At 48.4% G+C, this 57,671-nt stretch carries 53 protein-coding genes and 4 pseudogenes (1 of these 57 running past the window's edge); 25 read left to right on the top strand and 32 right to left on the bottom strand.

The genetic code is table 11. From position 1 onward, the window contains the following. The 3 genes in view from LH51_RS20690 to LH51_RS17965 are tightly spaced (at most 32 nt apart) and all read right to left on the bottom strand, a layout consistent with a single transcriptional unit that may run on beyond the window. Positions 1-260: the 5' portion of a hypothetical protein gene (locus LH51_RS20690; RefSeq protein WP_144244323.1), read on the bottom strand. 136 nt of this gene lie to the left of the window's left edge; only the first 260 of its 396 coding nucleotides appear in the window; the start codon lies at positions 258-260; its stop codon lies beyond the left edge, outside the window. A gap of 32 nt (positions 261-292) precedes the next feature. Further along, a complete protein-coding gene (locus tag LH51_RS19675) occupies positions 293-991 on the bottom strand; it encodes an FAD-dependent oxidoreductase (protein WP_052063931.1) in 699 nt (232 codons plus the stop codon). Further along, entirely contained in the window at positions 988-1,602 is a 615-nt protein-coding gene (locus LH51_RS17965) for a glutathione S-transferase family protein (RefSeq protein WP_036524914.1), read from the bottom strand. The genes LH51_RS19675 and LH51_RS17965 overlap by 4 nt, the downstream gene beginning before the upstream one ends. Before the next feature lie 105 nt (positions 1,603-1,707). On the opposite strand from LH51_RS17965, the gene LH51_RS17960 reads away from it, so the two are divergent. The 6 genes from LH51_RS17960 (at position 1,708) to LH51_RS17940 (ending at position 7,110) form a co-directional block, all read left to right on the top strand. Further along, on the top strand, positions 1,708-2,337 hold the full coding sequence (locus LH51_RS17960) for a GGDEF domain-containing protein (RefSeq protein ID WP_160173764.1): 630 nt from the start codon (positions 1,708-1,710) through the stop codon (positions 2,335-2,337). Continuing rightward, complete coding sequence (locus LH51_RS17955) at positions 2,337-3,722, top strand: tRNA(Met) cytidine acetyltransferase TmcA domain-containing protein (RefSeq protein WP_052063930.1); 1,386 nt, start codon at positions 2,337-2,339, stop codon at positions 3,720-3,722. Before LH51_RS17960 ends, LH51_RS17955 begins: the two co-directional genes overlap by 1 nt. After that, a complete protein-coding gene (locus tag LH51_RS19670) occupies positions 3,722-4,447 on the top strand; it encodes a GNAT family N-acetyltransferase (protein ID WP_081960899.1) in 726 nt (241 codons plus the stop codon). The genes LH51_RS17955 and LH51_RS19670 overlap by 1 nt, the downstream gene beginning before the upstream one ends. A 113-nt stretch (positions 4,448-4,560) precedes the next feature. Continuing rightward, positions 4,561-5,196 carry a type IV toxin-antitoxin system AbiEi family antitoxin domain-containing protein gene (locus LH51_RS17950; RefSeq protein ID WP_052063928.1) on the top strand — a complete coding sequence of 212 codons (636 nt, stop codon included), beginning with the start codon at positions 4,561-4,563 and terminating at the stop codon, positions 5,194-5,196. Further along, positions 5,193-6,032 (top strand): nucleotidyl transferase AbiEii/AbiGii toxin family protein, encoded by an 840-nt coding sequence (locus LH51_RS17945; protein ID WP_036524908.1) that lies wholly within the window; start codon positions 5,193-5,195, stop codon positions 6,030-6,032. Before LH51_RS17950 ends, LH51_RS17945 begins: the two co-directional genes overlap by 4 nt. An 88-nt stretch (positions 6,033-6,120) precedes the next feature. Next, positions 6,121-7,110: a hypothetical protein gene (locus LH51_RS17940; RefSeq protein ID WP_036524905.1), complete on the top strand. Its 990-nt coding sequence runs from the start codon at positions 6,121-6,123 to the stop codon at positions 7,108-7,110. Here LH51_RS17940 and LH51_RS17935 read toward each other — a convergent pair whose 3' ends face one another. The 4 genes and pseudogenes from LH51_RS17935 to metG form a co-directional block, all read right to left on the bottom strand. After that, positions 7,111-7,425 carry a DUF6482 family protein gene (locus tag LH51_RS17935; RefSeq protein ID WP_036524902.1) on the bottom strand — a complete coding sequence of 105 codons (315 nt, stop codon included), beginning with the start codon at positions 7,423-7,425 and terminating at the stop codon, positions 7,111-7,113. A 54-nt stretch (positions 7,426-7,479) separates the two neighbouring features. Further along, positions 7,480-8,217, bottom strand: coding sequence for a J domain-containing protein (locus LH51_RS17930; protein WP_036524899.1), 738 nt, complete (start codon positions 8,215-8,217; stop codon positions 7,480-7,482). A 9-nt stretch (positions 8,218-8,226) separates the two neighbouring features. Continuing rightward, positions 8,227-8,925, bottom strand: coding sequence for a hypothetical protein (locus tag LH51_RS17925; RefSeq protein ID WP_036524896.1), 699 nt, complete (start codon positions 8,923-8,925; stop codon positions 8,227-8,229). A gap of 18 nt (positions 8,926-8,943) precedes the next feature. Continuing rightward, positions 8,944-10,981, bottom strand: a pseudogene (gene metG / locus LH51_RS17920) (methionine--tRNA ligase). Between the two features lie 161 nt (positions 10,982-11,142). Between metG and LH51_RS17915 the strand changes: the two are divergent. The 5 genes from LH51_RS17915 (at position 11,143) to LH51_RS17895 (ending at position 15,973) form a co-directional block, all read left to right on the top strand. After that, positions 11,143-12,360: an HDOD domain-containing protein gene (locus LH51_RS17915; protein WP_036524893.1), complete on the top strand. Its 1,218-nt coding sequence runs from the start codon at positions 11,143-11,145 to the stop codon at positions 12,358-12,360. A gap of 70 nt (positions 12,361-12,430) precedes the next feature. Further along, a complete protein-coding gene (trmA, locus tag LH51_RS17910) occupies positions 12,431-13,528 on the top strand; it encodes a tRNA (uridine(54)-C5)-methyltransferase TrmA (protein ID WP_036524890.1) in 1,098 nt (365 codons plus the stop codon). 205 nt (positions 13,529-13,733) lie between these two features. After that, positions 13,734-14,582 carry an iron-sulfur cluster carrier protein ApbC gene (gene apbC, locus LH51_RS17905; protein WP_081960898.1) on the top strand — a complete coding sequence of 283 codons (849 nt, stop codon included), beginning with the start codon at positions 13,734-13,736 and terminating at the stop codon, positions 14,580-14,582. Between the two features lie 153 nt (positions 14,583-14,735). Beyond that, positions 14,736-15,302 carry a dCTP deaminase gene (gene dcd, locus LH51_RS17900; protein WP_036524887.1) on the top strand — a complete coding sequence of 189 codons (567 nt, stop codon included), beginning with the start codon at positions 14,736-14,738 and terminating at the stop codon, positions 15,300-15,302. Positions 15,303-15,331: 29 nt separating this feature from the next. Continuing rightward, positions 15,332-15,973: a hypothetical protein gene (locus tag LH51_RS17895; RefSeq protein ID WP_036524885.1), complete on the top strand. Its 642-nt coding sequence runs from the start codon at positions 15,332-15,334 to the stop codon at positions 15,971-15,973. A 148-nt stretch (positions 15,974-16,121) separates the two neighbouring features. Here the strand turns inward: LH51_RS17895 and LH51_RS23785 are convergent, their stop codons facing one another. The 11 genes and pseudogenes from LH51_RS23785 to LH51_RS17860 form a co-directional block, all read right to left on the bottom strand. Next, positions 16,122-16,397 carry a TolC family protein gene (locus LH51_RS23785; protein ID WP_268746605.1) on the bottom strand — a complete coding sequence of 92 codons (276 nt, stop codon included), beginning with the start codon at positions 16,395-16,397 and terminating at the stop codon, positions 16,122-16,124. A gap of 122 nt (positions 16,398-16,519) precedes the next feature. Beyond that, a pseudogene (locus tag LH51_RS17890) lies at positions 16,520-17,407 on the bottom strand (TolC family protein); the annotation flags it as partial. Positions 17,408-17,423: 16 nt separating this feature from the next. Then, positions 17,424-18,293 carry an efflux RND transporter permease subunit gene (locus LH51_RS23780; protein WP_268746603.1) on the bottom strand — a complete coding sequence of 290 codons (870 nt, stop codon included), beginning with the start codon at positions 18,291-18,293 and terminating at the stop codon, positions 17,424-17,426. Positions 18,294-18,328: 35 nt separating this feature from the next. After that, positions 18,329-19,354 (bottom strand): efflux RND transporter permease subunit, encoded by a 1,026-nt coding sequence (locus LH51_RS23775; protein WP_268746602.1) that lies wholly within the window; start codon positions 19,352-19,354, stop codon positions 18,329-18,331. 13 nt (positions 19,355-19,367) lie between these two features. Continuing rightward, a complete protein-coding gene (locus LH51_RS23770) occupies positions 19,368-20,474 on the bottom strand; it encodes an efflux RND transporter permease subunit (RefSeq protein ID WP_268746600.1) in 1,107 nt (368 codons plus the stop codon). Next, on the bottom strand, positions 20,471-21,172 hold the full coding sequence (locus LH51_RS20250) for an efflux RND transporter periplasmic adaptor subunit (protein WP_235263818.1): 702 nt from the start codon (positions 21,170-21,172) through the stop codon (positions 20,471-20,473). Before LH51_RS20250 ends, LH51_RS23770 begins: the two co-directional genes overlap by 4 nt. Then, a complete protein-coding gene (locus LH51_RS23160) occupies positions 21,112-21,528 on the bottom strand; it encodes a biotin/lipoyl-binding protein (protein ID WP_052063926.1) in 417 nt (138 codons plus the stop codon). Before LH51_RS23160 ends, LH51_RS20250 begins: the two co-directional genes overlap by 61 nt. Positions 21,529-21,682: 154 nt before the next feature. Next, positions 21,683-22,162 carry a TetR/AcrR family transcriptional regulator gene (locus LH51_RS17875; RefSeq protein ID WP_235263816.1) on the bottom strand — a complete coding sequence of 160 codons (480 nt, stop codon included), beginning with the start codon at positions 22,160-22,162 and terminating at the stop codon, positions 21,683-21,685. A gap of 103 nt (positions 22,163-22,265) precedes the next feature. After that, entirely contained in the window at positions 22,266-23,273 is a 1,008-nt protein-coding gene (locus tag LH51_RS19655) for a GGDEF domain-containing protein (RefSeq protein ID WP_052063925.1), read from the bottom strand. 2 nt (positions 23,274-23,275) lie between these two features. Beyond that, complete coding sequence (locus LH51_RS17865) at positions 23,276-23,470, bottom strand: hypothetical protein (protein WP_036524883.1); 195 nt, start codon at positions 23,468-23,470, stop codon at positions 23,276-23,278. Between the two features lie 219 nt (positions 23,471-23,689). Beyond that, a pseudogene (locus tag LH51_RS17860) lies at positions 23,690-24,873 on the bottom strand (pyridoxal phosphate-dependent aminotransferase). 113 nt (positions 24,874-24,986) lie between these two features. On the opposite strand from LH51_RS17860, the gene uvrB reads away from it, so the two are divergent. The 3 genes from uvrB (at position 24,987) to LH51_RS17845 (ending at position 29,197) form a co-directional block, all read left to right on the top strand. Beyond that, complete coding sequence (gene uvrB / locus LH51_RS17855) at positions 24,987-27,008, top strand: excinuclease ABC subunit UvrB (protein ID WP_036524880.1); 2,022 nt, start codon at positions 24,987-24,989, stop codon at positions 27,006-27,008. A 102-nt stretch (positions 27,009-27,110) separates the two neighbouring features. Continuing rightward, the gene (locus tag LH51_RS17850; protein WP_160173763.1) at positions 27,111-28,817 is read left to right on the top strand and encodes a phosphoethanolamine transferase; all 1,707 of its coding nucleotides are present in this window, start codon (positions 27,111-27,113) and stop codon (positions 28,815-28,817) included. Further along, positions 28,817-29,197 (top strand): diacylglycerol kinase, encoded by a 381-nt coding sequence (locus LH51_RS17845; RefSeq protein WP_052063924.1) that lies wholly within the window; start codon positions 28,817-28,819, stop codon positions 29,195-29,197. Before LH51_RS17850 ends, LH51_RS17845 begins: the two co-directional genes overlap by 1 nt. Before the next feature lie 8 nt (positions 29,198-29,205). Here the strand turns inward: LH51_RS17845 and LH51_RS17840 are convergent, their stop codons facing one another. Beyond that, on the bottom strand, positions 29,206-31,248 hold the full coding sequence (locus LH51_RS17840; protein ID WP_052063923.1) for a putative bifunctional diguanylate cyclase/phosphodiesterase: 2,043 nt from the start codon (positions 31,246-31,248) through the stop codon (positions 29,206-29,208). Positions 31,249-31,647: 399 nt separating this feature from the next. After that, positions 31,648-32,547, bottom strand: coding sequence for a sulfurtransferase (locus LH51_RS17835; protein ID WP_160173762.1), 900 nt, complete (start codon positions 32,545-32,547; stop codon positions 31,648-31,650). Between the two features lie 237 nt (positions 32,548-32,784). Between LH51_RS17835 and LH51_RS19650 the strand changes: the two genes are divergently transcribed. Further along, positions 32,785-34,155 (top strand): DUF4236 domain-containing protein, encoded by a 1,371-nt coding sequence (locus LH51_RS19650; RefSeq protein WP_144244322.1) that lies wholly within the window; start codon positions 32,785-32,787, stop codon positions 34,153-34,155. A gap of 5 nt (positions 34,156-34,160) precedes the next feature. Here LH51_RS19650 and LH51_RS17825 read toward each other — a convergent pair whose 3' ends face one another. After that, positions 34,161-35,387: an MFS transporter gene (locus LH51_RS17825; RefSeq protein ID WP_036524873.1), complete on the bottom strand. Its 1,227-nt coding sequence runs from the start codon at positions 35,385-35,387 to the stop codon at positions 34,161-34,163. A 132-nt stretch (positions 35,388-35,519) separates the two neighbouring features. Between LH51_RS17825 and LH51_RS17820 the strand changes: the two genes are divergently transcribed. From LH51_RS17820 to LH51_RS17790, 8 genes are all read left to right on the top strand, one after another. Next, the gene (locus LH51_RS17820) at positions 35,520-36,728 is read left to right on the top strand and encodes an MFS transporter (protein ID WP_036524870.1); all 1,209 of its coding nucleotides are present in this window, start codon (positions 35,520-35,522) and stop codon (positions 36,726-36,728) included. Beyond that, entirely contained in the window at positions 36,718-37,470 is a 753-nt protein-coding gene (locus LH51_RS17815; protein ID WP_052063920.1) for a YdcF family protein, read from the top strand. The genes LH51_RS17820 and LH51_RS17815 overlap by 11 nt, the downstream gene beginning before the upstream one ends. Positions 37,471-37,575: 105 nt before the next feature. Continuing rightward, positions 37,576-37,719: a hypothetical protein gene (locus tag LH51_RS20950; RefSeq protein WP_160173761.1), complete on the top strand. Its 144-nt coding sequence runs from the start codon at positions 37,576-37,578 to the stop codon at positions 37,717-37,719. Beyond that, the gene (locus tag LH51_RS19645; RefSeq protein WP_052063919.1) at positions 37,719-39,275 is read left to right on the top strand and encodes a sensor domain-containing diguanylate cyclase; all 1,557 of its coding nucleotides are present in this window, start codon (positions 37,719-37,721) and stop codon (positions 39,273-39,275) included. Before LH51_RS20950 ends, LH51_RS19645 begins: the two co-directional genes overlap by 1 nt. 57 nt (positions 39,276-39,332) lie before the next feature. Continuing rightward, positions 39,333-40,514, top strand: a complete 1,182-nt coding sequence (locus LH51_RS17805) for an acetyl-CoA C-acyltransferase family protein (protein ID WP_036524867.1) — start codon at positions 39,333-39,335, stop codon at positions 40,512-40,514. A 472-nt stretch (positions 40,515-40,986) separates the two neighbouring features. Further along, entirely contained in the window at positions 40,987-42,621 is a 1,635-nt protein-coding gene (locus tag LH51_RS19640; RefSeq protein ID WP_081960896.1) for a sensor domain-containing diguanylate cyclase, read from the top strand. Between the two features lie 97 nt (positions 42,622-42,718). Beyond that, entirely contained in the window at positions 42,719-43,108 is a 390-nt protein-coding gene (locus LH51_RS17795) for an MbcA/ParS/Xre antitoxin family protein (protein WP_036524864.1), read from the top strand. 13 nt (positions 43,109-43,121) lie between these two features. Beyond that, positions 43,122-43,931, top strand: a complete 810-nt coding sequence (locus LH51_RS17790; protein WP_200882061.1) for an RES family NAD+ phosphorylase — start codon at positions 43,122-43,124, stop codon at positions 43,929-43,931. Between the two features lie 139 nt (positions 43,932-44,070). Here the strand turns inward: LH51_RS17790 and LH51_RS17785 are convergent, their stop codons facing one another. Then, entirely contained in the window at positions 44,071-44,325 is a 255-nt protein-coding gene (locus LH51_RS17785; RefSeq protein WP_036524861.1) for a YdcH family protein, read from the bottom strand. 345 nt (positions 44,326-44,670) lie between these two features. Then, on the bottom strand, positions 44,671-45,630 hold the full coding sequence (locus tag LH51_RS17780) for an ADP-ribosylglycohydrolase family protein (RefSeq protein ID WP_036524858.1): 960 nt from the start codon (positions 45,628-45,630) through the stop codon (positions 44,671-44,673). A gap of 343 nt (positions 45,631-45,973) precedes the next feature. Between LH51_RS17780 and LH51_RS17775 the strand changes: the two genes are divergently transcribed. After that, a complete protein-coding gene (locus LH51_RS17775) occupies positions 45,974-46,306 on the top strand; it encodes a hypothetical protein (protein ID WP_036524854.1) in 333 nt (110 codons plus the stop codon). Positions 46,307-46,408: 102 nt separating this feature from the next. On the opposite strand, the gene istB is transcribed toward LH51_RS17775, so the two are convergent. Together istB and istA are read right to left on the bottom strand one after the other, a co-directional pair. Next, positions 46,409-47,158 carry an IS21-like element helper ATPase IstB gene (istB, locus tag LH51_RS17770; protein WP_036521451.1) on the bottom strand — a complete coding sequence of 250 codons (750 nt, stop codon included), beginning with the start codon at positions 47,156-47,158 and terminating at the stop codon, positions 46,409-46,411. An 11-nt stretch (positions 47,159-47,169) separates the two neighbouring features. Continuing rightward, on the bottom strand, positions 47,170-48,714 hold the full coding sequence (gene istA / locus LH51_RS17765) for an IS21 family transposase (protein WP_036521513.1): 1,545 nt from the start codon (positions 48,712-48,714) through the stop codon (positions 47,170-47,172). A 100-nt stretch (positions 48,715-48,814) separates the two neighbouring features. Here istA and LH51_RS17760 point away from each other — a divergent pair, with 100 nt between their 5' ends. Continuing rightward, positions 48,815-50,728, top strand: a complete 1,914-nt coding sequence (locus LH51_RS17760) for a nuclease-related domain-containing protein (protein WP_036524936.1) — start codon at positions 48,815-48,817, stop codon at positions 50,726-50,728. Positions 50,729-50,849: 121 nt separating this feature from the next. On the opposite strand, the gene LH51_RS17755 is transcribed toward LH51_RS17760, so the two are convergent. The 7 genes and pseudogenes from LH51_RS17755 to LH51_RS17735 all read right to left on the bottom strand — a co-directional run. Then, positions 50,850-51,266, bottom strand: a complete 417-nt coding sequence (locus LH51_RS17755) for a type II toxin-antitoxin system VapC family toxin (RefSeq protein ID WP_235263815.1) — start codon at positions 51,264-51,266, stop codon at positions 50,850-50,852. Then, positions 51,263-51,490: a type II toxin-antitoxin system VapB family antitoxin gene (vapB, locus tag LH51_RS17750; RefSeq protein ID WP_036524851.1), complete on the bottom strand. Its 228-nt coding sequence runs from the start codon at positions 51,488-51,490 to the stop codon at positions 51,263-51,265. Before vapB ends, LH51_RS17755 begins: the two co-directional genes overlap by 4 nt. Positions 51,491-51,648: 158 nt before the next feature. Beyond that, the gene (locus LH51_RS19635; RefSeq protein ID WP_081960895.1) at positions 51,649-53,187 is read right to left on the bottom strand and encodes a plasmid pRiA4b ORF-3 family protein; all 1,539 of its coding nucleotides are present in this window, start codon (positions 53,185-53,187) and stop codon (positions 51,649-51,651) included. 250 nt (positions 53,188-53,437) lie between these two features. After that, positions 53,438-54,139 carry a 3'-5' exonuclease gene (locus LH51_RS19630; protein WP_160173760.1) on the bottom strand — a complete coding sequence of 234 codons (702 nt, stop codon included), beginning with the start codon at positions 54,137-54,139 and terminating at the stop codon, positions 53,438-53,440. Between the two features lie 183 nt (positions 54,140-54,322). Further along, positions 54,323-55,414 (bottom strand): UvrD-helicase domain-containing protein, encoded by a 1,092-nt coding sequence (locus LH51_RS23765; protein ID WP_268746604.1) that lies wholly within the window; start codon positions 55,412-55,414, stop codon positions 54,323-54,325. A gap of 1,221 nt (positions 55,415-56,635) precedes the next feature. Beyond that, positions 56,636-57,463: pseudogene (locus LH51_RS23760) on the bottom strand (RecQ family ATP-dependent DNA helicase); the annotation flags it as partial. 18 nt (positions 57,464-57,481) lie between these two features. Then, the coding region (locus tag LH51_RS17735; RefSeq protein ID WP_036524848.1) for an IS3 family transposase at positions 57,482-57,671 on the bottom strand (190 nt) is incomplete at its 5' end.

Below are 57,671 nucleotides of genomic sequence, written 5' to 3'. Positions count from 1 at the left end.
CCTTGTTGATGGGCAAAACGTCCCAGTTCAGTATCATAGGGGACGTCGGCAATGGCCGGAGTCCGATAGCCGATAGCGGTGATCAGCGTGTCCAGTGGCAAGGTGTGCAGGGTGCCATGGCGTGTATCGCGGATTTCCAGTGCCTCCAGTTGCTTGTCGCCGACAGCCGCAAGGGGTGTGGCATAAAAATGCAACTGTATTTTGGTGAGCGCCGGTCTGCCTTCTGGTGCTTGTGCATAACGCTGCAATTGTTCCAGCATTTTTTTCTGCGAGGGCGGCAGGCCTTGTGTGTCTATTCCATCCAGTACGGCTGGTGAAGTATGGACTCGGCTTGTGCCAGGGTACTCAGTTCTGTCAGTTCGGCTACTGAAAAGCTGGCATCGGCAGGGCCGCGGCGGCCTAAAATATGTATTTCTCTAATATGATTCTTCGCCAGATGTGTTCTTACCGGCTCAGATAGGGCGCTTGTCTGGTGCTCAGCCGCCGTTTTGGCTAAAACGCGAGCGATATCCAGTGCTACATTGCCATTGCCAATAATAGCAACGCGTTGTCCGATTAGTGGTGTGAACTGGCTGGATTCAGGGTGGTTGTTATACCAGCGGGTGAAGCGGCCGGAGCCATAAATCCCTGGCAGGTGTTCGCCAGGAATGCCGAGCCTGCGATCTTCGCTGGCACCTGTGGCAAATACCACCCGATCATAGCGCTGCTTTAATTCGCTGTAGCTGATTGAGCTACCTACTTCAGTGTTGCAGATCAGATTTACATTATCACGCGCCAGTGTGCGCGCAAACTGCTCGGTCACTTTGCGGGTATGCAGATGATCGGGGGCGACACCGGAAACGGCAAGTCCAAACGGGTGGGGCAGGCGCTCGTAAATATCGATCTGCAGATCAGGTCGTTTAAGGGCGAGTATCTCTGCGAGAAAACATCCGGATGGACCACTGCCAATAATGGCAATCTTATAGTCAGGTGGCTGTATTGTTGATCTCACGGAACCTGCATACCCCGTTCCACAAACGGCAGTTCGGCCATCTGCTCCATCCAGGTATTTACGGCTGGAAAGGCAGTTTTATCGATTTCCTGCCATTCAAAACGGGCGGCCCAGGGGTAGATGGCGAAATCAGCAATAGTGAGTTCGTCGCAGACAAACTGCCGCCCTGTCAGTTGGGTGTTCAGCACTCCCCAAAGCCGGTTGGCCTCATCCTTGTAGCGTTTAATCGCGTAAGGCACCTTTTCCGGCGCGAAGCGGTTAAAATGGTGTGCCTGACCCAGGAAAGGGCCGAAGCCACCCATTTGCCACATCAGCCACTGCAGTACCTGATAGCGTTCAGTACCTTCTGGAGGTAAAAACTCACCGGTTTTATCAGCCAGGTAAATCAGAATAGCGCCACTTTCGAACAGGCTGATTGAGTCACCGGAGGGACCATCGGGATCTACAATCGCGGGAATTTTGTTGTTGGGGCTTACCTTGAGAAAGTCATCCTCGAACTGCTCATTGTTGAGTATGTCGATCGGATGGACGGAATAGTGCAAACGGCAGGCCTCCAGCATGATGGAGACTTTCTGACCATTCGGTGTACCCCAGGTATATAAATCTATCATCCCACTCTCCGTAAGGTTTTTATAATCAGGCTTTTCATTGCCCTGTCTACGTTATAAGCTTGCGTCAGATCAGCAGGATAATCCAACTTGTGTCGCGGAGAAAGTGTGACTCTGACTTTATTCATCATTTTAGCCTTGTTACTGACGCTCCTGTCTGTTGGTTTGACCTTGCAGATTAATCGCCTTAAACGTGAGCTTTCAGACTACCGGCAGTGGGCTGAAAGTGAATTGGAGCGGGTGAGTCGGACAGATCATGATACCGGTGCTTTAAAAGCTCAGCCTTTTTTTGAACAGCTGGATAATGAGTGTCGTCGGGCGGTTAGAGAGTTTACGCCACTGACATTGATGAAACTGGATATTCAGTTGCTGGATGATCAAGCTGATCGCTCGGCTGTGCTGAAGCGTGTGGCTGAGATTCTCAGCCAGCAGCTGGCACGCCCAGGTGATCAATTGGGACGTTGTGCTGAACAGCAACTGGCGTTGTTACTACCGGCCACCAATGAACATGCCGGTAGTTTTGCTCAACGCTGCCATCAGGCTGTTTTAGATGCCTTTGAACCTGGGCAGATTCAATTCACCTTGGGTGCCTGTACCTTTCAACCCACCGCCGCGCTGCGTGGGGAGCTGGCTCAGCAGTTGGTGACAGAAACCTTGGCTGCCGCGCTAATCGAGACACCTGGCACGGTGGTGTTTCATGCTGAATACAGTCACGACTTTAATCCGACCTACGCCTAGTGAATACCGAGCTTTTACCCGGCAGCCAGTTTCGCGCCTGCTATTGGCTGCAGGCCTCTGAAGCATCGGCTGATACCTGTCTGCAACATTTCCTGCAACAGCAGTCTACTGTTGATCATACGCTGCTTATTTCTGAACGTCCTTTGGCTGGCCTTACACCGGTTGCCGCACGTGAGGCTGTGCAGTGGTTGGGCAGCGAAACCGATCGGGTTATCTTTGATGCTTTCTGCGGTTTTAATCCTAACGCCTTTGCTCAGGTATGTGGCACTTTACGAGGTGGTGGCGAGTTGATTTTACTCACACCACCCGCCGGTCAGTGGCCCGCTTTTGCTGATCCGGAATATGCCGCGCTTTGTGGTAGTCGTTATGATCAGCAAAAACTTGCCGGGTATTTTTTGCAGCGTTTAACCCGGGAGCTGCAACAGGCTTTGACGCCAGGGACGCTGGCCTGGTTTCTGCCATTGCCGGATACGTCTGCAAGAGCACCGTGTCATTACCCCTATTTAAGTCAGCAGCAGGAAGCTCTGGTGGCATCGCTGGTGACGCATTTCCAGACGGTCTCATTAGCACAAACGCTTGTTATTACTGCTGATCGTGGCCGAGGCAAGAGTGCCTCTCTGGGACTGGCGTTGGCTTCGTTGTGTCAGCAGCAGGCATTGACTGTGTGTGTTTGCGCACCCCAACGCAGTGCCGTAGAGGCACTTTTTGCGGCCTTGCAGCGCCAGTTACCTGAGGGGGTGGTGCAAGGCAGTGGTTTCAGTCATCCGGCATTGCAGGTGCGTTTTTATCCACCGGTGGTGTTGTTACAAAAGCGCCCGGAGGCTCATCTGGTTATTGTCGATGAGGCCGCAGCCATCTCTGTCACGCTGCTTAAAGCGATCTGTGAGCATTGGCCACGCCAGTGGTTTGCTACCACACTGCATGGCTATGAAGGCAATGGACGTGGTTTTGAACAGCGTTTTTTGCAGTATCTGACCCAGAGTGGCAGACCCTGGCAGGATTATCAGTTGCATACGCCTGTACGTTGGGCTGAGCAGGATCCCTTGGAAGCCTTAAGTTACCGGCTGCTGTTACTGGATGCTGAGCCACCGGACCTGAATGATACTGATGAATTCGACGCGCTGGTATACCGCTCGATGAGTGCTGCAGATCTCTTGTCTGATGACGCCTTGTTACATCAGCTGTTTGGTTTGCTGATAGCCGCGCACTATCGTACCACGCCCAATGACCTGCGCCAGTTGCTGGACAGTCCGGATCTGTCGCTGCGTGTATTACAGCGTGGTAGCTGTCCGGTGGCGGTTGCCTTGCTGGTAGAAGAGGGCCCTTTGGACGCTGAGCTGGCAGAGGGGTTTGGGCAGGGCGGCGACGTCCGGGAGGCGATTTAATCCCACAGACACTAGTAGCGCGTGAAGGCTGGCTTGTGGCCGCTGATTTACAAGGCTGGCGGGTGATGCGTATCGCTGTGCATCCTGCACTTCAGGCGCAGGGACTTGGCTCCAGATTGCTGGCACAGGTACAAGCGGAGGCGCAGGACAAACAGCTGGATTTTTGCGCCGCCGCCTTTGCTGCGACGCCAGCACTGCTGCGTTTTTGGCAGCGCAGTGCCTATGTTCCGTTACGTATGGGAGAGCGTTGCGATGCGGTGACCACCGGCTGGCCAATGCTGATGTTTCAGGCGCTATCCGACCGGGCCGGGGTCGTGTCGCGACAGGCGCAGTTGCGTTTTGAATCTCGCTTTCTGCTGCGCTTGGTGGCGACTCCCGAAGCCTATGAAACGGCTTTGATTTTAGCCTGCCTTACGGGCCTGAGGGTACCCCAGCTGTGTAGTCAGGATAGCTTACAGCGGTTGCAGGGATTTGCTCATCAGCAACGTGGCTTTGAAGACAGCTTACCAGAGCTGCGAGAGTTGCTGGGTTGTCGAACAGAGTCTGCTAATATGATGGAAACCATAGCGGCTTTCCCTGACGCTGATCGGGAGTTACTGGTAGCACGGATAGTGCGCCTGGAAACACCGGAACAAGCGGAATCACGCTGCCATATTCAGGGAAAACGCCTGCAATTGCAGCGTTTGCGCCATTTGGTTGCTTTGTTGTTAAATAGTTTAAGTTAACCTTCACAAGTGCGGGCGAATGTTAGTTGATTGCAATTTCATCGCTAAAAGTCGTACTATTGATGTATTAATCGGAAAAATTCCGATTAAATGTGCATTTATAGGATATTTAGATGCTTGAGACTCGTTTGGCGGCCTTTGGCGCTGTACCTTTTTCTCATGGGGCCCTGCTGCCTTTATTAACTGATTATGCACGGCCCAATGACAAAATCTCGGAGTGGCTGTCCTCGGGTGAGCTTATTCAACTTAAGCGTGGGTTGTATCTGGTAGGCAATGATTGGCGTCAGGAATTGATTTCATTACCCTTAATTGCTAATCATTTGTATGGACCATCTTGTGTCTCTTTGGAATTTGCATTGTCTTGGCATGGTTTGATACCAGAGCGTGTGCAAGAGGTAACGTCGGTCTGCACGAATCGTGGACGTATGTTTCAAAATAGTCTTGGTCGATTTTCTTATACAACGATTCCTTTAAGCTTGTTTGCGGCAGGTCTGACCATCGAAGTAAAAGGTAATCATCACTTTTGGCTGGCCAGTTTGGAAAAGTCGGTCTGTGATAAAGTATTGTTAACTCGACACCTCAAAGCTATTGGACGTAAGTCCATGCAAGCATTTTTATTTGAAGATTTACGTATTGATGCGGATTTGTTGAAGAATTTTGATTTTGAAGTGCTTAGTTCGTATGAAAATTCAGGGTATAAACCTCGCCAATTTCGTGCGCTTCGAAGCGTTTTGGAGGCTCTTCAGTGAGTAATGCCATTGAGCAGATGCTGAATAAATATACCTTACAAGAAGGTGATGATGTCAGCCATGCTTTACGTGAAATCATGCAGGAAGTTGCTTTGGCTGGCCTTGGCAGAGCTGGTTTTTATGATAAAGCTGCATTTTATGGTGGTACATGTTTACGTATTTTTTATGGGCTACCTCGTTTTTCAGAAGATTTAGACTTTTCGTTACTCAAGTCTCAGCGAAACTTTTCATTAGAGCCTTACTTTAACGCATTAGTTGCTGAGTATTCCGCACTGGGTTTTGATGTCTCAATTTCAGCAAGAAGTAAGTCCCGTGAGTCGGCAATAGTTTCGGCATTCCTTAAGAAAAATACGAGTATTTATGATGTGCATGTCAGTGGTAAAAAAGTTTTTAAAATTAAATTCGAGGTGGATACCGATCCGCCTCTAGGTTTTAAAACTGATGAGAAACTGTTACTTGAACCTTATTCATTTTATGTAAAGTGTTTTAGTTTATCTGATTTGTATGCTGGAAAAGTCCATGCGTTGTTATTTCGTCAGTGGAAAAATAGAGTGAAAGGGCGTGATTGGTTTGATTTTGAATGGTACGTTAGACGCGGCGCTAAGCTGAATTTAAACCATTTGGCTGAGCGAGCGAAACAAAGTGGTGACTGGGGAGATCAACCCTTAACTCCTGATGTTTTTACTGCGTGGTTGGAAAGCCGTATTGGTAACTTGGATGTTGATTCTGCGCGTGAGGATGTTGCCCGTTTTCTATCAGATACAACGCCACTCGAAATTTGGTCACGTGATTACTTTTTGCAATTGGCTCAGTGCGTGAAGTTCGATGGTCTGTAGGAGCCGAGTGCTCGGCTTTCCTGGGATCAGCAGCCATGAGCAGCTTACTTTAGATGCCTATGTTTAGACTGGATAAAGGAGTGGGTGTGTGCATTTAGCCCGGAGTTTGATTCTGTTAAGCCTGGTGTTTTTATCAGGCTGTGCCAGCTTGTCGCTGAGCGGTGCTAAAGACCGGCATTACCAACGTGGCTGGATGAGTGTTGAGGAGGATCAGTTTTTTTTCCGCACCTGTCAGCGCTCAACTGTGATGCCGGTTGCTGAGGTGCCCAGAGTGCTTGAGCGATTGTTCAATCAGCGCGGTGTTTCCGCACCGCTTTATGTCGAATGGCTGGGGCATTTTGACAATGAACCTGGCGGCAACATTCGTATTGAAGAAGTGCGTTATGTGTCGGCCGATCCGTCCGCCTGCCAGCAAACACTCGAGGGTATACTTCTGCGTGCCCAGGGCGATGGACCGGCCTGGCAGGCTGATATTTCCAATAACAACATCACTGTATTTTTGTCACAACAGCGACGCACGCTGGTGTTTCCGATCAACTATATCATTCGTGAAGGGGATGATTGGCTGTGGGAAAGTGATATTGAAGGGCGTCAGCGTAAACATCGCTTGTCTTTGCGGGTGCAACCCAAAGCTTGCCAGGACACACAGAACTGGTTTGGTTTGTCTGTTGAAATGCAGCTGAATGGCCATGTCTATCAAGGTTGTGCCAAGCGGGGTAATTTATCCCGCCTGGCATTGTTTAGCCATTATCAATTATCTGAAAGCGTCACGACTCGTGATGTGCGCCTGAACCTGAGTCCTGACGGGGGGGCGGCATTAATCGAGGATTATCTGAATAACCAACCGGCACTGCAGAGCAAGGGTCATTGGCAGCTGCTTTCCGCTGGACGCTTGTTGGTTACGCTGGATGATCCGGACCCTGAGTTAGGTCAGGAGGCCCTGTTATTTAGTTTTACGGTTGATGGGGGCTTACATATGCAGGGATTTCACCCGCGTTATGGTCATAACGGACTGCAATTGCAAGCTGTGGGGGCTCCATTGCCTTGGGAAACGGGTAGTCGTCGTCAAGTGCCCTGACTATGAATAGTCCTGATCCGGGTTAGCAATAGGCACTTGCAGCGCCGCAACCCGTGCAGGTTCGATGCCAATCATCTCATTATAGGTACTCTGATGTTCCAGCAGGGTGTCAGTAATACCTAAACCCTTAAAAGGTTTTTTAGCATGCAGTTGGCTGCGAAAACTTAATGGGCTGCCAGCGTCGTCGCAAACAATTAAGCGCTCTCCCTGAGCGTCTCGGATATTCACCAGATACAGGTCACAATCCATGGATTGCAGAATCAACTGATCAATTTTGCATTGGCCCTGTTGCAGTTGTTTCAGCGTAATTTTCATCAGTCGGTCCTGTTATTGAATGATAGAAGTTACGCTGATACTGGCGCTTGCAGATCAATCCATCAGGCACTTTTTTGCTTCATTAATGCGCGCAGCCAGCCAGGTGCTGCCCCCACGATCAGGATGCATTTTTTGCATTAGCCGCCGATGGGCCTGAATGATTTCATCTTTGCTGGCACCGGGTTCAAGGCCGAGGATGGCATAGGCTTCTTCACGGTTAATTTCCCCCGCGCTTTCGGGGCTCTGATCTGCCGCCGAACCCGTGTCATCTGCCCGCCAGCTATCTCCAAAACGTTTATCCAGATAGGTTTCCAACAATCGGGCTGAGTCACCATCTTCAGTGCGGCAAGTCTTTAGCAGTTGAATAAACTCAGACTCGCTTAGGTCGCTGAGTGAGCGCCCCTGAAGCTCACCCTGGAGTACAGTGCCATCCATGACGCCTGTATCGTGATCCAGGGTCATTTCCAGTAATGCAGTGGTAACGCGGGAGCGATTACCCCCGTTACTACCTTTCTGCCCAGATGCGGCTGTGCGGCGTTTAAACAGGTTGGCGACTGGCAGCAAGCGCAGAATAAAAGGCAGTAGCTTCTGAATGAAGGGCAAACCAAGAGCCAGTAAAGCCCCGAGTATATGTAGGCGGCCGCTGATACTGAGATACACCAACCCCAGAATCAACATTACCAACACCAGTTTGGCCAATGCCATGCGCTTTTGACCACTGGGCTGGGCGCGAAACCATAGCAATCCGATCAGGCCGATGGCTGTCAGAACAATTAATCCGAAAGGATGCACGCGTTACTCCTATTTACCCAGTTGCTGCGTCAGGCGTTTAATATGCTGACTCTGAGACGTGGATAAATGCTCCAGTGCCTTACGCCCGCCACTGGCATAGACAGCAACGGCAGCCAGCAGTTCACGCAGTACATCGGCGCTGTTGCTGTCAAAGGGTGTGTAGGCACCACCGGAGAGTTTACAGATTTGCTGAAAAATCTGACCGGCTTGGCTGTCCTGGCCTTCATGAAAGATAAACACTGGTGTGTTTAGCATCCCCAGTTCACCGGCTTTCTGACACAGGCTGTCTGCATCTTCTTCGCAGCAATCGACCACCAGTATGATGGCCCTTACCTGTTTGTTACGTGTTTCTTTTACTGCCTGGTTGAGTACCTTGCTGATCTGGGTATGTCCGCCAAGACAACTGACACCGTTCATCTGGCGTAACAGTTCGTTGGTGTCATTGATCCAGGAGGTGGCACGGAACTCGCCAAAGCCGCGGTAGTAACACAGCTGTACGCTCAGCCCCCCGAGATCCCGGGTGGCAAGAAACAGTTCACTTTGCAGCTGGCAGGCCTGATCCCAGCTGGCTTGACGGCTGGCGGTGGCATCAAGGGCAAAGATCAGCCGACCATCACGGGTGTGAATGGCCGGCATTTTATTTACTTTATCTATGAACAGGTCTAAGGCCTGTCTGTCAGATGTTTTCTGTAGATCTTTATTAGCCATTCGGTCTCCAGAAACAGCTCAGCGAATACGCATGCCCGGCTGGGCACCGGCTTGCGGTTCCAGTATCCAGATATCTTTACCACCGGGCCCTGCGGCTAACACCATCCCTTCAGAAACACCAAATTTCATTTTCCTGGGGGCCAGGTTGGCTACCATCACCGTGAGTTTGCCTTGCAGTTCTTCCGGTTTATACGCAGATTTGATCCCGGCAAACACATTGCGTTCCTCTCCACCCAGGTCCAGGGTTAAACGCAGCAATTTGTCGGCACCCTCAACCGCTTCCGCCTTGGCAATGCGCACAACACGCAGGTCGAGTTTGGCAAAGTCAGCAAATTCAATGGTGTCTGCCAGCGGCTCTTTTTCCAGTTCTGTCTGCATGGCAGGTTTGTTGGTGATAGCCTTGGCTTCCAGCAGGTCCTGTTTGGAGTCTTCAATAATTTTATCAATCATATCCGGATCAACACGCTGCATCAGTGGTTTGAACTTATTGATACGGTGATTCAGCAAGGGTTGTTCAATCGCATCCCAATTAAATCCATCAATATTGAGGAAGGCGGCAGCTTCTTCTGCCACGGATGGCAACACCGGTGCCAGGTAGCTGATGATGACGCGGAACAGGTTAATACCCTGAGTGCAGCATGCCAGTACTTCGGCTTCTTTGCCTTCCTGCTTGGCCAGAACCCAGGGTTCGGCGGTGTCGATATACTGATTGGCTTTGTCAGCCAGGTGCATGATTTCACGCATGGCACGGCTGTACTCGCGTGCTTCATAGGCTTTGGCAATCGTTTCACTCAGTTCAACGGCCTGTTGGTACAGGGCCGGATCCGCAAGTTGGCTGTCGAGTTGACCTTCAAATTTCTTGCTGATGAAACCGGCACAGCGGCTGGCGATGTTAACTACCTTATTCACCAGGTCTGAATTAACCCGCATGCGGAAATCATCCAGGCTCAGGTCGATATCATCAATGCCGGAGCCGAGTTTGGCGGCAAAATAGTAACGCAGGTATTCCGGGCGGAGGTGCCTTAAATAGGTTTCTGCCATGATAAAGGTGCCGCGCGACTTGGACATTTTTTGTCCGTTTACGGTCAGGAATCCATGACAGAAGACTGCTGTTGGCGTTCTGAAACCGGCACCCTTGAGCATGGCTGGCCAGAACAGGGTATGGAAATAGGCGATATCCTTGCCAATGAAATGGTATAGCTCAGCCTGAGAGTCGGGCGCCAGTAACTGTTAAAGTCTACCTGGTTCTGTTCGCACCAGTTGCGGAAGCTGGCCATATAGCCAATGGGCGCATCCAGCCAGACATAAAAATACTTGCCATTTTCACCGGGTATTTCAAAACCCCAGTAGGTGCATCGCGAGAAATATCCCACTGCTGCAGGCCGGATTCAAACCATTCATTCAGTTTATGTGTCATCTGCTCCTGAACATGACCATCAACCCAGGTACGCAGGAAATCTTCAAAATCAGCCAGCTTAAAGAAAAAGTGCTCTGAATCTTTTTCGATGGGCTTAGCACCGGAGATGGCGGAATAGGCATTTTTCAGTTCTATGGGACTGTAAGTGGCACCGCAGGCTTCACAGGAATCACCGTATTGATCCGCCGCACCACATTTAGGACATTCACCCTTGATGAAGCGATCCGGTAAAAACATGTTTTTTTCCGGATCGAAAGCCTGGGTAATGGTGCGGCGGGCTATATGGCCTGCATCACGCAGGCGCTCGTAGATCAATGAGGCGTAATAGCGGTTTTCTTCCGAGTGAGTCGAGTGATAATTATCAAAATTAACCATGAAACCAGCAAAGTCACGCTGATGTTCTATACTCACCTTGCTGACCAGTTCTTCTGGTGTCAGGCCCATCTGGCTGGCCTTGAGCATGATGGGTGTGCCATGTGCATCGTCTGCACAAACATAAATGCAGGTGTTTCCACGTTGTTTTTGGAATCTTACCCAGATATCGGTCTGGATGTATTCGACCATATGACCCAGGTGAATAGGACCATTTGCGTAGGGCAGTGCACTGGTGACAAGTATGTTGCGTGAATTTGCGGTCATTTTCGGCTCAAAGCTATATTTTCAGTAAGGATATTGATTTTGTATATTGATTCTACGCTGTTTTTTTTGCCTAATGAACCTCGACGAGGGGCTTTTAAATTTATGAGCCATTTTCAAACAAAACTTAGACTGCCTATGTGTAGTAAAAAGGTCTAGTGAACATGCCAGCTCAAATAGATACACAAGTACTGTTTTGTGATTTACGCGACGAAAAAGCCGCAACTACGCTGCCTTTGAGTGCCGAACAAAGCAAAGTATTCAGTATTGATGAAGCGTTTCAGGCATTGTCTGCACCGGATTGTGACTATCACGTAATAGTGATTAAAACACATTCGCATGTAAAAGAATCGATCGAGTTGTTGCGGAAAGTGCGTAAAATGCGCCCAGGTATCGGCCGCATTCTGATCACTCACCCAATGAAACCCTTTGAAGCAGGGCATGCTGCTGAAGTCGCGCACCGTTGTTTATCACTGGAATATACCGAGCGTGCGCTGCATGAGGCGGTTGACCGAGCGATTAAAGCCGAGCAGTTACTCACACAACCAGAACTACGTGATTACATCTCTTCATTGGGGCATCTGCCGTCTTTTCCCGCCATACTGGTCGATCTGGATGAAGCCTTGCGCTCAGAAACAGCCGGGATTAAAGAGGTTGCCGATATAGTCCAGCGTGATCCTGGCATAGTGACTAAAATCCTGCAGTTGGTGAATTCTGCCTATTTTGGTTTGTCTTCACATAACTTTTTTACCGTTAAAGAAGCAGTCAATCTGTTAGGTTTAAGAACCATACGAGATCTGGTTCTGACGGCACACTTGTTTGAGTCTATGCCACAAACGGCACAGTGGCGTGGTTTCTCTTTTGAGCAGTTGCAGGAACGCTCAGTTTTGGTTAGCCAGCTCGCATCTGATATTTGCCGGGATGCAGGATATGACCGAAATATGCAGTCGCAAGCCCGTCTTGCCGGGCTGTTGCTGGATGTCGGGATGATATTGCTGGCCATGGGCGATGGCCAGCAATATCACCAGGTGATGATCCGGGCACAAGAGTTGAATCAACCACTTTATGTAGTTGAAAAAATGCTGCTGGGCGCAACCCACGCCCAGGCGGGTGCCTTTCTGCTGGATCGCTGGAACCTGGCTCCTGAAATGGTACATGCGGTGTTGTTTCACCATGTTCCCAACGCTTCGGGCGATACGGCGTTTTCAGCCCTGACGGCTGTGCATCTGGCTGATTCATTGTTGCCACCTTTATTTAATGCGATGGGCTGTAATCTGGGCGGTCGTTTATCCCGTGAATACCTCACCGCAATAGGGGTCATAGATCAATTGCCTAAATGGGAAATGGCCGCACATGAAGTTGCCCGGGCAATGCGTAACTGATCCAGTCGTTTTCATGGCCTCAGCCTGATAAAATCCCGCCTTTGTTGTCGCACGCATACAGAGGCTTTTTATGTCACTTCCTCAGGTCGACCCTGAACGTTATTCACAATTGCTGGCTGCAAAGCAGCAGCGTTTACTGCAGCAGTTTGCTGAATTTGAACTGCCTGCGGTTGAGGTTTTTGAATCACCGCGTGAACACTATCGCATGCGTGCCGAGTTTCGTACCTGGCATGATGACGATGACTTGTATTACGTGATGTTTGAACCGGGTAATAAACGAGCCCCGGTTAAAGTGACTCATTGCCCTATGGTATCGGAGCGTATTCATGAAGTGATGTTTGCGCTGCTGGATGCGATTCGCCCGGTTAAAGAGCTACGCTTTCGTTTGTTTCAGGTCGACTTTCTCAGCACCCTGTCCGGTGAACTGCTGGTTTCGCTGTTGTACCACCGTCAAATAGGGGATGACTGGGTTGCCGCGGTTAAACCGCTGCGTGAGGCTTTCAATATTGATATCGTCGGGCGTGCACGTAAATCCAAAATTATGCTCGACCGGGATTACGTAATCGAAACCTTGGCGATTAATGGCCGGGATTACCGGTATATTCAGACCGAAAACAGCTTTACCCAGCCCAATGCCGAAGTGTGTCGACATATGATTCACTGGGCGCTGGATGTCACCAGTGACAGTGCGGGTGAAACTGACCTGGTTGAGTTTTACTGTGGTAACGGTAATTTTACCCTGCCGCTGGCGCAGAATTTTCGTCGGGTTGTGGCAACTGAGATATCCAAAACGTCTGTAAAAGCCGCACGTGACAATATTGTCGATAATGGTATCGATAATATTGATGTGTTGCGTATGCCTTCGGAAGACCTGGTCAAGGTGCTGCGAGGGGAAAAAGAAACCCGTAAAGTGGCTGGCCTGGAGCTGGAATCTTGTAACTTCAGTACGGTGCTTGTTGATCCCCCGCGCTCAGGTCTGGATGATGAGACAGTGCAGCAGGTGGTTGCTTATGAACGGATTTTATATATTTCCTGCAACCCCGATACATTGCAGCAGAACCTTCGCGAAATTTGTAAAACCCACACCATCGAGCGCTTCGCCATGTTTGATCAGTTCCCCTATACTGATCATCTGGAATGTGGAGTGTGGTTGATTAAACGGGGTTAACCCCCTCCTTGTAGGAGCTCGCTCTGCGAGCGATTATGATTATGAACATAACCCAAAATCGCCCAGAGACTGGGCTCCCACAGGCCGTGCTCCCACAGACCGGGCTCCTACAATGATTTTTCTTCCATATTGATTTATGAGTTATAGTTGAGTAAATTAGTAGGAAATAACGCGCACTGTCGATGAAGGTGCACAGGAGAAGAATATGTCAGCAGTACAACAAATGGGCGCAACTCCCAGTCTGGATGGTGTTAAGCAGATTATTGCTGTTGCTTCCGGCAAGGGTGGTGTTGGTAAGTCGACCACAGCGGTGAATCTGGCGCTGGCGCTGGCGGCAGAGGGTTATCGTACCGGCATTCTTGATGCTGATATTTATGGCCCAAGCCAGGGCATGATGCTGGGGATTCCTTCGGGTACACGTCCGCAGGCGGATGAAGATAAGCATTTTCTGCCACTGAAAGCGCACGGTATTCAAGTCATGTCGATGAGTTTTCTGGTAACTGATTCAACGCCGATGGTTTGGCGTGGCCCCATGGCAGCGGGTGCGTTACAGCAACTGCTGATGCAAACGCGTTGGGATAATCTGGATTACCTGATCGTGGATATGCCACCAGGTACGGGTGATATTCAGTTGACCTTGTCACAAAAAGTGCCAGTGACTGGCGCGGTCATAGTGACCACACCGCAGGATATTGCTCTGCTGGATTGCAAAAAAGGTATTGAGATGTTCCGCAAGGTGGACATTCCGGTATTGGGCGTGATTGAAAACATGAGTCTGCATATTTGCAGTAACTGTGGCCATGAAGAAGCTATATTTGGTGCTGGTGGTGGTGAGCGTATTGCTCAGGATTATGAAACTGAACTTTTAGGGCAGCTACCACTGGTTATCGAGATTCGTGAGCAGACAGATAGTGGAATACCCAGCGTAGTGGCTGACCCGGATGGCCGTATTGCCCAGATATATCGGGACATAGCAAGAAAAACAGCTAATTTAACGAAAAAAATTGCAGAAGCAGGGAACTCAGCACCCTCTATTGCTGTCTTAAATGACTGATACGATAGTTTAGTAAGAAGTTTGTTCCCCGCATATTAGTATCAGGTTGTTACCGCCTCTGTAAAAAGGGGCGGTTTTTTTTTGCGTAACAGGTTAAAATAACAGGTTGTTCAGTCACAAATAACTCAATTACCAACAACTACGCGAGTGTGTATGGGGATTAAATCAGACCGTTGGATCAGACAGATGGCGCAGGAGCGGCAAATGATTGATCCATTCGAGCCAAATCAGGTGCGACGCGCCAATAACCAACCGATAGTGTCTTATGGCACATCCAGTTATGGCTATGATGTTCGCTGTGCCGATGAATTCAAGGTTTTCACTAATATCAACTCTACTATCGTCGATCCAAAACAGTTTGATGAACGTAGCTTTGTGGATGTGAAGTCGGATGTTTGCATTATTCCACCCAATTCATTTGCGCTGGCGCGTACGGTTGAATACTTTCGTATTCCCCGCGAAGTTTTGACCATCTGTCTGGGTAAGAGTACCTATGCCCGTTGCGGAATTATCGTTAATGTCACCCCGCTGGAACCTGAGTGGGAAGGGCATGTGACGTTGGAGTTTTCCAATACCACACCACTGCCTGCACGTATTTATGCTCACGAGGGTGTCGCCCAGATGTTGTTCCTGGGCGCTGATGAAGTTTGTGAGACCTCTTACAAAGATCGTGCGGGCAAGTATCAGGGCCAGACTGGCGTTGTTGTACCAAGAACCTAAGCGCACCATTGAGGTATTATTGAGGCACTATGATAAACGACTTTGAGCAGATTCAGGCATTCTGGAGCCAGCTGGAAAAAACGCTGGACCAATTACTGGAAAGCCAGCATGAAAGCCACTTTGGTGCAGATCGGTTATTGGAAGAGTATCGCGAACGCCTGCAAAAGATCGACCGTAATCTGACCTTTCATTTTGAGCGTGACGATGCTGAAGGTCCGGTTGAAATGGTGTTCGGATGCGACGGTTATCCGGAATCTATCCACTCTGTATTGAGTCTGGTTAGTATGGCTCCGGCACTGCGGGGTATCGAGTTCAAAGCGTTTAATGAGCGCTGCAATCCCGTGCCTGCCCGAGTGAATCTGGGCGATGAAATCTGCCAGATTGAAGATTACTGGTGTTCGTTGCGTTTGATTGAAGGCAAGTTACAGCTGGCGGTGTATCTGGAGGATATGCCCGATATCCTGGAGATGGACCCGCGTGTTGAAGCGGTAATGATCTTTATGGATGCACTGATCGGTGAGTTTGAACTCATGACCCGTGTTTGGACTTTGGACTGGTATGAACTGCCGGTTGATCCATTGGATTTCGGCCTGTTCCCGCTGGAAGATTTGCGTGACAAGTTTGATGTGATTAAAGAGCAGGTCAAACCCTTGGGAATTACCCTGCATTAATAATGTAGGAGCCCGCTCTGTGGGAGCCCGGTCTCCGGGCGAATATATCACGAATATATCGCTCGCGGAGCGAGCTCCCACAAGGTGAGGCTCCTACAAGGTGGTGGGGCTCTTACGGTTTGTAGGAGCCCGGTCCCCGGGCGACGCTTTAAGGAATTAACCACTCATCTAAGGCAAACAAGTCATCGGGATTCAGGGTGCCGATAGTCTGTTTGAACTGAAACAGCGCGTTAATATGGTCGATGCGGGCGTTTTCGTAAGCCAGGCGGGCTTCGAACAGGTTTTGCTCGGCCTGGAGTACATCTACCACGTTACGTGTGCCCACATTGAAGCCTTCTTCTGTTGCCCGTAAAGCGGTTTCGCGAGAGAGAATGCTCTGCTGACGTGCTTTAACACCTTGTGAGCTGGTTTGTAGCGTACGCAGTAATGAGCGTGTGCCTTCTGTAACCGAGCGCAGTGTATCTTCCGGAAATGTGTGCTTGCAATCTGCTCATGTTCAGCCTGACGCTGTGCTGAGTTGAGACTGCCACCGGCATAGAGTGGCATGTTCATACGCAGGGCAACTGTGTTGCTGTCGTTCCAGCCGTCACGCGCGCTGTTGCCATGAATTCGGTTGTTGTTATGTGTCAGACCGAGAGTGACAGTGGGCAAATGATCGCTGCGTTTGACTTGTGCATTGCGTCGAGTGATTTCAAGCTGGGCTTCTGCAACTTTTAGATTGAGATTGTCCTGGCGTGCTTTTTCCAGCCAAACCTGTGGGTCTGCGGGTTCAACTGAGACTATTGGAAATTCAGCATCAAGCTTGGCGACTTGGCTATACGGCTTGCCTGCCAGACGTTCCAGTGCTTCATAGCTGTTTTGCAGATCACCTTCGGCATCAATGCGTACAACCACAGCCAGATCATAGGCTGCCTGGGCTTCCTGTACATCAGTAATAGCGATCAGACCTACTTCAAACTGGGCATTAACCTGATCCAGACGACGTTGTAGTGCGCGTTCCTGTGCCTGGGAGTTTTCCAGCGTACTAAGTGCTCTGAGCACTTCCAGATAGGCTTCAATACTGCGTAGAATCAGGGTTTGTTGTGCCTGATCAAACTCAATATTGGAACGCTCGGCCAGCACTTCGGTACGTTTAAAGTTGTAGTAACTGGCGGCATCAAAAACCGGTTGTTCCAGACTCACGCTGTAACCGGTAGTGTGATCGCCCCCCGAAGCATCACTGGTGTTAGCAGTCAGATTGGCACGTGGCAAAAGGCCTGCACGCCCTTGAACGGGCGCTTCCAGACCCGCCATCAGCTCGGCTTCGGCCTGCTTCAGTTGCGGATCATTTTCTAATGCCAAACGATAAAGATCAGCCAGAGGTCCGGCAGAGACAAAACCAGAAACTGTCAGGGTTGAGCTGATCAGGGTCGGGAGTAAAAGTCTTTTCAGCATTTTCACAGAACAGTCCTTATTTTTCATAATTTGGCTCAATTACTTTAAAGTTACGTTTACCAAAAATACTATAAATGGTGGGTATTACAAACAATGTCAACACCGTACCTAACATCATACCGCCAACAATAACCCAGCCTATTTGGTGGCGTGATTCAGCACCGGCACCAACGGCCAGGGCCAGCGGCAGGGTACCGAGTACGGTCGCACCGGTAGTCATCAGAATAGGGCGCAGGCGTAATGAGGACGCTTCAATGATGGCCTCTTTAAGCTCCATGCCTTTATCTTGCAACTGATTGGCGAATTCGACAATTAGGATACCATGTTTGGTCACCAGTCCGACAAGCGTTATCAAACCAATCTGGCTGTAGATATTCAGGCTGCCTCCCGAGTAAAACAGGGCGAACAAGCCACCTGCGAGTGCGGGCGGAACTGCCAACATGATGATCAATGGATTTTTGAAGCTTTCGAACTGCGCGGCCAATACCAGAAAAATAAAGATCAGCGACAAGATAAACGTCATCTGCATGGTATTGGCAGATTCACGGAACTCACGCGATTGACCGGCATAATCGAACAGAGCATCTGGTGCTATTTCAGCCAGTGAGGCTTCAAGATAGTCCAGAGCATCGCCAAGACTGTAATCCGGTGCCAGCATGGACTGAATTTTGACCGCCTTAAGTTTGTCAAAATGGTTCAATTCTCGCGGTGCGACAGTTTCTTCAACCGTGATCAGGTTGCCTAATTGAATCATCTCTCCTGCATCTGAGCGTACATAGACTCTGGATAGATCGTCACGTGTTTTGCGAAAGCTGTCTTCAATTTGAAGAATGACGTCATATTGCTCACCACCCCGCTTGAAGCGGGTGAGGGTACGGCCTGACATATAGGTTTCCAAACTACGACCTACTTCAGCAACACTTAAACCGCTTCAGCCACTTTTTCGCGGTTGAGTGTCAGTCTCAGCTCCGGCTTGTTGAGTTTAAGATCGGTATCAACCTGCTGAAAATTTTCATTCTCAGCAATTTTTGCCAGCATCTGGTCGGTGATCACTTTCAGGTCTGCATAGTCACCGGTGGTTTTAATAATAAATTCGACTGGTCTGGAGATGAAGCTCTGACCCAGTGATGGCAGGTTGATGGCAAAGGACATATTGCCTGGTACGCCACCGTAGAGCTTACCAGTGAGTTCAGCTGCGACATCCTGTTGTGAACGGCTACGATTTTCCCAGTCTTCCAGGCGCACGAAGGTCAGTGAGTTGGTTTCGCTGGGAAAACCGGTGATGGCGAAGTGGTGCGTACGCTCAGGAACACCTGAAATGATGGCTTCAACCTGCTTGGCATAGCGGTTTACATATTCTACAGACGAACCATCCGGGTTGACCGAGAAGGTCATGATGGTACCACGGTCTTCAATTGGTGCCAGTTCCTGTGGCAGCAGGGTGTAGAAATAGCCCGTACCAGCCAGACTGACAAGCATTAATGCCAGAGCAAAAATACGTGCATTCAGGGTTTTTTCCAGCAACCAGTGGTAGCCGTTACTCAGTCCAACCAGCCAGCCTTCAATCAGATTAAAGAGGGCGCTGTGTTTTTTCTCATGGTGCAGTAACCGAGAGCAGAGCATGGGTGCCAGAGTCAGAGCAATAAAGGTAGATACAACGACAGCGCCTGCCAGTGTCAGGGCAAATTCGGTGAATAAACGTCCGGTCTGGCCGCTGGAGAAACTCACGGGAACGAACACCGCAACCAGTGTGGCTGTGGTGGCCACGATGGCAAAGCCTATTTCTTTACTGCCTTTAAATGCCGCCTGAATCGGGTGCAGACCTTCCTCGACGTGTCTGAAAATGTTTTCCAGCATAACGATGGCATCATCCACCACCAAACCTATGGCCAGAACCAATGCCAGTAGTGTCAGGGTGTTGATGGAGAAATTCAGCAGATACATCATCGCAAATGCCCGATCAGGGACAGCGGATGGTGACTACTGGAATCAGCGTGGCACGCAAATTACGCAGGAAGAAGAATATAACCACGACTACCAGTATCCCCGCTATGATCAGCGTTTCGTACACTGACTCAATTGAGCGTTCAATAAACACTGACGAGTCATAGGCAACCTGAATTTTCATGCCTTCCGGTAGGGTTGGTTCGATAGTGGCCAGCATCTCACGCACTCCGGCCGATACATCCAGCGGGTTAGCGGTTGATTGACGCACTATCCCTAAACCCTGTGCGCTGACACCGTTGAAACGAGCATAGTTGCGCGAGGCTTCGGGGGCGATGTTGACGCGAGCTACATCCGATACGCGCACCAGGTAATCGCCATCCTGGCGAATAATGATCTGTTCAAACTCTTCAATTTCGTTCAGATCTGTTTGTGCCAGTATAGTGAATTCACGGTCTTTACTTTCTATACGACCGGCGGGCAGTTCAATATTCTGTGAACGCAGTGCCGCTTCAATGTCCTGCGGGATAACCTCATAAGCCGCCATTTTGTCTGGGTCCAACCACAGACGCATGGCATAGCGACGTTCACCGCCCATGCGTACACTGGCGACACCGGAAACGGTTTGTAGCGGATCACGTACGCGGCGTTGAGCAAAATCAGTAACTTCCATAGGATCATGCACATCAGAGGATAGGGCTATCCAGATAATGGGTTGTGCATCAGCCTCAGATTTAGCCACAATCGGTTCATCGATATCGTCGGGTAGTTGTCCTCTGACCCGACTCACACGGTCGCGCACATCGTTAGCCGCGGCATCCGGGTCTTGGTCGATACGGAAGTTAATGGTGATCTGGCTGCGTTCAGAACGGCTGATCGAGCTCATGAAGTCGATGCCTTCAATCCCTGATAACGAATCCTCAATAATTTTGGTGACTTGTGATTCGATAATGGTGGCATTTGCGCCGGGATAACTGGTATCGACAGTAACAACTGGCACGTCGATATGTGGATATTCACGCAGTGTCAGACGGTCATAAGAAATAAAGCCTACCAGTAGTACCAGTAAGCTGATAACAGTAGCCAATACTGGCCGTTTTATGCTGATGTCAGAGAGAATCATGCATCTGATTCCTGGCTGTTAGTCTGTGGGAAAAGGGGTGTAACGGGCATGCCGGGGTGTAGCTTTATCTGGCCGGCGGTGACAATGATATCACCGGCTTCAAGTCCGCTGAGTATCTGAACTTCACCGAAACGGCGGCTTCCCAGTGTTACCGGTACCAGGCTGACCTGGTTTTCTGCATTCAGACGCATAATGAAAAAGTCATTGTTTTCTGGAATAACCGCACTTTCCGGAATCATTAGTGCCTGATCATCCTGTCCTGTGATAATTACAATGCGGGCAAACAGCCCAGGGCGCAATGCACCCTGGTCGTTGGGAATGCGGGCACGGATGCTGAGATTATGACTGCCACCACGTGAAGAGGGTGATATGGCATAGATTTCACCCTGAAACGTTTCTCCGGGCAGCGCATCGACGTGCACTTCAATTTGTTGTCCGACTTGTACCTGGTTGAGATCCCGTTCGGGTAGGGTGAAGTCCATTTTCATTTCAGAATAATCAGTGACTTCAACCAGATCCTGTCCCGCAGATACAAAATCACCCGGGCTGACGTGGCGTAATCCAACGACACCGTCAAAGGGAGCACGAATGGTGGTTTTCGCCAGCTGTGTACGAGCCAGTTCCACCTGTGCTTCATTTACCCGCAGTTGTGCCAGGCGGGTATCACGATCTGTTTGCGAGCCAACGCGACGTTCCAGCAGATCGGCTGCACGCTGATATTCAACCGGCTGAGGTTGGCCTGGGCCTGGGCTTGTGCCAGTTCGGCTTCATAGGACGCGCCATCAAGCTGTATCAATGCTTGTCCTGCTTCAACGGCTTCACCTTCCCCGAATAAAATGTCTGAGATGCGTCCGGTGATTTCCGGGCGCAGAATAACAGACTCGTTGGCTCGCAGGGTGCCAACAGCATTCAGAACCTGATTTAAGGTTGATGTTTCAACCTCATAAACCTCAGCAGGTAACCCTTGAGATTCCTGTGCAGCTAGTGGCAGTGCTGTCAGTGCCAGGCTGAAGTAAAGCAGGGTGGAGCTAAGTGGCGAGCGTAGATATTTCATGCATGCGGTCCCTTGTTGAAATCTCGGTCAGTCTTAGTGGCCGGTGGTAAAATATGTTCCCATAGCAATGCCAAGGTTTCTCGTAGCGGAGCACGGGAGTCTGCCACTTTCATACGTAATAGCGCGCCTTGCCAGCAGTCCCAGATCAATGAAGCTAAAACCTCGGGGGCAGATCAGTGCGCACAGAGCCTTCCTGCTGACATATCTGCATATCCTCGGCAATTAACTTAATTACACGCGATGTCGCCCGACTGATTGCCTGCCGAAAGGCCGGTGACTCGTTACCGACTTCACCGGACAGGTTGGCAATCAGACAGCCGACATTTTCACTGCAACTATCCAGTTCTTCAACCAGTCGAGCCAAGGCTTTGCGTAACTTTACAAAATGCGAGCCACTAAGCTGGGCAAACTCCTGATTCCAGCGATCTGTCTCCAGTGCCTGATAAAACTCCATGACTTCAACAGCATATTCTTCCTTGCTGTTGAAAAAATTGTAAAACGAGCCCTTGGATACTTTGCAGGCCTGTAAAATAGTAGTCAGCCCGGTGCCGTGATAACCATGTTGATGGAACAGCTCAATGCCTTTTTCAAGGAGTTTTTCGCGACTGTGTGTAGGGGGTCTGCCTTTGGTCATGTTTTAAACCGACTGTTCTAGAAAGATGCTAATGATATATTTACTGACCGGTCAGTTCAATAATAATTACACAAAAAAGTACGCGACCCAGAGAGGTAGTGGATCACGCAGTTTTGTTTTTATTATTTTCTTTGTTCGTTTTCAGGCGTTGGTCAATCGTCAGCATCAGTTCTTCACTGCTGCCTTTGACTTCTGACAGGGTCGACATGGACAGGTTCAGGCTGAACTCCGGGATGTCTGCTTGAATCTGTTTACTGATGCGATTCAGTCGTTTAGCCACGGGGGGAGGTGTGTGTGTCATGGGCATAAGCAGCAGGAATTCATCTCCACCGAGTCGGAATACCTGATCACGACGACGACACATATTCAGCAACTCGTCAGCAAAGCGTTGTATAAGTTTGTCTCCGGAGAGTTTGCCATAGTGATCATTAATATGGGTAAGTTCGTCGATATCGACCAAGGCAACCAGAAAGTCCTGCTGGGTTTGTTGGTAGGTGCTCGCGGCATGTGTCAGCGCCAGATCAAACGTTTTGGGGCCTGGCAGCCCTGTAAGTTGATCGCGTGGTTCGCTGGAGGGTTCATAATCCTTGTTTTCAGCATGATGCTGGCTCAATAGCCAGCCACTGAGGATATCAACAGCCAATCCTATCAGCCACTCGGTGGCTTCGGTATCGACATGGTCTGGCTCTCCCCATACGCAAAGGTGTCCTACACCTCTCTGTTCAGGCAGGTCAATACGGTGTCCTATCCATAAAGCCGATGGCGTTTCGCTGAGCAACTCATCCAGCGGGAATTCGCGGCACAGGGCTTTCAGTGAAATAGAGGCAGCTTCACCTTCATACAGAGCCTGAGCGGCATTACCGATGAGTTTCTGTGAGGTGGGGGGGAGTAATTTACCGTCCTGCCAGTGGCCGAGTACTTCCAGTGATCGATCACTCTTATGTTTTGCAACCAGGCAGTTTTTCCACCCCAGCAGTGGTCCGAGGACGCGCGCTGTGTTTTGGTAGGGGTCACCACCTATCTGTAGTTGTGGCAGTAGTTTTAGCAGCAGTGTGCGTTGCAGCTGGTTACGATCAACAATATAGCCGATGATAATAGTATGCTTTTTCACACTCAGGCGTTGAAAGCGGTAGCCGTCCAGTTCCAGCCAATCACTGTCCTGATTCTGAGCCAGGTGAGTATGGGGGTGCGTAGTGCTTCTGGCAGGTCGCGAAAACGTGCATTAGACCATTCATGCACCTGATCATTGATCAGTAGCATCGGAGCATCTGCTGTATCCAGCAGGGCGGGAATAATCTTGGTTTTCATGGCATTACCTGCGCAATTTATCGGCGAGATGTATCATTACCTTGTAATATACAGATATGTTTGCGGCTACGAAAGCCCGGAGCCCCCAAGGATGGGTTCACGGCGCGTCAGACAGATCTGGCCCATTAGCCTGATAGATCTGATGCTTAAGGGGGGGCGCTTCTGAAATGACAAGACCGCGACAGGGATGCCGCGGTCTTGCTGAGTTTTACTGCAGGTTTACTGCAAGGCTTTCTTGATACGCGCGATGGCGTTTTCAAGATTCTCCATGCTGGTAGCGAAGGACAGACGCAGGTTGCCAGGGGTGCCGAAGGCGGAGCCTGGAACCAGTGCGACACCAGCTTCCAGTAGCAGGAATTCGGCCAGGGCGATATCGTCTTCAATCTCAGGGCGGCTATCGATCACTTTCTGGAAGCTTGGGAAGGCATAGAAGGTGCCATCAGCTGCGATGCATTCAACCCCATCGATTTCATTCAGCGCTTTAACGACAAAGTCGTGGCGTGCCTTAAAGGCTTTAACCATCGTGCTACACACTCCTGTTCACCGTTCAGAGCGGCCTCAGCAGCCACCTGGGCAATGGAGTTGGGGTTCGATGTGCTCTGTGACTGAATCTTTTTCATTGCCCCGATGAGTTTGGCCGGGCCTGCGGCATAACCGATACGCCAACCGGTCATGGAGTAGGCTTTGGATACGCCGTTGAGCACAATCGTTTGATCATAAAGTTCCGGACAGGCGTTCAAAATATTGCAGAACGGCTGGTCGCCAAACAGAATGTGCTCGTACATATCATCGGTAGCGATGATGATATCCGGGTAAGGCTTGATCACTTCGCCCAGTGCTTTCAACTCTTCCAGCGTGTAGGCCACACCCGATGGGTTGGATGGGCTGTTCAACACCACAACACGGGTGCGATCGTTAATCGCGGCTTCGAGTTGTTCCGGGGTGATTTTGAAGCGGTTCTCCTGGGTGGTTTCGAGGATGACCGGCTGTCCTTCAGCAACCAGCACCATATCCGGATAAGACACCCAGTAAGGCGCCGGTATAATAACTTCATCACCTTCATTCAGCAGGGCCAGGGCCATGTTGAAAAAGCTCTGTTTGCCACCGCTGGAAACCAGAATCTGATTAGGCTGGTAATCCAGTCCGTTATCGCGCTTGAATTTCGCTATAATGGCTTTTTTCAGGCCGGGGGTGCCGTCAACCGCGGTGTATTTGGTGAAGCCGTTGTTGATGGCTTCAATGGCGGCGGCTTTGATATGATCGGGGGTATCAAAGTCGGGCTCACCTGCGCCTAAACCAATAATATTTTTACCCGCTGCACGCAATTCAGCGGCGCGGTTGGTTACGGCAAGAGTGGGGGATGGTTTGATGCTGTTTACACGGTTGGAAAGCTGCACGTCCAAGCTAAAACCCTCATGATTGAATGGTGTAATTAACTAGCTTAAGCATACAGTATAGACGCTATTGTCTAAATCCCCGAAAGGTTGAAAATGATGAAAAATTCCAGGAGTTTAATGTGAAGCAGCGTTTTAAAGTACATTCCGGATTTCAGCCCGCCGGGGATCAGCCAGAAGCGATCAGTGGGCTGGTTGATGGCATAGAATCAGGCCTGGCTTCGCAGACACTGCTGGGGGTAACCGGTTCGGGTAAAACCTTCACTATTGCCAATGTGATTGCGGCTGTACAACGCCCAACCATTATCATGGCACATAACAAAACCCTGGCAGCTCAGCTCTATGGTGAGTTTAAGGAGTTCTTTCCGGATAACGCCGTAGAGTATTTTGTCTCCTACTATGATTATTACCAGCCGGAAGCCTATGTGCCGTCGTCCGATACCTTTATCGAGAAGGATGCCTCGATAAACGATCATATAGAGCAGATGCGCTTGTCGGCAACCAAGGCACTTTTAGAACGCGAAGACGCCATCATTGTGGCAACGGTATCGGCGATCTATGGCTTGGGTGATCCGAAATCCTATCTGTCGATGATGTTGCATCTGGATCGGGGTGATCAGGTGGATCAGCGTACGCTGCTGCGCCGGCTGGCCGAGCTGCAATACACCCGCAACGATGTAGAACTGCACCGGGGCAACTATCGGGTACGTGGGGATGTGATTGATGTGTTTCCGGCTGAATCAGAAATGGAAGCCATTCGTATCGAACTGTTTGATGAAGAGGTTGAGCAGATCAGTTATTTTGATCCGCTGACCGGTGAAGTGTTGCGCCGTGTACCGCGGGCCACGATTTACCCCAAAACCCACTATGTTACCCCGCGCGATACGTTGGTCGAAGCGACGCAGCATATCAAGGCTGAACTGATTGAGCGCTTGGCACTGCTTAAAGAAAACAATAAACTTGTAGAAGCACAGCGCCTTGAGCAGCGTACCTTGTATGATATAGAAATGATTCTGGAGTTGGGCTACTGCTCGGGAATAGAAAACTACTCGCGTTACCTGTCCGGACGTGACCTGGGCATGGCACCACCCACACTGTTTGACTACCTGCCCAACGATGCCTTGCTGGTGATCGATGAGTCGCATGTGACCGTGCCGCAAATTGGTGCTATGTACCGTGGTGACCGCTCGCGTAAAGAAACCCTGGTGGAGTATGGCTTCCGTCTACCCTCAGCGCTAGATAACCGGCCACTCAAGTTTGAAGAGTGGGAGGAGTTGGCGCCACAGATGATTTTTGTTTCAGCGACGCCGAGCAAGTATGAAGCGGCGAATGCTCAGCAGATTGTTGAGCAGGTGGTGCGGCCTACCGGCTTGATCGACCCGATGGTTGAGGTGCGCCCGGCGGTTTCTCAGGTGGATGATCTGCTGGGTGAAATCCATAAGGTAACGGCACTGAAAGAACGTGTGGTGGTAACGGTGCTGACCAAACGCATGGCGGAGGATTTGACTGAATACCTGGCTGAGCATGGTGTGCGGGTGCGTTATCTGCATTCTGATATAGATACGGTGGAGCGGGTTGAAATTATCCGTGATCTGCGTATCGGTGAGTTTGATGTATTGGTGGGGATTAACCTGCTACGTGAAGGGATCGATATGCCGGAGGTATCACTGGTTACGATTCTGGATGCTGACAAGGAAGGTTTCCTGCGTTCGGAAACCTCCATGATCCAGACCATAGGTCGGGCCGCACGTAACGTCAATGGCCGGGCTATTCTCTATGCTGACCGGATTACCGGTTCGATGCAGCGGGCCATGGATGAAACCGAACGACGTCGTAACAAGCAAATTGAATATAACCTGCAGCATGGTATTACTCCGAAAGGCATCTTTAAGTCTGTGGCCGATATTATGGAAGGGGCGCAGGCTCCGGGCTCGCGTAAATCATCACGGGGTGGTCGCAAGGCAGCAGAAACACAAGGTGAGTATCGGGTTGATGAAGCGCTCTTGTCACCGAAAGAGCTGGCGAAGGCGCTCAGCCGGCTAGAGGATCAGATGTATGTGGCTGCACGTAACCTTGAGTTCGAAAAAGCGGCAAATTACCGCGATGAATTGGAACGTTTGAAGCACAGTGCCAATGTACTCTGAACACCTTACTGTTTTTTTCTCGGGTTCTATAAAATTATTATTGATAGATTAAGGGTTTTGAAAAATGCGTTTGCACACTGGTTTGTGGGTGTTACTAGGCTTTTGACTCTGGTTTTCCTGGATTTGTTTTGGGTCAGAGATACGGCCTGGTTGATGGAGAATTACACGGGTAAACGCTTCTGGGTAAATTTTCTGTTTACGGCTTTTGTGCTTTGGGTGCTTTTGTTTAATCTTAGAGGTTACTGGCACAAGCACCGAAAGCTTGCCCTGGCTTTACTGATTTTTAGCGCAGTCGCCTATTTTGCACAAAGTAGTTATTTTGGTGTGTATCGTAAATTCGTTACAGTTTTTGATTTCCGTTTTTTTGTTACCGATCCGGTTATGACATTCGAGCTCTGGTGGGAGCATGGTTTGTTTCTAAAGCCAGCCGCTATCACATTGGTAGCATGTGCTATTTTGTTCGCCGTGATGCGAATGCATCCGTCTCCCTGGCGTTGGCTGCGTTGGAGTCAAGGGGCCTTGGGTGTCGCGCTGTTTATGCTGGTAACTTTGAACTGGTACAGTGCCCCACACTTTCAAATGGTGCCGGTGGCATATGCGGGTAACTTGATTAGTGCACTTGAATTTAATCTTAACCGAGAAGACTATCCGGCAAAACCAGTGCTCGAATACCGTGATACGGTACCAGAGAGTAGCCCTTCCATGGTGTTTGTTATAGGTGAATCTCTGAATGTCGGTCATATGGGCGTGTATGGCTATGAGCGTGATACCACACCTAACCTAAGCCGTTTATCTGCAACTCAACAAGTTGTTGCCATGCGCAATGCTGTCAGCATTGGTCCACGGACACTGACATCGGTCCCCTATATGTTGACCGGACTCCAAGGTATAGATCCGCACGGACGTATCTATTCTGTACCAACACTCTTCAATTACGCTAAAAGTGCTGGATATTCAACAGCACTGATTTCAGCCCAGGATTTTCAATGGCGTAATATGGATAAGTTATTTGTTGATCAGGATATGGATCATTTCGAACAAGGGAGTCATTTCAGTCCAGATGTGAGTGTGTCTGTTGGTGCTGATGATTATCAGGTTCTGGAGAAGGGGATTCGCCCCTGGCTGGCGCAGCAAGGGAAAAGTGACAAACCCTTTATGCTGGTTTTGCAGATGAGTGGTAGCCATACCCCATTTTCAGAACAAGTCCCTGAACCGATGAAACAATTTTTACCGGAAGAAAACCCAAACAGCATTAATGCCTATGACAATAGCGTCTGGTATACCGATTATGTTTTGAATGCCTTGTTAGAGTCGGTTCGCGCTCAGGCTCCTGATAGCTGGGTATTTTATTCGTCAGATCACGGTGAACATGTGACTGGCAAAGGGGGTGCCTTCCATGGTGATTTTCAGGATGAAGTGACACATAATTCCTTACTGGTATTTCCGCCTGCTTCTGCTTATGACGCAGTGGCTGCAAAGGTGGATGCACCTCTGTCACAGGCGGATATTTTTGCAACGATGCTGGAACTGATGCAGGTGAGTGCGGTAACACCCATTGATGGATTGAGTCTGCTGGGGTCTATACCTGAGAATCGCTTGCGTATTGTAACGGCGTATATGAAAACACTGCACAACGATCCACGTGCCGCTTTGGTTTTACCCGACCGCCGTATTTATGAAATCGATTTTGAGCGTGGCAATGTACGATTTTCTGGCAGTGATACCGTCATTCCTTACAGTCAATGGGAGCCGCAATATCGTAATTTGTTTGATCAATACTTAAACGTGGAGCAAAAGGAAGTAAATTAATGGTCATCACTAAAGTTACTGGCCCTAAGCGTTTTTATTATGCTACACGGTATTCCATAAAGGGAATCAAGGCGGCGTATGCAAGTGAACCCGCTTTTCGTTATGAAATCTGGGCCGCTCTAGTGATGCTGCCCGGTGCTTTTTGGCTGGCTGAGTCGGGGCTGCAGTTGGGGTTGCTGATCAGTTCCCTGCTGCTGGTGCTGATTTTTGAGTTGTTGAACACAGCGATAGAAGCCGTTGTTGATCGTGCTGGTACAGAATTTAACACCCTGGCAGGTCTTGCCAAGGATTTAGGCTCTGCCGCTGTGTTCTTTGCTCTGGTGATGACGCTTCTGCTTTGGGGAGGAATCGCCTGGGATAATCTGCTTATGGCGGCCTAGTGTTTGATCTACGACGGGGTGTAATTGTACTGCTTGCAGTAGTCCAGAAACTGATCCTGAGGAATAGGGCGGCAGAAGTAATAGCCCTGAAACTGACAGTAGCCTAATTGTTGTAAAAACTTCAACTGATCCAGTGTTTCTACTCCTTCGGCCAAGACTTCGAAGCCGAAGGCTTCTCCCAGCGACAGTACGGTGCGTACGATTGCTTCATTCTTGCTGTGGCTGTTAAGCATATCCTTTATAAAGGATTGGTCGATCTTTATCTGATGCAGAGGCAAGCGTTGCAGGTATTGCAGAGAAGAGTAACCCGTGCCGAAGTCATCCAGTGAAAGCTGCAGGTTAAGATCCACTAGTGCTTTCATGGTTTCAACCACTCGGTTCAGGTCATCAGCTAACAGTGACTCAGTCAGCTCCAGCTTCAACTGGCGTGGATTCGCGCCGCTATTTTGTAGCGCCAGTTTGACCTGATCAACAAAACCTTCCTGGTAAAACTGGCGTGTACTGACGTTGACTGAAAGCGTTAAACCGCGAGTAGATGGTGATTCTTGCCAGCTTCGTAAGGACATACAGGCGGTTTGCAGTACCCAATTGCCAATCTCCAGAATGAGCCCGGAGCGTTCGGCTGCTGGTATAAAGTGTAGTGGTGAAACCAGTCCTTGTTCCGGTCTATTCCAGCGAATTAATGCTTCGGCTCCGATCACTCGGCCTTGTGCGTTAGTTTGCGGTTGATAAAACAGGCAGAACTCATTGTTATTTAATGCCTGGCGAAGTGCCGTATGAAGTTGAATGTATTCTCTGGCAACGCTGGCTGCTTTGGCATCATAAAAAGCCGTTTGACTGCTATCAGTCTGTTTTGCCTGGTGCAATGCTGAGTCAGCTTGCTGAATAAGCAGAGCGGCTGATATTGGCTCGGATGGGGTGGTGATGGCTATGCCGACACTGGCGCTACAGGAGAGTGGTTGATCATTGATGAAAAAGGGTGCTGTCATCAGAGACATGACACGCTCAGCCAGTCCTTCAGCTTCCAGAGCAGTCAGTCGAGGTTGAGCACTGAGCTGGTTAAACCAGAGCGCAAATTCGTCAGCGCCCAGGCGAACCTGCAGGTCCGCATCTTTGAGCTGGCTGCGCATGCGGTGAGCCACCTGAAGTAGTAAATGGTCACCGCTTTCCTGTCCAAAGGAGTCATTTACCAGCTTGAAATTATTCAGATCAAAACATAGCAGTGCCCCGGATGTTGTCGGGCTTAGCTGCTGCTCCAGAGTTTCAGTCAGTAGCTTACGGTTGGCCAGACCGGTCAGTGCATCGTGCAGGGTAAAATACTCCAGCTTGGCTTCAGCAGATTTTTGCTGGCTGAGGTCAATGAAGGCGGCCACATAGTTAACAATGTCTTGCTGCTCATTCAGAACAGGCTGAATAGTCAGAAACTCAGGGTAAATTTTACCGTTCTTGTGTTTATTCCAGATTTCACCAGACCAGTAATGGTGGGTGTTTAACTGGTGCCACATGTCTTGATAAAAGGTGTAGTCCTGGCGATTGGATTTGAGCAGAGCCGGTGTTTTACCAATACACTCGTGAGCACTGTAGCCTGTAATTTGGGTGAATGCCTGATTGACCTGCAGAATCTGGTTGTTGGCGTCGGTAATGAGCATGCCGCTGGGTGTGTCGAAGGCAATGGCAGCCAGTTGCAGTTCTTTCTGCGATTGGTCCAGGCGTTCAAGCATGGTATTTACTTCCTGGTAGAGCTTTCCAAACTCATTGTTCTCATGCGTGGTGATACGCTGTCGTAACTGCTGGGAATCACTGATGTGTTCAAGAAAGCCAACCAGGCGAAGAATCGGACCACTGAAGCGTTTTTCTACGCTGGCTGCCAACAGGTATGAGGCAAACATCATTAGCAGTCCTATCAGGACCAAGGCTGTGCTGTCGCGTTTGATAATCTGGAGCGGGCTGGTGGCTTGTAGTTGAATATACACCTGGCCAAACAGCGTATCCTGGTAGCTGGCTGGCAGAAGAAAATGCAGGCGATTGTCCCAGAGTTCACCCTTAGCCAACGCTTGCGTCTGAGTAGACAGATCTGGGGGGGAATGCGTTCAGATGTTTGCTGATACTGGTATACGGGTTGTCCGTTATGCTTATATAGCACCATTGATTTCAGCGTGGGGAAGGAGTCAAGCTTAGCAGAAATGTCGGCTGCCACAGCAACATCATTCAATAGCAGCAGGCGGGCAAAATCCTGGCTCAATACAAGTGCAACGGTTTCTGCCTGACTGACAGCACGTTGCTGCTGGTTGGACATAAACCAGTAAAGGAAGGAGCCATAGCCACTCAATCCGGTTACTGAAACCAGCAGCATAATCATGACAATAAGCCGTCTGCGGATGGATCCTTTGAATCGGGGATCTTTCATGCTCTGCTTCTACTTCTGCAAACGGCTGATATAGTTGAGTAATTTAATCTGTTGTGACAGATTGTGTTGATGGGTTGTTGATTGGTAAAGCGGGATCATTGCCCCATTCCAGCCAGGAACCGTCGTAGACGGCAACTTTGTAGCCCAGAGCTTGCATAACAACATAATTCAGCGCTGCTTCTGCACCGCCATCGCAATAGAGAATAATTTCTTCATCCTTGGGGAGTTCTGCATAGATGGGCGCCAGCGCCGCCAGGTCACGCATTCGATTGCCACTGTCTGATGCTTCAAAGTTTTGTGAACAAGGAAAGTTCAGTGCTGTCGGAACATGACCAAAACGCTTTGCTGTGGATTCGAGACCTTGATAATGTGCAGTGCTTCGACCGTCAAGAATCGGTTTTTTGTCAATAGCCAGCAATGTTCCCAACTTGGTTTGCAAACGCTTATTATCCACCATAGGAATAAATTCCCTGGCTTCAGGTATAATCGTTTGTGTACTTGTGGGCAGTAATTCGTCGGGCCAGTTACCATAGCCTACATTTAACAGGCTGACTTTTTCATGGCCGAGAGTTTCGAGTAGCCAGTAGAGTCGGGCCGCCCAGGTGAAGCTACCATCATCCATAGCCACAACGTGGGTGTTATGGTCGATACCTGCCTGGCTGAAAAGTTCGCGCAGGAAATCCAGGTGCGGCATTTTGAAGTCGTCGTCAAACAACATCATATAGTGGATATTAACCGCAGCTTCGATGTGGCCTTGCTGAAACTGTTCGGCTTCTCGCAGGTCGATGATACGGAAATTATCCTGACCAAGGTTTTGCTGCAGCCATTCAGCCGAGACAATTGGTGGAGATTTGGCGAGCACCGAGGTGAAGGGCAGCAGGCATAATAAAATAGCTAATGCACTGATTGGTAACCTACAGCGTAGAACTGTACAGGCGTTCATGGTACCCCCGGCTTTAAAAATTCGCATGTACCTGTTTAAACATGGCAAGGTACAAATGTTGCTCTAGAGCAAAGCTAGTATACTAGGGTGTATAAACTCTGGAGTTATTGATCTGGAACAAGCGTTGGATGCTTAGATTTGTATACCAGCGATGGTTATTTAGTTGTATAGCGCTTGCTCTGTAACCCTGGGGCTGGCAAAGTGATTGGCCTGAGTTATGGTCATAAGGATAAAGCGTTGGCATTTCGATTTCGTCATTCTATCCGGGTTGTACCGGGCGTTCGCTTGAAGAGCGGAAAGCGGGGTATTACTCTTTCCGACACAGTAAGAGCCCAAGCGCTCTATGATCATGATCAATCGCTGTATGGCAATATTACTATGCCCAGTGCTGGCCTGACGTATCGCACCCGTTTTGATAACTCTCGAGCCCATCAGCACCGTGCATTTCAGCGGAAACAGCAACAGAAACAGCGAGAGTTGCTTTACACGGCTGAAACTGGACAATTCAAAAGTCTCCGTATTGACCCGAAACAATTAAGGGTGACTCTGAGTGATCAGGGTGGGTTGCAGTTGATGCTGCTCGATGGCCGTCAGTTAACCGATGAAGAAATGTCTACTTTATGGGATGCGCATCCGCAGTTGCTGCGAGGTTGGCTGGATGAGCAGGCTGCACTGATTAATGGTGATATAGCAGAATATATCGATCTGTATCAGGAAGCTCCTGCTGTTGATACCAAAGTACCTTGTTATTTGCCCGCTGCATTTCCTGACCCTGAACCCTTGCGTCCAGATCTATTAAAGCTTCCGGCTGAGCCTGTGTATCCGCAGCCACCCGCTGTGCGTTTATGGCACCGTCTGATTCCTGGACGGCAGCAACAATTGGTTCGGGCACATCAGCAGGCCGTGCATGAGTGGCAGACAGCCAAGTTGCGCTGGAAAGCGGAAACGCATCAGGCAAGATCAGCGGCTGATCGTGCCAGGCAGCGTTACAAAGCCTACACATCGGTATGGAAAGCGCGTAAAGCGGCGCATGACACAGAGCAGTCTGTGTATGCCGAGCAGTTTGTCACCTTGTTAATGACTGATGAAGGGCTGATGACTGAAGTACTGATTGCGGAACTTGAACAGTTGGACTGGCCTCGTGAAACGCTGGTAGATTTTCAACTGGATCTGGATCGCAAACAGGTATGGCTGGACCTGGATCTTCCTGTTGTTGATTCAATACCACTGAAAAGCGCTCAAGTCGCTAGTGGTGGACAGAGTCTGCAATTGAAATCTAAATCAGAGGCTCAGCGCGACCAGGAATATGCTCGCTACACCCACGGTGTTGTCTTTAGGTTGCTGGGGGTATTGCTTGCCAGTCTGCCAGCAATTGATGAAATCATTATTTCCGGTTACACCCAGCGTACTAATCAGCAAACAGGGTTTGAGCAGGATGAATATCTGCTATCTGTACGGGTTCAGCGGCAGGCTTTTTCAGAGTTGAATTTTGCCGCACTGGATCAGCTCGATCCGGTTATAGTCTTAGCTCAGTTTATTATGCGTCGCGAGATGGACTCTGATTTTCATTTCAGCGCCATCAAGCCGTTTGAGCCGGGTCAGGATTAAGTCGTTTATTCTGGTTTGATTTTCTTTCCGGTTTTCATCATGAGTGGTACAAAGCTTAGAATTTGCAACACTATAAGTCCGGCAAATGCCATGCGCAGTGATCCGGGCACAGAAGCCCCGTTTTGCTGCAGTAAATCCAAGGCGATGCCCAATCCCCACTGCACGATAAAAGCGCCAGCGAAGGCCATCAGATTGATGGCTGTACTGACACGTCCGAAAGCGGATTTAGGGAAGTTAGCCGCGGTGGCAATGTAGGTTTGTGCATTCGCTGCAGATAAAACACCGAGTAAGAACCAGAAAACCAGAATGGGCCCCCAGCCGGTGAGTATCAATCCCTGAACAATCAGCATCAGGCCGTAGCCGATCTGCATAACGTTAAGTGGTGTGACACCGCGTTGGCTTAGTCTGGTACCAAACAGGCCAACTGATAGCTGCCCTGTGAGCATGCCGAGGTTAAGGATCATCAAGTAGCTGGCTGCCTGGTTCAGCGGTAAGCCGTTTACATTCATCAGCCAGGGAACGGCCCAGAGGCTTTGCATAGCCATAAAACCACCGGTGAAAAAGGTGGCAGAGCCGGCAAAGCGCAGAAAATCCGGTGCAATAAAAATTTTGGCAACAGATTTTAGTGTCGTGCCCAGCGATTCGCGCGAGGTCTGCTGTACATCGCCGGGTAGGGCGAAAAAGACAAACACAGACAGTGCGGTGGCAAGACCTGCTATCAGCCAGAAAACGCCCCGCCATCCGAGAAAGGGAAGCATGGCTTCCATGGGCGTGCTGGCTGTTAAAGCACCCAAGGCACCTGCTGCCATAATATAGCCTGTCATTGAGCTTTGGCGTTCAGCCGGGTACCACATGGCGAAACCTTTCAGACCAGCCATCAGGCAGGCTGAAACCCCCAAACCTATCAGTCCACGCGCCAGGGTTAGTTGTCCCAGTGAGTCTCCCATGGCAAAGGCGGCTGAGCCCACGGCTGCCAGCAGTAATAAGCTACCCAGAACGCGTTTGGGGCCGTAACGATCCAGTGCAATACCCAGTGGAATCTGTGCCATACCAAAGGTCAGGAAATAAGCACTGGTCAGCAAGCCAAGATCTGCCGCCGACAGGGACAGGTCTTGTGTCAGTTCTGGCGAAATGACCGCATTCACTGTTCTTAGCAGGTAGGAAAGATAGTAGCCCAGAGCAAAGGGTAAAAAAATCATCACCCAGGACGCCGGACGTTGACTTAATGACATGATTTAAATCCTGAAAATAGAAGCAAAGAGTTTACCCACCAGTATTTGGGCTTGCTGGTAAGCTGAGCAAAAAGGCGTAACATAACCGATTTTAGTGCTTGCAGGCCATGAGAAAGAGGATAAATAAAGTTGATGCGAGTTGCGCAAAGCAGTTATATCAGGTTGATGCGTGAGCAAACAGGGTTACTGGCATTGGCCTTTTTGGCGGTGTTTTCCGGAAATTTCGGACAAAGTTTTTTCATTGGACTGTTTCAGCAACCCTTGAGTGAGCAACTGGATTTATCGGCGGGGGGCTTCGGTGGCCTCTATGCGGCTGTTACCCTAATCAGTGGTTTCCTGGTGCTGCGCTTTGGGCCGTCAATTGACTGGGTGCAACCACGCCGTTATGCCCTGGCTGTCTTGCTGGGGTTAGCTGTCGGTGTGCTGATGCTAACGCTTGCCCCTTGGTGGTGGCTGGCTTTTTTAGGTTTGGTTTTATTACGCTTATGCGGCCAGGGACTGATGACTCACTTGGGGAGCACATTGGCGGCGCGTGAATTTACACTCAATCGGGGTAAGGCGCTTGGGTTGGTGAATCTGGGGATGCCCGCTGGCGAAATTCTGTTGCCTCCACTGGTCGCGCTGTTATTAATCTGGTTGGGTTGGCAGCAACTTTGGTGGTTGCTGCTGGGAGTGCTGATTGTATTATGGGGGTGGGCTTTCGTGGCTTGTCCCTGGCCTGCAGCACCACAACAACGACCAGTGAAGGGGCAGGTTGCAACAGGGCCCAATCCATTTCGGGAATTACGCTTCTGGATGTTGTTACCCTTACTCTTGGCGATTCCTATTATTATGACCGGTATTTTTATTTACCAGTCGCAACTTACCGCTGATCTGAATGCCAGTACGGCAACCTATGCATTGGCCTTGACCGGTATGGGTCTTTCACGCTTTCCGGGAGCTTTATTGGGTGGACGCTGGGTGGACAAGCTGGGTGTTGCTCTGTTGGCTCGATTGTATCTGTTCCCCTTTATAGCGGGTCTGGCAGCGGCCTTGTGGTTTGAGGGCAATATCGGTATTTGGTTACTGATGACAAGTGCGGGATTTGCTTTGGGAATGCAGGGCCCCATTCTGGACAGTTTGCTGGTCAGCCTTTGGGGGAGTCAGCATTTGGGCCGCGTACGTTCGGTTAAATCTGCCTGCATGGTTTTTTCAACCGCTATTGCACCGGCGCTGCTTGGCGTGTTAATAGATTTTGGCGCCAGTTTCCAGCTACTGCTGCTGGGTATGCTGATATTTGCCATGTTGGCTGTGTTGTTAGCAAGGGGTCCTATTACTGAGGCTGCAAGGAATGATGCTTAATTTACTTAAATACCTGTTGTTACCTCCGGCGATACAGGCATTAGCTGTTCTGTTTGGACTGTTATTGATCTGGCTGGGTCGGCGTTTTGTCGGTGGCTTGTTCGTGTTAGCAGCGGGGCTATCACTTTGGTTGCTGGGGCTGCCGGTTGTCAGTTATTCATTGCAGCAATCCCTGGAACATTTTCCGCCCGTCAGTCTGGAATCAGTGAGTTCTGCTGACGTGATTGTTGTGCTGGGAGGTGGGCGTGCTTTTGATGGTGCTGAGTACGGCTGGCCGGATGCACCCAGTGAGCAGACAATCAGCCGGCTGGCTTACTCGGCATTTCTGCAACGGGAGACTGGCTTGCCTATACTGCTCACGGGCGGGCGGGTTTATGGAGAACATTATAGTGAAGCCGAGTTGATGCAGTGGTTGCTCAACGCAGGTTTTGATCTGAATGCCGAATGGGTTGAAGATCGTAGCCGCAATACCTATGAGAATGCCGCTTACTCGGCTGAAATACTTCGGGAAGCCGGTTTGTCACAGATTGTGTTGGTTAGTCAGGCCTGGCATCTGCATCGGGCAGTTCCAGTATTTGAAGCGCAGGGTTTACAGGTGCTGCCTGCACCTATCCAGTTTACTACGCCACCCCCCGAGGGGCTGGTAAGGTGGTTACCAACGGCCTACTACTTTCGTCAAAGTGCTCAGGCTTTACATGAGTGGTTGGGGTTGTTTGTCTATCGAACGCTTAACTTATACTGACCGGTAATAGCGTAAATTGTATTTATAGCCATGCACTCACAAAACATCTGGTGATATAATTATTTTAAATATTAGTAATAAATATAAATGAGAAGGTGTTTAATATTGCAAGCCGATAGTTCAGTCAGAGCCCGGTGGAAACGACCGGTTGTCTGGGTCAGTGTCTGGTTGTGCTACTCGCTGGTAGCCCTTGGCTATTTCGCCTATGAAAGTGCAGAACGCGGGATGTTCTGTATGAGTAACTTCTGATGATGTTTCTTGGTAACTGGTTTGTCCATGAAGCGCGTTTCGATACGCTCCTCCATCCATACCGCGTACGGGCTGATCGTATTATGGTGGGGATGAATGCCTTTCTACTGCTCATTTGTCTGTTGTTGGTACCCCTCTACGATACTTTGTACGCGGTTTTACTGGTTGGGTTGCCGACTTTATTGCTGGCTGTTCTACTGGTTTATCTGCACCCTGGTGAACTGATTACCCGCCTTTATATGGGGGCGGCCTTCATGGTTTTTACCGGATTAATTATTCACCAGAATGCGGGTGATATTGAGGCCCACTTTTCGGCGTTTGGTCTGATCGGGGTGCTGTTGTATTACCGTGATTGGCGCACTATTTTGATGGCAACGGCGGTAATCTATTTGCATCATCTGGTGCTGGGTTATGCACAGACCCTGGGCATAGCGGTGTATGTTTTCGATAGTGACGCATACTGGTTATTGTTCTGGGAGCATGTCGCTTACTTTCTGCCCTTTGTGCTGATGATGGCGTACTTGTCGATTTGGCTTCGCCGTGAAGGTTATGAAGATCAGCATGTGATGGCTATTGCTCAGGACATTATGCAAGGTAATTTAGTCACAGACAGGCATCTGGCAGCAGATCAGAAGCAGGCACCACTGATTCATTCTGTGTTGATGATGAAAAATCGCTTGCTCGATCTGTTGCGTGTGATGCCCGTTCCGGCGGCGGTGATTCGTCTGGATAATGAGACGCTGGTAAATATTAATGAGGCCTGGGAACGTAAAATGGGCACCTTGCCGATAGGTGCCAAAGTGCAGGACTCATTAATATGCTCCATTCCTGGTACTTGGGATCACTTGCTGAAGGCCTTACATGCCTCTCCAGACAAGCTGTTGAACAAGCAGGAGATCAGCCTGAGATACCCGGATGGTAGTGAGGCGATTTGTGAGGTCTCTGTTATTCTGCATGAAGAAAGCCACCCGGTGATGGCGATTCTGACGCTGGAAGATATAACCCAACGAAAACACAATGAGCAGGCAATGCACCGCCTTGCCTTTTACGACATGTTGACCGAACTGCCCAATCGCACGCATCTGGCACATCATCTGGAAGATGCGCTGATGCATTGGCGTGAGAATGCTATAGGTTTTGCGGTAATGACGATGGATCTCGATGGCTTTAAACCAATTAATGACGCTTATGGTCATGATGTTGGCGATAAGGTGTTACAGATCATCGGTAAACGCTTATGCCATGTTAAACGTGAGAGGGATTTGATCGCCCGCCTGGGTGGGGATGAGTTCGTGGTGGTACTCAATCAGTGTGAAGAGCAGGCACAGACATATAGTATGGCAGAGCGGCTGATCACATCGATCTCGGCACCGATACAACTTGAAGCTAATGAACAGGGTAGGGTTAGCCTGGAGGTTGGTGTGAGTATCGGTATTGCTCATATAGCCAATGGTGCTGAAAGTGCTGAGGAGCTGCTCAAACAGGCTGATGTTGCCTTATATCGTGCTAAACAGGCGGGTAAGCATCAGGCTGTGCTATTCTCAAACAAGGGTTGATGAATGATCATCAGGATTTAACTGTCAGATGTCGATAACAACAAAAGGAATATTATAATGGGTAGAGAAGTCGTTGTTTTAAGTGCAGTCCGTTCAGCCATTGGCGCCTTTAATGGCGGATTGAGTTCCATAGAGCCTCATGAACTTGCCGGTCAAGTGATGAAAGAGGCTGTTAGTCGTTCGCAGGTTAATGCTGACTTGATTAACTATGTCACTGTGGGTAATTGTATTCCCACAGATGTTCGTTTTGCCTATGTGGCGCGTGTCGCCTCTATCCAGGCTGGCCTGCCGATGGATTCTGTCGCGATGGCCGTTAACCGCCTGTGCAGTTCAGGTCTGCAGGCCATAGTGACCACGGCGCAGAATATTATGCTGGGCGATTGTGATTACGGTATTGGTGGTGGCGTTGAAGTGATGTCGCGGGGTGGTTACCTGTCTCCATCAATGCGTTCGGGTGCCCGCATGGGTGATACCAGTATGATCGATATGATGGTGGCCACACTGAATGATCCATTTGGTGTCGGTCATATGGGCATTACCGCGGAAAATTTGGCTGAAAAATGGGACATCACCCGCGAAGAGCAGGATGCCTTTGCCGTAGAGTCACACGCACGTGCGACACGCGCAATTGAAGAAGGGCGATTCAAGTCACAAATCGTTCCGATCACGCTTGAAACCCGAAAAGGGCCCATCGTGATTGATACAGATGAGCACGTAAAGCCAGGTACTACGATGGAAAGTCTGGGCAAAATGCGCCCAGCCTTCAAAAAAGATGGCACAGTGACAGCGGGCAATGCGTCAGGCATTAATGATGGCGCTGCCTTTATGGTGCTGGCTTCTGCAGACGCGGCCGCCAGTGCCGGACATAAGCCTATTGCACGTATCGTGTCTTATGCTGTGGCAGGCGTATCCAACGAAATAATGGGTGAAGGCCCGATTCCTGCGTCACGCCTGGCACTGAAAAAAGCCGGTTTGTCGCTGGACGATATGGATGTTATTGAGTCCAATGAAGCCTTCGCGGCTCAAGCCCTGGCTGTGGCTAAAGGCCTGGGTCTGGATATGCAGAAAACCAATCCTAATGGCGGTGCAATTGCGCTGGGACATCCTGTCGGTTGCTCCGGGGCGTTTATTGCCACCAAAGCGCTTTACGAGCTTGAGCGAACTGGCGGACGCTATGCACTTGTCACTATGTGCATAGGTGGTGGACAGGGAATCGCGACCATTTTTGAACGCTTGTAAAATCTAAGCCAGTGCTTCCCTCCTTTTTTTAAAGCTAAATCTAAAAAGAGGAGGGAGCCAGCTGATTAATGTAGAAAATAAAACAACCGCTTGAATTTTATTCTAAGCGGTTTTTTTATTTAAGAATTTTAGCTGTCGTTGAAGTAGAGTAAAGCTGCCAGCGGTCGACGCACCTACTGATAGTATGCAGTTGGAGTATCCTGTAGGTTTAAGTTGTCGTTGATGGCTCGAGAAAAAAGCTCTAGTATGAATTAGATAGGGACCAGTAAAAATTCACTTACTTTCCTATGCACCCAAATGCCATCGAGTATTTGGGTTTTAAACAGCCAAAATAATACTTTTAGATTTACTATAATTTCTTATATTCAGGTTCATTTAATCTGGATTTTGTGCGAACGCGCTGAACTGATTTTTATAGCATGAATAAGTAGTAACTGGTCATTGATTGTATTATCCAGCGTGGTGTATTAACGTGTCTATTTCTCTCAAAGTAACCACTGCAATGGTCTTCATGGCCATGATTCTAGGTTCAACAGTGGTTGGTTTGCAGCGCTATTTAGTTAATACCGAGTTTCAGTTTTTGGAGCTGGAATTTGCCAAGCTTAACATTGACCGGATTACCAATCGATTCTCGCTAGAGCTTAACAACATTGACTCGACCGTCTACGACTGGTCAGCCTGGAGCGACACCTATGCCTTTTCTCAAGATCGTAATGATGGCTATATTCAAGCGAATCTCTACCCGGAGACCTTTGTTAATTTAGGCATCAATATTGCGCTTTTTGTTAATCGTGAGGGAGAAGCCCTTTGGGCTGGTATTTATGAGTTCCAGCCGGATGCTGAAGTGGTTGATCGAACCGAGACGTTACTCGATGCGCTTTTACCCAAGGCAATAGAGCTGGCGGAGTACGTTGACCCTAATGCAGCCGTTGGCGACCAGGTTCATCGCGGCTTGTTCCACTTTGATGGCTTACCAGTACTTTTTTCAATACGGCCCATCTTCAACAGCTTTGGTGAAGGAGAAGCCAGAGGTTACTTGCTCTTCGGCAAAACCTTGTCAGAAAATTTGCTGGATCAAATGCAGACAGATGTTGCTTTACAGTTTGAGATCAGTGAAGTGATGAGTCAAGCCTCCTTAAGTGCTCTGCCTCAGTATGACCTTATGGCTTCAGATACAGCTCCTTTGCGCATTCGCCAACCCTTCCTGCCCAGCAAAGCAGGCGGTTTTCTGATAACAACCGAGGTTGATAAGCACTTTACCTGGATAGGTTTAGCCTCTACCAGGGCGGTGATACTGATGTTCATAGTCATAGGTTCGCTGGTAGTTGTTGCCACCTGGTGGTGGTTGCAGTACACGACAATCTTGCCTATCAAACGCTTGAAAAACAGCATAGCAGACACTATCAGCAACAAAGATTATACACGGCGGTTAGTCGTGACCAGCTCGGATGAGGTCGGCGCATTGGCAATGACCTTTAATCATCTGTTGGAAACAGTTGAGCGCAGAACACAGGTACTGAACCATACCAATGAGCAGCTTCAGAGGGAACAGCAGCGCTTGAAAACCATGCAAGCAGATCTGGAGCAGGCAAACTCTGAACTTAAAATACTTTCTGAGAAGGATGCACTGACGGGTCTGTACAATAGAATGGCGATGGAACGCAAGTTGGCGCAAGAGTGGAATGTACTGCGTCGAAAGAATGAACCACTAGCCGTCTTAATGATCGATATCGATCGATTCAAGGAATATAACGATCATTATGGTCACCAGGCTGGCGACGATTGTTTGCGCCAGGTTGCTATTTTACTTTCTTCAATCGTCCATCGTGCCTCTGATATGGTGGCCCGCTATGGCGGTGAGGAATTTATGCTGATTCTACCGGGTATAGAGCTTGAAGAAGCTCATCAGATGGGCTTGAATCTGCGGCGCCGTGTCGAGGAAGAAAACATTGAGCATGCGCATAGTGATCATGGTCATCTGACTATCAGCATAGGTGTGGCTTGTCTTATACCCAATGAAGCCCTGACGGTACAAGACCTTATTCGCAATGCCGACGAAGCTTTGTATCGTGCAAAAAAACAGGGGCGTAACCGGGTGTGTGTTTAAGGTCCGGCTAAGTGTTATTCTATATAGAGACCTAAATTGATTTTTGTTTTCATGTGGACTATCTTGATGGTGTAGCAAGTCATCAGAGGTATCCACTATGGTCACCACATTTCAAGAGAACATACACACAGATGAGCGTCGTAAGTCTGATGTTGCGCTCAAGACTTTTTTTCGCATTACGGAACAGTGGGGCCTCAACACCCAGGAACAAAAGGTGCTGTTGGGTGATCCGCCACGCAGCACACTCTACAAGTGGAAAAATGCTGAAGGTCCGCCCATCAGTCGCGACACTTTGGAGCGCATCTCTTATATATTGGGAATCTATAAGGCGCTAAGGATTCTGTTTCCAACAGAGGAGCAAGCTAACGCCTGGCCAGGTAAAGCCAATCGGGATTTCGATGGTGAATCAGCAATGTCCGTTATGCTAAAAGGCAGCATGACCAATCTTGCTGATGTGCGTCGCTATCTTGATTACATGCGGGGCTAAGATGCAGCACATAATGCCAGACTGGCAGCGCGCACATCGTCTGGTTTCCAGCCATTTCCCGCCTATCAATCTGTTTGAGACCGTCGCAGAGCCAGAAGATCTGGAGATAGTGTTTGAGATCGAGGGGTTAACCAATGATCGGTTGAGGCATGAAGCCGGTGATTTAAAACTGGTACCTGCTGCAGAGCGGATATCCGGTCCAGGCTCAACGCCTGTAATGGCAGCATTTACACATATAGGCCAACCCAGCCGTTTCACTGATGGGCGCTATGGAGTTTACTATGCAGGAAATTGTTTGGCTGTCGCCATAGCTGAAACGCGCTACCACCGTGAGCGGTTTCTAGCCGCCACCCGCGAACCAGACACTGAAATTACAATGCGAGAATACATCAGCCGCATCCAGTTACCCCTGGGAGATATTCGTGGCAGACAGTATGACGCGCTCTATCATCTGACAGATTATACAGCCTCACAGAAGTTCGGACTTGAACAGCGTCAAACTGGAAGTAGTGGGCTGCTCTATCGCAGTGTTCGGTATGAGGGGGAGAGTGTGTCGCACTGTTTACACCACGAGCGACTTCAATTCCTGTGCAGGGTGGCCATTACCGCTATGTATGGAATGGCGCGGCGCAGCGGATTGTGTCGGTCTTGTTGGTTAGTGAGATACAGTGATATGCGTCGATTCTACATGGCTTTTCCAATTCGAGAGACAGTGTCTCTCGAATCTGTAGCCAAATATTCAGTACTGAATGAAAGCGAACAGCTATTCGCATCGAAATATCTAATAGAGCTGCTGACCCTTATCAACTTGAAGAGTCTGTAAGTAACTCTTTATAACCGCCAACTTTTTTGGCAGGTGATTTTTCTACAGAAGCTTACGGTGTTGAAGCGATCTGCTTGGGCAAAACCTTAGGCTTCTGCGTGTATAGGCCCTTGAGAGTCCGTTCTCGTGCCATTGGACTTCAAACCTCAAGTTGATCTTCAGAACGCTTCAGTATAGCGTATAGCTGATCTTTCAGGCTTAGTCGATGCTTTTTAAGGTTTTCGATATATTCATCGCTGCTCACTTCAGCACCGTTTTCGATGAGACGTATTTCATTATCGTACTGATGGTACTCTTCAAACAGCTTAGCAAAATGTGCATTTTCCATTTTCATCTGATGAATTAGCTCACGAAACTCTGGAAACTCATGGATAAGGTCGTGTTTTTTTACCATTGTAGGTTCCTTGTGTTTTTATCATATTGTATTCAATACCATACTAGCCTTTTATCAGGCCTTCTGCATTGATCGATAATAATGGGCCTTTTAGGGATCGTCTCAGAAAACGGAAAATAAAGCACGTTAAGCCAGTTGCAAAGGTCGCCATGAGTGCATATTAGAGCGCACCAACGAGGGCAGCCTGGTCAACCATGGCCCCAATTAACCAGGGTAAATCATCGTGTGAGCCAAAGGATACCGGCGTTTATTTGAGTGACTGGATGGCTTTTTCAAGGTTGTTCATTGAAACGGGAAAGTGGGGGTTCAAGCATTACAACTATAACCAAATGCCGATGGTTTTTTTCATCGTATAATCCCTCCCTTTTCGTATTGTCGAGGCAATAGTTGTGCAGCAAGATCAAGTGCATCAACGGGCCAATACCGTTCAGGTCTGGGACGATGTACACCTGGTAGGCCTTTAGCTGCTCGACACTGTAATATCGAAGAAAGCCATTGCCCCGGAATGGCATCTATTCCATAAACTGCACCGAGAAGCGCACCGCAGATCGCGGCATTAGTGTCTGTGTCACCGCCTCGTCCAACCGTATCGACTAGCGCTTCTTCAAAGTTAGGCGCATGAAGTAGTTGCCAAAGCGCATTCTGGAATGCAATTAATACCCAACCCTGTTTATCGATATAATCCGAAGGCGCCATAAAGGCAGCATCATTGATCACAGCCTTTAGCTCAAAGTCGACATCTAAGTGATCAGCATAGCTGGTAATCAGTTTATACACATTTGTTGCTGAAAGGCCTTGTTGAATGGTCCTGGCAATGGCTAGCACAAACAAAGCATTTGCTTGCTGACATACTTGATGAGGATGGGTTAAAGCGGCATCTTGCATTGCCCAATCGATGATCTCTTCATCTGTCGATTCAACGGTAAAAATACCCAATGGGCTTACCCGCATTAAGGCACCATTTGCTTGGCTATCGACATTTCGTACACCTTTGAGACCATCACTGATGGTTAAGCCACAATCAAAGGGCCCTGAATCTATCCATCCCTGGTAAGCATTATATGCTTCAACATCATCGTAGCGGCCTAGTTTAACAAGCATTCTTGCAAGATCGAGGGCCATTTCGGAGTCATCAGTCGGTTGTCCAGCCAGCGTGTTCCATGTGCCTCCGCTGACTAATTCGCGAACACCGTTTGGATAGTTTTTGCTGATAGTCTGAGCATCTTGGAATTCAACCAAACTACCTAGTGCATCTCCTGCCAGTTGCCCCATCAAACAACCTTGTGCGCGTTTTAGCTGTTTCATCTTCAGTCCAAATAGTTAAAAAATATACAGACAGTGATTAGTTCCACGACGCTATACGTGATTATGATGTCTGCCAAAATAGCGGTCTTTTTGCTCTTTAACAATCGATAGTATTGGGCCCTGATGCCACTTTTTTGTCATAAATGCACAACATCGATTAACAGAATCATACTAAAGAATGAATGCGTCTACGTCTGTTGTCGATCATGTTTCTTGACTTAAGCCAATGCTTGTTTAAAGACCGCAACCGACTAATTTCTCAGAAAATTTATGGCATAATCAAACAAAATTAGCTCTACTACTTCTAGACAAACCTAGCAGGTCACACAATTTAGGGATGCTCATGCAAACGGATCAGCAGGTTCAATGTAAACAATACTACGAATCAACCTATCTTAGCTTATTAGAGCATCTTGATGATAAGCCAAAGGCACTAGACGCTTGTTTGCAACGTTTCTTGAATCAACGACCAACGGGTAAGCATCGAACTAACGCTGATAGAGCTGTTGGTCTTATCGAATCTGAGTTTTGGTCGGATACAGAATCAGTCAATCAATCCAAGTATGCTGCTTTAGCGCTCAGTAAAGTGTTAGGTCATCATGAAAAAGTATCTGCTTCAGCTGTTCTGCAAATAGCTAAAAGCACTCCTGATACCTTTCGATGGGCTATTGCGTAAACCGCTGAAGATTGCCACCCATTCCACGTGAAGCCTGCCACCCGGACCAGGCAAAGCTGCCACCCATCGGAGCGCAGCGACACGGGTGTTTTATTGATACTCTTAAGTAAGGGACGGCGTCAACTTTGATTGTCGTTTTCTCATCGATTCCCCTCTGAGATTAATCTTGTAAGCATTGTGTACAAGCCTATCAAGGATCGCATCAGCAAGCGTTGCATCACCTATAACATCATGCCACTGCTCTATTGGGAGTTGGCTGGTAGCTATGGTTGCACGCCGACCATGCCTATCCTCAAGTACCTCAAGCAAGTCTCTTCTGTTCTCAGCACTCAGCTTCATGAGTCCCCAGTCATCCAGGATTAACACATCAACTTTGGCAAGATTGGCTAGAAGCTTGGGATACTGGCCATCGCCTTTAGCAATCGTCATCTCCCGCAGTAGATGAGTCAGGCGCACGTATTGTGCGGTATATCCTTCGCGGCATGCTTTGTGTGCCAGCGCGCAGGCTAACCAGGTTTTTCCTACCCCAGTTGGCCCCGTGATCAGCACGTTAAGATGCTCCTTTACCCATTGGCACGCGGCTAATGATTGGACGAGTCCTTTATCTAGACCACGTGCAGCGCGGTAGTCTATATCCTCTAATGCAGCGTTATGTTTCAGCTTCGCTTGGCGCAGCCGAGTCGTCATACGCCGGTTGTCTCGTTCGGTCATCTCACGATCAACCATCAGACCAAGGCGCTCTTCAAAGCTCAATTCATTGATGTCAGGTGCTGACGATTGGTCAGTGAATGCAGCAGCCATACCGGTGAGTTTAAGGCTATGGAGCTTATCTAGAGTAGGATGTTTAAGCATGTCAGATTCCTTTAATTGTAATAGGCTGGGCCACGGATATTGTCGTGTGTATCGGGTAAAGCCAGCTCTTGTTGCTCTTCTAACGGCAGCTCATCTAGACGGTGCTTGAGGATAGACTCGATACTCTTGTAACGGCAGCTTCCCAGTAGGAGTGCACGTCGGCAAGCAGCTTCTAAGCGCTCATCTCCATAGGCTTTTCCAAGACGTAGAATGCCTAAACATGAGCGGAATGCTTGTTGTGGGTGCTTGCGAGCACTTAAGGCTTTGCGGATGAGAGATTCAGTTCCAGGTCCCGTATTGGTTGCCCAAGAGATCAAACGCTCTGATGTCCACTCACCGGCTTGGCGATGGGATTCAGGCATATGCGCAGGTACCGTGGTGTGTCGTCCTTTTTGATCAGAACGGCAATGGCTCGCGATGCGGTTACCCTTATAAAAGCACTCAAGGGTATTGTGGGTGAGTCGTACCTGTACCTCTTTCTTGATCAGGGTGTAGGGGACTGAGTAGTAATGACCTTCTACGGCTACGTGGTAGTCTATGTTGACCCGAGCCTTTTTCCACTCAGCATAGACGTAGTGCTCAGCTGGCAAGGGCTGTAATGCAGGTTTATCCAACTGCTCGAAGTGCTCGGCTCTACAACCGGGTAGCTTTCGAAAGGGGCGTGCATTGAGCTTCTTCAGCAGTTCTCGGATGGTCGCATTCAACTGCCCCAGAGAGAAGTGCTGTCGGTGACGTAGCGCTGCCAGTATCCAGCGCTCTACAATCAGCACACCGCCTTCGACTTTAGCTTTGTCACGCGGTTTGCGAACACGCGTCGGCACAATAGCAACGCCATAGTGGGACGCCATATCTTGATAGGTTGGGTTAAGGTCAGGCTCGTAACGATGTGCTTTGTTGACGCCAGATTTCAAATTATCCGGTACCACGAGTTCTGGTACGCCGCCCAGGAATGCAAACGTCCGGATATGAGAACCAATCCAGTCCGGTAGTGTTTGGCTCCAAGTGGCCTCTGCATAGGTGTAATTTGAAGCACCCAGCACGGCGACAAAGATCTGAGCTGCATGGATTTCGCCTGTGGTTCGGTCAATGATGGGCACTGTCTGGCCTGCATAGTCCACGAACAGTTTTTCTCCTGCCCGATGATCCTGACGCATCACCCAATCCAGCTTGCTTTGCCAATCTCTATAGTGCTCGCAGAACCAACTGTACTGATAACCCTCTGGATTTGATTGCCGATATTCCTGCCATAACAAGAACAGGGTCAGGTTTTTATTGTGTCGAATTTCGTAGTTAATGTGACTCCAGTCAGGAATACCCCGAAGTTGGGCAGGCAAATTGGGTGGCGGTGGAAACAGCTTACGCTCTAACTGGCTGTCGTCCAGATCGTCAGGTAGTGGCCAGCTCAGGCCAGCGTCGGCAGTACGGCGAAGGTACTCACTCACAGTAGGACGGCTGATACCACAGGTCGCCGCAATTTGCCGATTACTCAGCCCGTTAATCCATTTAAGTCGAAGAACTTCTTTGATTTTACGCATGGATAACCTCTTTGCTGGCATCTGACCCATCTCCGAATGAAAAGGGACAGAATACCGTTAAGTTATCCCGCGTCGTGCAGCTTGGATGAAGTGATTCAGACAGCCTGCCAGGGTGGCAGCTTTGCTGTGGAATCAGTGGCAGCTTTCGCGTGGAATGGATGGCAGGCTTCGTCTGGAATCAGTGGCAACCTTGGTCTGGAATACGCAGGCTATCCGCTATTCCGGCTTGTTTGAGAACCAAACATCAAAACTATGGCAGTACCTTCGTAAAGTGCTAACCAACCAAGAATGGCAAGTATTTTTCTTTGTTTGTGACAGACTGCTGGAACAGCTCGAGCCTTTTGATGAATTGATAGATAAGGCAGAGTCAGAGTTGAAATCACTCAGTTTGATAGAGTTATTATCATATATGAGTGTATTAGCATCTGACGATATCTTTGAAGATGAATCGACCAGCCGTTCACAGCATCGTTGGTATGTATATGATCGCATTATCACCAGAAAACTAGCCGTTTGCACTTCAAAGGATTTTTACCTGACCGAGTCGATTCTAGGTAAATCTCTAAAAAAGCATCTGTCTCCCATGTTGTTCCCCACTAAATCGGGATCAAGAGGGTTGTGTGAGCGAAAGCTTTCTGCGCTTGCTGTGCTTGTTACTGCGACATCAGAACGTCTTGATTACGAGTCTTCTATAGACTGGTTTAGGTTTGATCCAAATTGTGCTTATCAAATGGTTCCGGGCGAGTCGGTCATTTATAACGTTACCGATACAGGACAAAAAAAGTGGGAGCAAACAGAGAAGAAATCTAACCTGCTATGGTTGTATTGGATGAACCGTGCCACTTTGGCATTTATGGATAGTGATCTTCTTTTTCAGCGGATTGGCTCTGCTGAGAACCATGAATTGAATCAATATGCCTATATCAAAGCAATACGAAGCAAGATCCAGCTACAGACCATTTACGGATTAGCCGAGGAGGTCACTGTTGAGGATGGAAATAAAGTTCCTTTGCTGCAACTGATGCTAGCAAGTGAATTGATTTCAATTTTCTTTCAAACTGACTTTATCGAAGCATTAAAAGAAGCTAGAACGCAAACATCATCAACAGTTGAAGCCCTCTCATTAATAGCGTTTGAAGGCCTAATGAGTGGTGAAAACCGTTTTCCCATGACATGGTCTACACCACTGGAAAAAGCGAAAAAAATTAAAGGCTGGACGGTATGTAATCAGTACCCCAATGGCGATTTAGACTTCGCACGTTCCATACTTAAGTTTTGGACCTATGACCTAAAGAGCTTTTCAAGTGCTAATGAGTCGCATCAGGGAGTCACGCCAAGAATCACTGAGCGACCCTTTTACCGGATTGGTGACTTCAATTTTCAGTTTCCATGGGTAAATGGCCAACAAAATAATCTGACTGCTGCCGTTAATAACCTAAGACGACTCGGAGCAAGACGATCTGAGGTACAGGCGGAAACCAGACAAGTTGAACAGCAGCTGGCAATTGCCCTTCAAGACAAAGGCTTTAATGTTGTGGTAGGTTACCAACCACAAAAAGCAGAAGATGATCCTGGTGAAGTCGATCTGATCTGTCACCTAGATGGCGTGGTTCTTATCTTAGAAGTGAAGTCGGGTTACATTCGAAGCAGCGAACGAGAAGTGTGGCTTCACAAGGCCAATACGATTCGTAAAGCTGCTTGGCAGCTTGCTAGAAAGCAAGAAGCAATCAAAACCGCCATCAAAGAAGATCCAACACTAGCAAAAGAGTTACAACTCGATCCAGCCAGTGAAGATTTCGATATCCACTGCTGGATTGTCGATACCTCAATTGAGCTTGATGGACAAATAATTGATGATTTCTTGGTAGTATCTCGTGAGGTGATGGAGGTGGTGCTGCGTGACGAAAAGCATCTATTAAGAGTTGTTGAAGATATCGACCAAGCGCCAAAAGAGAGTATGTATAGCAATGGCTTTACTGCAGCAAAATTTGTAGAGCTAATTGAGTCAGAAAACATCTGGAATGGGTTTTACTAAAAGACTTATAACTATCAGCGTCTCTAGTGTGTGACGGCGGCTTGCTTGGATTTGGGTAATCTATCATGTGTTGGTGACACGCTGATCATGCTCTTCGAAGGCGGCTTGCAACCGTTCTTTCCTACGCGGACCAGTCTTGAATAAGCAGGTTCGGCACGCGTTCAAATTCGCGTGTATTGTTCGTCACCAGCACACAGCCAACGGCAACTGTATTACCAGCAATTGCCGTATCATTTGCACCTATGGGGGTGCCACGTTCGGTCAAATAGCATTTTATAGCTGCGGTGGCTTCTACAGCGGCCTTATCCCAAGGTAAAACTGCGTCAACTCGCTCCATGAACTGGTCAATAATCATATTATGTTTCGGCGAGGCCTTTTTACCGATAGCACCAAAGCGAAGCTCTGCATAAGTGATTGCCGAAATAACAAGTCGGTCTTTATTTTCAACATGGCCTTGAAGCACTTTTAACAGTGTTGCAGGCTTCTCGCGCATGATAAACGAGCAAATATTGGTATCGAGCATATATACTTTTTTCAAAGCACAACCCGCCCATCTTCAATAACGTCGGTGCGGTCTACCAGAAAGTCGGAATCAGCCAAAGGTATATCAGCAAAGCTAGTCCACGTTTTACGGGCTGGACGCAATACCAGCGCGTCACCCTCGCGGCTAATCTCAACCTCTGCAACACCTTCAAATTCAAACTCTTTTGGAATTCGGACTGCCTGACTACGACCATTAATAAATAATGCGACTGTTTTCATAAACATGCTCCAGAGCATATTGCTTGTATATGCTAGTATAAAAATTAATCAGAATATGTCAAGCATATCATGTGGGTTTCCCGGAGCAAGATACGGGTATAAGTAAAACACAGGTTCGTCATAGCGCTAAGTCTCCCGTAGATCTGTTTCAGGTCAATTCACTCTATTATCCAACAGAGATATTCTCCACCCAAAACACTCAGCTTGATCATATACTCATCATTGAAAGATTCAGCTGTTTCGAGTTCGGTATAGTTGATCAGCCCAGTCAAGCCCAGCAATGCTAGCCAGCGGCTTGACATAGCATAGATGACGACCTCTTCAGCAGAGAAGTGGGCAAGTTCACTGGCAGGCACGTCATCAACCAGCATAGGAAAGATGGTTAGTACTGCTTCAGCGGCTATTTCACTGGGTATTTCAAGATCATCTTTTCCAAGTAGATACAGCATCATCCAACTTGTTGAGCGTATCATGTGTAGCTCTGGGTATTGGTCAATATACGCCCAGTTAAACTGGGTAAAGACAGCTCGCATCAGTTCATGAAAACACAGGTCCCATTGCTCCTTCTCAAGTACCTTTCGTCCTTTGGCCGTCAGCAGTAGCGTGCCTTTTTGAATTCGGCAGAAGCCCGCCAGGCTTGCCAGAATACGCGTGAAATGAACGGGATAGACCTCTTCCTCAGAGCGAATGTTGTGCTCCCATACAAATTTGCCGTAAGTCAGGTCTGCCGGGATTGCACTCATCATCTGCCGGGTTACTTTCAAGGGTAAGTTACCGCGTTGAGTCAGTTTGATCCCTTTGTGTTGAGCTGCTTCTGCCAATACTTTAAAAATGGCCAGAATAGGTGCGTTTTCCAGGGTCGCTGCACTGGAATTAAATTGAATCACATTCGGAGCATCAAAAGGCGAGTAGAGCAGTTGATGTAACTGATCAGGGGACATGGGTAGCTCGCCACTTGATGACATCTCTTGTTCGAGCGAGTCCATCAAAAACTGGTCAATAATGGCTTGAGCTTGCCATGGATCTTTTTTAGACAGGGTGGGCAGTAGCTGATCCAGCTCTTCTTTTACATCGAGAAAGTTTTCGTAAATCTCGTCGTGAATTAACAGTGGGCTGTATTCCAGCATCATCTGTAGACGGGTATTACAAAGCTCACTAGCAAAATAGGCTGGATCAAAGTCTTCAACACCTAACCAGTTCACTGTCTCTTCATATTCTGAGTCTGTAGGGTCTTTAAGAATTTCAATAAGATTTTCATAACCAGGAAGTCCGCCGCAATCTTCTGGTGGACAGGCGTTCTCACCGGCAAGGCACAGGATATCGGCATCATGACTGCCAATCAGTGGAAGCATTTTTTCCAGTGTGATCTGATGATCCCATGAATCGCCAAAGTCATATTCATAAGACAGGGTTTTTGCCTTGCTATGCAGCAGATCACTTAGCAATACACCGGTTTCATCAAACCAGTTATCAAAGCCTTCATCTAATGCCTGCGGTGCAGTGAAAAAGCATTTATCTTTAGTTTGAAAGACATGCAGGTGGGCATTCTGCCAACCCATGACGAGCTGAATGACGTGGTGCAGTTGGTCCAGTGTAATGTGACTTGGCAGCAGCAATCTGCGCCAGATAGAGGGTGATGATCCCTCAAGTTCAATGTGGAGTTGGTAGAGTTGGCACGCGTTTTTAGGGCTGCTCATGGGGGCGTTCGAATCTCTGTATTGTTGATTGTTGTGATATGCATTCAGCTGACAGTAGTCTTTGGTATTGGCAGCTCCTGATGCACCCTGATTTGTATGATATCTTAAAATCAGTTGGTTCTACATTAGGTTGATACACAGGGATAGCACACTCTAATTAGGTGTCCAAATTAACTATGCCACTACAAACTCGGGAGGCAAGCTGCTACTGGTCAATGCTGATATAGATTTTTAATACTAAAGCTAACAGTCATTTAGTTAAAACCACTCTAGGTACTATAATCTCCCAGCGCTCTGATTTATAACGACTCCGATATTGCTCGTCGCCGTCATCAATAAATCTATGTGCGATGATTGCAATGTCAGCTGAATCTAATCTGCCTGTTAAGGTGAAGCTTCTTGAAGTTCTGCCTAGGATTGCACCATTTTTGTCTAATATATCGTATATTTCGTTGTGCTCTGAAAAATGTAAGGGGTCGCCAGGTTTGACAGCTTTGATTCGATCATGAATGGCATGAGTAGGGTGATGACTGCCTGGATAGCCAATATCGATCTCAGCTAGTGATAGTGTTCGGTAGGTCTTTTTGAGCTCAGGTTTATAGCTTCCGTTCCATTCTACTTCTTTAATCTGAGTTCTCAAACTGCTAACGAAATGACTGTCGGTTCCTTTAAATTCACAAAGGGTTAGTGTGTTAATAGCACGTGTCATTGCGACATAATAAAGACGGCGTTCCTCTTCAACTGGCTGACCACTGACTGACCAGTCACCTTCAAGAACAGCGACATGAGGAAACTCCAAGCCTTTCGCTGAGTGCACAGTACCTAAATACAAACCAGATTTGGGCCTTTGTCTTAAATCTCTGAAATAGTCATAAAGCCAGTTGATGATTGATCCTGGCTTTAACTCAGCATCACCAAGTTCCAGTCCGAACTGTGTTACCGCTTCAGACATGAGTTTGAGCCAATTTTCTTCTGTGGAATTTCTAGCGACGAGTTCATGTAGCTGTTTCACATGTATTGGCTGGTTATCTGACTGCAAGGCGTCTATCAATGTAATAAACTCTCTATGTCGCGTCAGGGGCACGGCTCGATTTTTATCAGAAGAAAGATGATAAGGAACATTATTTTGCTCACACTATGCTTGAATTGGTTGTAAGAATTTGTGGGTTCGCGCAAGAATGGCACAATCGCTCCAGTTAGCTCCGTTCTCAATGAGCCGAGTTAGCCGTTGTAGTATGGCTTGTGCCTGAAGATTCCCTTCTTCACGATCCTCGTTGGCTAGTTGCAAGCAGACAATTTCTCCTCTCCACAGATCGAGCTTGCTCCAATCACCACCCGCAGCTTCGTGTTTTCGTGCTTTATTGATTTCAATTGGGTGATCATATTTAAGCCGACCAGCGTTTTTCTCTATCAGAAGGTTGGATGCAGATATGATGTTTTTTGTAGAGCGATAGTTTTCGATCAGATAGTGAATATCTGCTTCGTAGTCATTCTGGAATCGTTCGATATATTCATTACTGGTTTTTCGAAAAGAGTAAATGTTCTGGTCGTCATCGCCTACCGCCAGGATACAAAGCCTTTGGTCATCATCAAGATTTCGGCCTGCTAAAGCTGAAATCAACTGGTATTGAAGTTCATCAATATCCTGGTATTCATCTACCAAAATATATCGGTAGCCACGTAAGACTTGCTCCCTTAAATCATTATCATCTTCGCTTCGGGCCGTCTTTATTCCGCCACCAAGCATGTTTATCGCATCTTCCAGAACAGCAGCTAATCTAGCTTCATCTACATTTTCATCACGATTGAAGCGTACACCGGTTAGCCTCATGGCCATAGAGTGATAGGTCATGACCGTGACGCCAAAAGAATCCCTTCCTACGAGTGATTGAATTCTTTCACGAATTTCGTTGGCGGCATGGCGATTGAAAGCCAACACAACTATAGCCGTGGCGGGAGCCCTAAGGACCCTTAGTAAATAGGCGACTCGATGAACAATAACTCTTGTTTTTCCTGACCCCGGCCCCGCAAGAATCAATCTGTTTTTTTCTTGGTCATCAACCACTATGTCCCGCTGATTTTTGCTTAGCGGATCAACAATTTTTTTCCAAGAGTCCTCACTGGTGGCTCTTTTAAGTATGGCTTCTTTTTTGCCAAAGTAGGTTTGGATAAATTTATCCTTACTCCAACTGAAATAATTAAGCACCAAATCGAGTGCTGCAGCCATTTCCTTCAATGCTTTAGATGCATACTCTTGCATTACGTGAACTTGAATCAGCTTTTCGCGATAATGTTCATCAAGCTTGGTAAAATCATCCTTGATATAACGGTTCTTTTCAGGGTTGACCTCAATGGTCATTGCTCTCCTCATTACCGTCATGCCATGGTTTAGTGTCAGTATGTGTTGTTGGTGCATATACAACAGCACATGCTCAACGGCCTTTCTGCGTTGGCTGGCTTTAATTGAGTTTCCTAGAAGCAAATCAGTATCAATTGCCGCTTCAAGATCACCAAAGGTGGTTTTCACTAAAGCATCTGCGCTGCGTATACCCTGTGGTAGCGTTGAAATCAAATAGCGGAGTAATATATCTGCAATCTCACGCCTCTTTTGACCTAGGCCTGATACTTGTCGCCATGTCATACCTCCTAAGATACGCAACTTTAGATAGTCATTATTGAGCTTTTTGAAATCGAAAGTACTTCGATGATTGCCCTGCACAGAGCTATCACGTGACAGGCTTTTTAGCAGATTAAAAACCTTCACAGGGTTTAAATTTTCCAATTCAGTACGGTGGCGTAATTCACTGGTTAATTCAGATATAGATATGTCTTGCCAATCACCTTCTTCGGCATGAGGTGCCTGTTCGGATAGTAGTTCAAAGAGTGCTTTCTCAAGTTTTAGTGTTTCGTCTAGACGCTCACTAGAAGGTGTTGAAACGCCATATCTCAGAAACATAGTGATCTGAGAGTCGTTAACGAGAATACCTAACGTTTCAAGCTGTTTAAGGTCAGATATTACCTCGTCAGTGGTGGCACCGGTTAGCTTTACCAGTTCATCAGTACTTATTCTCTGGTCATCTTCTGCATATCGTAAAAAACGTAAAATAGCTTCAAGTTCTTTTCGCTTTCTAACAGACAGGTTGGCTCGGTCTAGTAAAGGGCTCTGCTTCTCTTCAGGTAAAGTGAGTTTTGCAGGAAAAATCCGAGTTACGTTTAAGTCCCTGCTAAGATAGTTACCTCTTTCTAACCAGGATACTGCCGTAATAACCTTGGTCTCAGAGTCCCTTTCATCGCTGTCAAAACTCGTGTTAACGCTCTCATCTTGAAGAATCTCACCGGCTGTTATGACCAGCGCTTCACCACGCTTTCGACTTTCATTCCTAAGTTTTCGGTAAATCTGCTGAATGTCTCGGAAGCTAATGCGGGATCTTTCAGTGAGTCCGAATTGAGCTTCTATATCATCTGGATCATAGAGCAGTACACATCTGGCAGATTGTTCATCACGGCCAGCGCGGCCTGCTTCTTGTAGATAATTTTCTAAGGATCCCGGTATATCTGCATGGATAACCAGACGAACATCTGCTTTATCAACACCCATTCCAAATGCATTTGTTGCGACAATAATCTGCAAGTCACCTTCTTTGAAAGCATCTTGGATGTCCTTTTTTTCGTTGGGTTCTAGTCCAGCATGATAGTGCTTGCAGCCCCATTCTTGGCTTTCGATAAACTCAGCAAAATTTTCTGCTCTTTTTCGGCTGGAAACGAATACAACAGCGCCACCTTGCTCCGTCGACAAGTGCTCGTCTAGCAATTCGAGAATAAGTCGTTGCTTCTCATGTTTTTGACAAGGCAGTACGTCAAATGAAAGGTTATTTCTTTCGTGCGTTCCGATGAATTCCTTAAACTCTATGTTCAATATCTCTCGAAAATGGGTACGGATATCCTCTAACACATCAAGCTTTGCGGTGGCGGTAAAGCAGCCGATTGGGGCTAATGGTTTGTCTTGGGTGAATTCTTTGATAAAGCGGGCGGCATACAAGTAATCTGGGCGGAAGTCATGCCCCCATTTTGATAAGCAGTGCGCCTCATCAAAAATCCAAGCGCCTACTTGTCTTTGTGAGATTGCATTACGGAAGGCTTTATTCCTGAACTGTTCGGGTGAAACCAATAGAATTCCGATATCGCCCATTTGTATTTTTTCTAAAACATCTCCGCGCTCAGGCATCGTCAACATGCCGTTCAGAGTAGCAGCACACTCAATATGCTTACTTAGTAACCCATCAACTTGTACTGGTCAACTAAAACCGGACACTTTTCTCAGCTCGTTTTCATAGTCCACCGGTGACCGATCACCGTTGGCCGTATGTAATCTTTCCAGGTTGTAATAATGCATGTACGCCGCTACATCATTCCTCATATGCGCTCGTGTGGGCTGTGGTATTTTTAGCAGCCAGTCATGCTTCAGGCTTCCAAAGAAGCGTTCT

This window comes from Nitrincola sp. A-D6 (assembly GCF_000764495.1).
GTDB lineage: Bacteria > Pseudomonadota > Gammaproteobacteria > Pseudomonadales > Balneatricaceae > Nitrincola.
This window is presented reverse-complemented; position numbering and strand designations above follow the sequence as displayed.

Bases quoted from the DNA above. Each gene is read 5' to 3' on its own strand.
- LH51_RS19645 (WP_052063919.1), top strand. From the start codon at position 37,719: ATGATGTTTCTTGGTAACTGGTTTGTCCATGAAGCGCGTTTCGATACG.
- LH51_RS23765 (WP_268746604.1), bottom strand. From the start codon at position 55,414: ATGGCTGCAGCACTCGATTTGGTGCTTAATTATTTCAGTTGGAGTAAG.
- LH51_RS17865 (WP_036524883.1), bottom strand. From the start codon at position 23,470: ATGAAAACCAAGATTATTCCCGCCCTGCTGGATACAGCAGATGCTCCG.
- LH51_RS17785 (WP_036524861.1), bottom strand. From the start codon at position 44,325: ATGGTAAAAAAACACGACCTTATCCATGAGTTTCCAGAGTTTCGTGAG.
- LH51_RS23770 (WP_268746600.1), bottom strand. From the start codon at position 20,474: ATGATTCTCTCTGACATCAGCATAAAACGGCCAGTATTGGCTACTGTT.
- LH51_RS17835 (WP_160173762.1), bottom strand. From the start codon at position 32,547: ATGAACGCCTGTACAGTTCTACGCTGTAGGTTACCAATCAGTGCATTA.
- LH51_RS17925 (WP_036524896.1), bottom strand. From the start codon at position 8,925: ATGGCTAATAAAGATCTACAGAAAACATCTGACAGACAGGCCTTAGAC.
- LH51_RS17875 (WP_235263816.1), bottom strand. From the start codon at position 22,162: ATGACCAAAGGCAGACCCCCTACACACAGTCGCGAAAAACTCCTTGAA.
- LH51_RS17790 (WP_200882061.1), top strand. From the start codon at position 43,122: ATGCCAGACTGGCAGCGCGCACATCGTCTGGTTTCCAGCCATTTCCCG.
- dcd (WP_036524887.1), top strand. From the start codon at position 14,736: ATGGGGATTAAATCAGACCGTTGGATCAGACAGATGGCGCAGGAGCGG.
- LH51_RS19630 (WP_160173760.1), bottom strand. From the start codon at position 54,139: ATGTCTGAAGCGGTAACACAGTTCGGACTGGAACTTGGTGATGCTGAG.
- LH51_RS23780 (WP_268746603.1), bottom strand. From the start codon at position 18,293: ATGTCAGGCCGTACCCTCACCCGCTTCAAGCGGGGTGGTGAGCAATAT.
- LH51_RS17935 (WP_036524902.1), bottom strand. From the start codon at position 7,425: ATGAAAATTACGCTGAAACAACTGCAACAGGGCCAATGCAAAATTGAT.
- LH51_RS17795 (WP_036524864.1), top strand. From the start codon at position 42,719: ATGGTCACCACATTTCAAGAGAACATACACACAGATGAGCGTCGTAAG.
- istA (WP_036521513.1), bottom strand. From the start codon at position 48,714: ATGCCAGCAAAGAGGTTATCCATGCGTAAAATCAAAGAAGTTCTTCGA.
- LH51_RS17815 (WP_052063920.1), top strand. From the start codon at position 36,718: ATGATGCTTAATTTACTTAAATACCTGTTGTTACCTCCGGCGATACAG.
- LH51_RS17915 (WP_036524893.1), top strand. From the start codon at position 11,143: ATGCCAGCTCAAATAGATACACAAGTACTGTTTTGTGATTTACGCGAC.
- istB (WP_036521451.1), bottom strand. From the start codon at position 47,158: ATGCTTAAACATCCTACTCTAGATAAGCTCCATAGCCTTAAACTCACC.
- LH51_RS19635 (WP_081960895.1), bottom strand. From the start codon at position 53,187: ATGAGCAGCCCTAAAAACGCGTGCCAACTCTACCAACTCCACATTGAA.
- LH51_RS17780 (WP_036524858.1), bottom strand. From the start codon at position 45,630: ATGAAACAGCTAAAACGCGCACAAGGTTGTTTGATGGGGCAACTGGCA.
- vapB (WP_036524851.1), bottom strand. From the start codon at position 51,490: ATGAAAACAGTCGCATTATTTATTAATGGTCGTAGTCAGGCAGTCCGA.
- LH51_RS17950 (WP_052063928.1), top strand. From the start codon at position 4,561: ATGCTTGAGACTCGTTTGGCGGCCTTTGGCGCTGTACCTTTTTCTCAT.
- trmA (WP_036524890.1), top strand. From the start codon at position 12,431: ATGTCACTTCCTCAGGTCGACCCTGAACGTTATTCACAATTGCTGGCT.
- LH51_RS23775 (WP_268746602.1), bottom strand. From the start codon at position 19,354: ATGATGTATCTGCTGAATTTCTCCATCAACACCCTGACACTACTGGCA.
- LH51_RS17825 (WP_036524873.1), bottom strand. From the start codon at position 35,387: ATGTCATTAAGTCAACGTCCGGCGTCCTGGGTGATGATTTTTTTACCC.
- LH51_RS23160 (WP_052063926.1), bottom strand. From the start codon at position 21,528: ATGAAATATCTACGCTCGCCACTTAGCTCCACCCTGCTTTACTTCAGC.
- apbC (WP_081960898.1), top strand. From the start codon at position 13,734: ATGTCAGCAGTACAACAAATGGGCGCAACTCCCAGTCTGGATGGTGTT.
- LH51_RS17845 (WP_052063924.1), top strand. From the start codon at position 28,817: ATGGTCATCACTAAAGTTACTGGCCCTAAGCGTTTTTATTATGCTACA.
- LH51_RS17775 (WP_036524854.1), top strand. From the start codon at position 45,974: ATGCAAACGGATCAGCAGGTTCAATGTAAACAATACTACGAATCAACC.
- LH51_RS17805 (WP_036524867.1), top strand. From the start codon at position 39,333: ATGGGTAGAGAAGTCGTTGTTTTAAGTGCAGTCCGTTCAGCCATTGGC.
- LH51_RS17895 (WP_036524885.1), top strand. From the start codon at position 15,332: ATGATAAACGACTTTGAGCAGATTCAGGCATTCTGGAGCCAGCTGGAA.
- LH51_RS17965 (WP_036524914.1), bottom strand. From the start codon at position 1,602: ATGATAGATTTATATACCTGGGGTACACCGAATGGTCAGAAAGTCTCC.
- LH51_RS17820 (WP_036524870.1), top strand. From the start codon at position 35,520: ATGCGAGTTGCGCAAAGCAGTTATATCAGGTTGATGCGTGAGCAAACA.